General features: G+C 68.8%; 52 protein-coding genes and 1 riboswitch (1 of these 53 only partly in view). Of the genes, 25 read left to right on the forward strand and 27 right to left on the reverse strand.

What is annotated here, in order from left to right; genetic code table 11:
• Positions 1–109: 109 nt before the first annotated feature.
• The 6 genes from idi to pncB form a co-directional block, all read right to left on the reverse strand.
• Complete coding sequence (gene idi / locus RVY76_RS13995) at positions 110–637, reverse strand: isopentenyl-diphosphate Delta-isomerase (protein ID WP_317374795.1); 528 nt, start codon at positions 635–637, stop codon at positions 110–112.
• Entirely contained in the window at positions 630–1,805 is a 1,176-nt protein-coding gene (locus RVY76_RS14000) for a geranylgeranyl diphosphate reductase (RefSeq protein ID WP_317374796.1), read from the reverse strand. The genes idi and RVY76_RS14000 overlap by 8 nt, the downstream gene beginning before the upstream one ends.
• Entirely contained in the window at positions 1,798–3,102 is a 1,305-nt protein-coding gene (locus tag RVY76_RS14005; RefSeq protein WP_317374798.1) for a BCD family MFS transporter, read from the reverse strand. The genes RVY76_RS14000 and RVY76_RS14005 overlap by 8 nt, the downstream gene beginning before the upstream one ends.
• Positions 3,099–4,004 (reverse strand): chlorophyll synthase ChlG, encoded by a 906-nt coding sequence (gene chlG, locus RVY76_RS14010; RefSeq protein ID WP_317376780.1) that lies wholly within the window; start codon positions 4,002–4,004, stop codon positions 3,099–3,101. Before chlG ends, RVY76_RS14005 begins: the two co-directional genes overlap by 4 nt.
• Positions 4,005–4,136: 132 nt before the next feature.
• Positions 4,137–5,564, reverse strand: a complete 1,428-nt coding sequence (locus RVY76_RS14015) for a DUF2252 domain-containing protein (RefSeq protein WP_317374799.1) — start codon at positions 5,562–5,564, stop codon at positions 4,137–4,139.
• 75 nt (positions 5,565–5,639) lie between these two features.
• A complete protein-coding gene (pncB, locus tag RVY76_RS14020; RefSeq protein WP_317374800.1) occupies positions 5,640–6,932 on the reverse strand; it encodes a nicotinate phosphoribosyltransferase in 1,293 nt (430 codons plus the stop codon).
• A 129-nt stretch (positions 6,933–7,061) separates the two neighbouring features.
• On the opposite strand from pncB, the gene RVY76_RS14025 reads away from it, so the two are divergent.
• Entirely contained in the window at positions 7,062–8,213 is a 1,152-nt protein-coding gene (locus tag RVY76_RS14025) for a GAF domain-containing sensor histidine kinase (protein WP_317374801.1), read from the forward strand.
• Here the strand turns inward: RVY76_RS14025 and arfB are convergent.
• The 6 genes from arfB to RVY76_RS14055 form a co-directional block, all read right to left on the reverse strand.
• Complete coding sequence (gene arfB, locus RVY76_RS14030) at positions 8,210–8,632, reverse strand: alternative ribosome rescue aminoacyl-tRNA hydrolase ArfB (protein ID WP_317374802.1); 423 nt, start codon at positions 8,630–8,632, stop codon at positions 8,210–8,212. The genes RVY76_RS14025 and arfB overlap by 4 nt on opposite strands.
• 256 nt (positions 8,633–8,888) lie before the next feature.
• Positions 8,889–9,509 carry a queuosine precursor transporter gene (locus RVY76_RS14035; RefSeq protein WP_317374803.1) on the reverse strand — a complete coding sequence of 207 codons (621 nt, stop codon included), beginning with the start codon at positions 9,507–9,509 and terminating at the stop codon, positions 8,889–8,891.
• A 102-nt stretch (positions 9,510–9,611) separates the two neighbouring features.
• Positions 9,612–10,478 (reverse strand): esterase-like activity of phytase family protein, encoded by an 867-nt coding sequence (locus RVY76_RS14040; protein WP_317374805.1) that lies wholly within the window; start codon positions 10,476–10,478, stop codon positions 9,612–9,614.
• On the reverse strand, positions 10,454–11,359 hold the full coding sequence (gene mepA, locus RVY76_RS14045) for a penicillin-insensitive murein endopeptidase (RefSeq protein WP_317374807.1): 906 nt from the start codon (positions 11,357–11,359) through the stop codon (positions 10,454–10,456). Before mepA ends, RVY76_RS14040 begins: the two co-directional genes overlap by 25 nt.
• The gene (locus RVY76_RS14050) at positions 11,356–12,705 is read right to left on the reverse strand and encodes an MFS transporter (RefSeq protein WP_317374809.1); all 1,350 of its coding nucleotides are present in this window, start codon (positions 12,703–12,705) and stop codon (positions 11,356–11,358) included. The genes mepA and RVY76_RS14050 overlap by 4 nt, the downstream gene beginning before the upstream one ends.
• 59 nt (positions 12,706–12,764) lie before the next feature.
• Positions 12,765–13,310, reverse strand: a complete 546-nt coding sequence (locus RVY76_RS14055; protein WP_317374810.1) for an acyl-CoA thioesterase — start codon at positions 13,308–13,310, stop codon at positions 12,765–12,767.
• 116 nt (positions 13,311–13,426) lie between these two features.
• Between RVY76_RS14055 and RVY76_RS14060 the strand changes: the two genes are divergently transcribed.
• From RVY76_RS14060 to RVY76_RS14075, 4 genes are all read left to right on the forward strand, one after another.
• Positions 13,427–13,714 (forward strand): YggT family protein, encoded by a 288-nt coding sequence (locus RVY76_RS14060; RefSeq protein WP_317374811.1) that lies wholly within the window; start codon positions 13,427–13,429, stop codon positions 13,712–13,714.
• Positions 13,715–13,803: 89 nt separating this feature from the next.
• Positions 13,804–15,846 (forward strand): DNA helicase RecQ, encoded by a 2,043-nt coding sequence (recQ, locus tag RVY76_RS14065; protein ID WP_317374813.1) that lies wholly within the window; start codon positions 13,804–13,806, stop codon positions 15,844–15,846.
• A gap of 54 nt (positions 15,847–15,900) precedes the next feature.
• A complete protein-coding gene (yaaA, locus tag RVY76_RS14070; protein ID WP_317374814.1) occupies positions 15,901–16,671 on the forward strand; it encodes a peroxide stress protein YaaA in 771 nt (256 codons plus the stop codon).
• A gap of 140 nt (positions 16,672–16,811) precedes the next feature.
• Positions 16,812–18,131, forward strand: coding sequence for a lytic murein transglycosylase (locus RVY76_RS14075; RefSeq protein ID WP_317374815.1), 1,320 nt, complete (start codon positions 16,812–16,814; stop codon positions 18,129–18,131).
• A gap of 3 nt (positions 18,132–18,134) precedes the next feature.
• Here the strand turns inward: RVY76_RS14075 and aroC are convergent, their stop codons facing one another.
• Positions 18,135–19,238, reverse strand: coding sequence for a chorismate synthase (gene aroC / locus RVY76_RS14080; RefSeq protein WP_317374816.1), 1,104 nt, complete (start codon positions 19,236–19,238; stop codon positions 18,135–18,137).
• Positions 19,239–19,315: 77 nt separating this feature from the next.
• A riboswitch (TPP riboswitch) is annotated at positions 19,316–19,418 on the forward strand.
• Positions 19,419–19,452: 34 nt separating this feature from the next.
• On the opposite strand from aroC, the gene thiB reads away from it, so the two are divergent.
• From thiB to RVY76_RS14095, 3 genes are read left to right on the forward strand one after another with little or no spacing between them, the layout of a single operon-like run.
• Positions 19,453–20,436 carry a thiamine ABC transporter substrate binding subunit gene (gene thiB / locus RVY76_RS14085; RefSeq protein WP_317374817.1) on the forward strand — a complete coding sequence of 328 codons (984 nt, stop codon included), beginning with the start codon at positions 19,453–19,455 and terminating at the stop codon, positions 20,434–20,436.
• Positions 20,412–21,977, forward strand: coding sequence for a thiamine/thiamine pyrophosphate ABC transporter permease ThiP (locus RVY76_RS14090; RefSeq protein ID WP_410796035.1), 1,566 nt, complete (start codon positions 20,412–20,414; stop codon positions 21,975–21,977). The genes thiB and RVY76_RS14090 overlap by 25 nt, the downstream gene beginning before the upstream one ends.
• Positions 21,964–22,659, forward strand: coding sequence for an ATP-binding cassette domain-containing protein (locus tag RVY76_RS14095; RefSeq protein ID WP_317374820.1), 696 nt, complete (start codon positions 21,964–21,966; stop codon positions 22,657–22,659). The genes RVY76_RS14090 and RVY76_RS14095 overlap by 14 nt, the downstream gene beginning before the upstream one ends.
• Before the next feature lie 60 nt (positions 22,660–22,719).
• Here the strand turns inward: RVY76_RS14095 and RVY76_RS14100 are convergent, their stop codons facing one another.
• The 5 genes from RVY76_RS14100 to RVY76_RS14120 all read right to left on the reverse strand — a co-directional run bounded on the left by RVY76_RS14100 (position 22,720) and on the right by RVY76_RS14120 (position 30,126).
• Entirely contained in the window at positions 22,720–23,526 is an 807-nt protein-coding gene (locus RVY76_RS14100; RefSeq protein WP_317376781.1) for a cytochrome c1, read from the reverse strand.
• A 12-nt stretch (positions 23,527–23,538) separates the two neighbouring features.
• The gene (locus RVY76_RS14105; RefSeq protein ID WP_317374821.1) at positions 23,539–24,882 is read right to left on the reverse strand and encodes a cytochrome b; all 1,344 of its coding nucleotides are present in this window, start codon (positions 24,880–24,882) and stop codon (positions 23,539–23,541) included.
• Between the two features lie 12 nt (positions 24,883–24,894).
• A complete protein-coding gene (gene petA, locus RVY76_RS14110) occupies positions 24,895–25,473 on the reverse strand; it encodes a ubiquinol-cytochrome c reductase iron-sulfur subunit (protein WP_317374823.1) in 579 nt (192 codons plus the stop codon).
• A gap of 179 nt (positions 25,474–25,652) precedes the next feature.
• On the reverse strand, positions 25,653–27,983 hold the full coding sequence (locus tag RVY76_RS14115; protein ID WP_317374824.1) for a response regulator: 2,331 nt from the start codon (positions 27,981–27,983) through the stop codon (positions 25,653–25,655).
• Between the two features lie 106 nt (positions 27,984–28,089).
• Complete coding sequence (locus RVY76_RS14120; protein WP_317374826.1) at positions 28,090–30,126, reverse strand: NADH:flavin oxidoreductase; 2,037 nt, start codon at positions 30,124–30,126, stop codon at positions 28,090–28,092.
• A gap of 132 nt (positions 30,127–30,258) precedes the next feature.
• Here RVY76_RS14120 and RVY76_RS14125 point away from each other — a divergent pair, with 132 nt between their 5' ends.
• Complete coding sequence (locus RVY76_RS14125; RefSeq protein ID WP_317376782.1) at positions 30,259–30,912, forward strand: TetR/AcrR family transcriptional regulator; 654 nt, start codon at positions 30,259–30,261, stop codon at positions 30,910–30,912.
• Here the strand turns inward: RVY76_RS14125 and RVY76_RS14130 are convergent, their stop codons facing one another.
• The 4 genes from RVY76_RS14130 to RVY76_RS14145 all read right to left on the reverse strand — a co-directional run bounded on the left by RVY76_RS14130 (position 30,913) and on the right by RVY76_RS14145 (position 35,079).
• Positions 30,913–32,055 carry an MFS transporter gene (locus RVY76_RS14130; protein ID WP_317374827.1) on the reverse strand — a complete coding sequence of 381 codons (1,143 nt, stop codon included), beginning with the start codon at positions 32,053–32,055 and terminating at the stop codon, positions 30,913–30,915.
• Positions 32,048–32,812 (reverse strand): DeoR/GlpR family DNA-binding transcription regulator, encoded by a 765-nt coding sequence (locus tag RVY76_RS14135; RefSeq protein ID WP_317374829.1) that lies wholly within the window; start codon positions 32,810–32,812, stop codon positions 32,048–32,050. The genes RVY76_RS14130 and RVY76_RS14135 overlap by 8 nt, the downstream gene beginning before the upstream one ends.
• Positions 32,813–32,975: 163 nt before the next feature.
• Entirely contained in the window at positions 32,976–33,746 is a 771-nt protein-coding gene (locus tag RVY76_RS14140; RefSeq protein ID WP_317374830.1) for a 3'(2'),5'-bisphosphate nucleotidase CysQ, read from the reverse strand.
• Positions 33,733–35,079: a TldD/PmbA family protein gene (locus tag RVY76_RS14145; RefSeq protein ID WP_317374831.1), complete on the reverse strand. Its 1,347-nt coding sequence runs from the start codon at positions 35,077–35,079 to the stop codon at positions 33,733–33,735. The genes RVY76_RS14140 and RVY76_RS14145 overlap by 14 nt, the downstream gene beginning before the upstream one ends.
• 223 nt (positions 35,080–35,302) lie before the next feature.
• On the opposite strand from RVY76_RS14145, the gene RVY76_RS14150 reads away from it, so the two are divergent.
• The 3 genes from RVY76_RS14150 to lpxK are packed head-to-tail and all read left to right on the forward strand — an operon-like array spanning position 35,303 to position 37,759.
• Positions 35,303–35,548, forward strand: coding sequence for a DUF4170 domain-containing protein (locus RVY76_RS14150; RefSeq protein WP_317374833.1), 246 nt, complete (start codon positions 35,303–35,305; stop codon positions 35,546–35,548).
• A gap of 19 nt (positions 35,549–35,567) precedes the next feature.
• On the forward strand, positions 35,568–36,731 hold the full coding sequence (locus tag RVY76_RS14155; RefSeq protein WP_317374835.1) for a hypothetical protein: 1,164 nt from the start codon (positions 35,568–35,570) through the stop codon (positions 36,729–36,731).
• Positions 36,731–37,759 carry a tetraacyldisaccharide 4'-kinase gene (lpxK, locus tag RVY76_RS14160; RefSeq protein WP_317374836.1) on the forward strand — a complete coding sequence of 343 codons (1,029 nt, stop codon included), beginning with the start codon at positions 36,731–36,733 and terminating at the stop codon, positions 37,757–37,759. The genes RVY76_RS14155 and lpxK overlap by 1 nt, the downstream gene beginning before the upstream one ends.
• Here the strand turns inward: lpxK and RVY76_RS14165 are convergent.
• The gene (locus tag RVY76_RS14165; RefSeq protein ID WP_317374837.1) at positions 37,714–38,382 is read right to left on the reverse strand and encodes a DsbA family protein; all 669 of its coding nucleotides are present in this window, start codon (positions 38,380–38,382) and stop codon (positions 37,714–37,716) included. The two genes, lpxK and RVY76_RS14165, sit on opposite strands and share 46 nt — an antisense overlap.
• Positions 38,383–38,392: 10 nt before the next feature.
• Positions 38,393–38,908, reverse strand: a complete 516-nt coding sequence (locus tag RVY76_RS14170; protein WP_317374838.1) for a DUF721 domain-containing protein — start codon at positions 38,906–38,908, stop codon at positions 38,393–38,395.
• A 122-nt stretch (positions 38,909–39,030) separates the two neighbouring features.
• Between RVY76_RS14170 and RVY76_RS14175 the strand changes: the two genes are divergently transcribed.
• Positions 39,031–40,023 (forward strand): A/G-specific adenine glycosylase, encoded by a 993-nt coding sequence (locus tag RVY76_RS14175; protein ID WP_317376783.1) that lies wholly within the window; start codon positions 39,031–39,033, stop codon positions 40,021–40,023.
• Here RVY76_RS14175 and RVY76_RS14180 read toward each other — a convergent pair.
• From RVY76_RS14180 to RVY76_RS14190, 3 genes are read right to left on the reverse strand one after another with little or no spacing between them, the layout of a single operon-like run.
• Entirely contained in the window at positions 40,020–41,054 is a 1,035-nt protein-coding gene (locus RVY76_RS14180) for an NADP-dependent oxidoreductase (protein ID WP_317374839.1), read from the reverse strand. The genes RVY76_RS14175 and RVY76_RS14180 overlap by 4 nt on opposite strands.
• 14 nt (positions 41,055–41,068) lie before the next feature.
• Entirely contained in the window at positions 41,069–42,484 is a 1,416-nt protein-coding gene (gene ppsR, locus RVY76_RS14185) for a transcriptional regulator PpsR (RefSeq protein WP_317374840.1), read from the reverse strand.
• 31 nt (positions 42,485–42,515) lie between these two features.
• Positions 42,516–43,277 (reverse strand): cobalamin B12-binding domain-containing protein, encoded by a 762-nt coding sequence (locus RVY76_RS14190; protein WP_317374842.1) that lies wholly within the window; start codon positions 43,275–43,277, stop codon positions 42,516–42,518.
• A gap of 233 nt (positions 43,278–43,510) precedes the next feature.
• Between RVY76_RS14190 and bchF the strand changes: the two genes are divergently transcribed.
• The 12 genes from bchF to acsF form a co-directional block, all read left to right on the forward strand.
• Complete coding sequence (gene bchF, locus RVY76_RS14195; protein ID WP_410796036.1) at positions 43,511–43,996, forward strand: 2-vinyl bacteriochlorophyllide hydratase; 486 nt, start codon at positions 43,511–43,513, stop codon at positions 43,994–43,996.
• The gene (locus tag RVY76_RS14200; RefSeq protein WP_317374844.1) at positions 43,993–45,276 is read left to right on the forward strand and encodes a ferredoxin:protochlorophyllide reductase (ATP-dependent) subunit N; all 1,284 of its coding nucleotides are present in this window, start codon (positions 43,993–43,995) and stop codon (positions 45,274–45,276) included. Before bchF ends, RVY76_RS14200 begins: the two co-directional genes overlap by 4 nt.
• 46 nt (positions 45,277–45,322) lie before the next feature.
• Positions 45,323–46,915, forward strand: a complete 1,593-nt coding sequence (gene bchB / locus RVY76_RS14205; RefSeq protein WP_317374846.1) for a ferredoxin:protochlorophyllide reductase (ATP-dependent) subunit B — start codon at positions 45,323–45,325, stop codon at positions 46,913–46,915.
• Entirely contained in the window at positions 46,905–50,447 is a 3,543-nt protein-coding gene (locus RVY76_RS14210; protein WP_317374847.1) for a magnesium chelatase subunit H, read from the forward strand. Before bchB ends, RVY76_RS14210 begins: the two co-directional genes overlap by 11 nt.
• Before the next feature lie 106 nt (positions 50,448–50,553).
• Positions 50,554–51,474 carry a ferredoxin:protochlorophyllide reductase (ATP-dependent) iron-sulfur ATP-binding protein gene (gene bchL / locus RVY76_RS14215; RefSeq protein WP_317374848.1) on the forward strand — a complete coding sequence of 307 codons (921 nt, stop codon included), beginning with the start codon at positions 50,554–50,556 and terminating at the stop codon, positions 51,472–51,474.
• 76 nt (positions 51,475–51,550) lie between these two features.
• Positions 51,551–52,231, forward strand: a complete 681-nt coding sequence (bchM, locus tag RVY76_RS14220; protein WP_317374850.1) for a magnesium protoporphyrin IX methyltransferase — start codon at positions 51,551–51,553, stop codon at positions 52,229–52,231.
• Positions 52,228–53,655, forward strand: coding sequence for a PucC family protein (locus RVY76_RS14225; RefSeq protein ID WP_317374852.1), 1,428 nt, complete (start codon positions 52,228–52,230; stop codon positions 53,653–53,655). Before bchM ends, RVY76_RS14225 begins: the two co-directional genes overlap by 4 nt.
• Before the next feature lie 12 nt (positions 53,656–53,667).
• Positions 53,668–54,423, forward strand: coding sequence for a photosynthetic reaction center subunit H (puhA, locus tag RVY76_RS14230; protein WP_317374853.1), 756 nt, complete (start codon positions 53,668–53,670; stop codon positions 54,421–54,423).
• A gap of 28 nt (positions 54,424–54,451) precedes the next feature.
• Positions 54,452–55,087 (forward strand): photosynthetic complex putative assembly protein PuhB, encoded by a 636-nt coding sequence (gene puhB, locus RVY76_RS14235; RefSeq protein WP_317374854.1) that lies wholly within the window; start codon positions 54,452–54,454, stop codon positions 55,085–55,087.
• A 10-nt stretch (positions 55,088–55,097) separates the two neighbouring features.
• Entirely contained in the window at positions 55,098–55,583 is a 486-nt protein-coding gene (gene puhC, locus RVY76_RS14240) for a photosynthetic complex assembly protein PuhC (protein ID WP_317374856.1), read from the forward strand.
• A gap of 7 nt (positions 55,584–55,590) precedes the next feature.
• Complete coding sequence (locus RVY76_RS14245; protein WP_317374857.1) at positions 55,591–55,887, forward strand: hypothetical protein; 297 nt, start codon at positions 55,591–55,593, stop codon at positions 55,885–55,887.
• Positions 55,884–56,076, forward strand: partial view of a magnesium-protoporphyrin IX monomethyl ester (oxidative) cyclase gene (acsF, locus tag RVY76_RS14250; RefSeq protein WP_317374859.1) — the 5' portion only. Its footprint extends 935 nt past the window's final position; 193 of the gene's 1,128 nt are visible here — the first part of the coding sequence; it begins with the start codon at positions 55,884–55,886; its stop codon lies off the right edge, out of view. Before RVY76_RS14245 ends, acsF begins: the two co-directional genes overlap by 4 nt.

Raw genomic sequence — 56,076 nt, forward strand, 5'->3', positions numbered from 1 at the left:
AGTGCCCCCGAGAACAAATTGACGACGATGACCGGCACGGGGTGCCGGCCGCATATTCCCCCGTTTCGCAAACTCCACTCAACCCGAAAGGGTTTCCCCCCGATTACCGCTAGACGAGATCGCCGAAGATCGCGCCCGCATGCCGGTCGAGATAAATCCGCATCCACGGTGTGAACCGCTGCGGCGCGGCCGCGATCTCGTCGCGCAACGCGGGCAGGGGGCACCAGCGCGTCTCCGAGACCTCATCCGGATCGGGGGCCAGCGCGATCTCGCGCGTGGCCTCGGCGGTGAAGAGCTCGACCACCTCGTGCTCGACGAGGCCACCGCCCACCGGCGCGCGGTACTCGACGCGGTCGCGATGGACGAGGTCGAGGCCTCCGATTCCCAGTTCGTCGTCCAGACGCCGATGCGCGCAGGCCTCGGGGTCCTCCCCCCAATGGGGGTGCGTGCAGCAAGTATTCGTCCAGAGCCCGGGCGTGTGGTACTTCCCCTCGGCGCGCCGCTGCAACAGCACCGCGTCGCCATCCAGCACGAAGACCGAGATCGCGCGGTGCCTGAGCCCCCGGCGGTGCACCTCGAGTTTCTCGACCGGTGTGAGCGTGCCGTCGACCCAGGCCGGGATCATCAGCTCAGGCATAGGTCCGGGGCACGAGGCGCAGCAAATGCGCCATGTTCTTGGCACCGATCCTGAGATGCGCCATCGGGCGGGCGCGGACCAGCTTCTTGTTCATGTAGGCCTCGAAGGTCAGGCGCTGCACGTCGACGTCGTGGCAGAGCGAGACGAACCGCTCGCGACGCTCGTCCGACTTGTAATATGCGTTCTGCATCGTTCTGAGGACGTGGAAGACGGTCTTGTGCTCCTTCATGAAGAGCTTGCGCGCCAGCCTCAGATCCTTGGCCTTCCCTGAGACGAGGGCCGCTTGCGCAGCCGTTGCCGCGACCCGTCCGCCCACCATCGCATAATAGATCCCCTCGCCCGAGGAGGGGGCCACGACGCCCGCCGCATCGCCCGCGAGCACGACGTCGCGGCCGTTGTCCCACCGGTCGAGCGGCTTCAGCGGAATGGGGGCACCCTCGCGCCTTATCGTCTCGCACCCGTCAAGCCCCGAGGCCACGCGCAGGGCAGCCGTCGCCTTCTTCAGATCCACGCCGTCGACGCCGGTGCCCATGCCGACGCTCGCCTGCTCGCCATGCGGAAAGACCCAGCCGTAGAAATCGGGACTGATCGCGCCGTCATAGACCACGTCGCAGCGCATCGGATCGTAGTGTTCGGATCGCGGCGGCGACTTGATGATCTCGTGATACGCGATGACGTAGGGGATCTTGTCGCCGCCCGGCACCTCGCCGCGCGCGACGTTCGATCTTGCACCGTCCGCCCCGATCACGAGGCGCGTGGGCAGGTGTCGTTCCTCCCCCGTCGCCTTGTCGCGATAGATCACCGCCGTCGCGTCGCCGCGCAGGATCTTCTGGAAGGTACCGGTCAGCCGCTCCGCCCCGGCCTCCACCGCCCGCATGCGGAGGAATTCGTCGAAATGCTCGCGATCGACCATGCCGACGAAGCCGTTCTCGATCGGGATGTCGACGGCGCGGCCCGTGGGCGAGATCATCCGCGCGGTGCGGATCCTGGCGACGAGCTGATCGTCGGGAATCTCGAAATCGGCGATCAGGCGGGGCGGGATCGCGCCGCCGCAGGGCTTGATCCGTCCTGCCTTGTCGAGAAGCGCGACCTTCCGGCCCGCGCGGGCAAGATCCTCGGCGGCGATGGCTCCCGATGGCCCGCCCCCCACGACGACGACATCATACATCCCCGACCCCCTCCGTTCCGATATTCGGAGCGCGCGGCCGCGTGACCTTGCGCCCCTCCATGATGCGCGAGGCCATGATCGCGGCACCCACGAAGAGGCAGGCTTCTCCCGCAAAGACGATGCCGAAGGCGGGCCCCGCTTCCATCCCGAGCCGCAGCAGGTCGACGAGTGCCGCGCCGGCAAGGCCGCCGAACCCGGCGGCGATGGCCTGCGCGGCCCCCCAGAGGCCCATGCGCGTGCCCTCGCGCGCGCTGCGCCCCTCACCTGCAAGCGCCATCATCGACCCGATGGCCGCGACCGCGAACATGCCGTTGAAGACACCCAGCGCGATCGTCGCGGGCAGAAGCAGCGCGGCACCCAGCTGACCGATCGCACCGATCGCCAGAAGCGCCGCGGCCGACCCGAGGCACCCCGCCACGACCCAATCCCTGAGCGCGCCGATCCCGAACCCCGTCGCAAGGATCCCGACGGCGAGCATGCCGACGAAGACACCGCCGTTCTGCGCGCCCGAAAGCTGCGTGGATTGCCCCGGCGTGAAGTCGAAGACGAGACCCGCATAAGGTTCGAGGATCAGTTCCTGCATGAAATAGGCGCACATGCTGAGGAAGACGAAGATCGTGAAGGCCCGTGCCTTCGGTTCGGACCAGATTTCCGCCAGCCCTTCGCGGAAGGGCATCCGCTTTTCGGTCGCGGGGGCGGGGGCGAGGCCGCGCTCCACCCCCCAGGTGGCAAGGAAACTCAGCACGAAGGCCCCGAGGCAGACGACGGCCACGATCTCGAGCAGCAGGGCGGGCGAATAGGGGTCGAGCGCCGCACCCACGAGGCCTGCGGTCACGGCGATCCCCGCGATCATCATGAGCCATGTGATCATCGCCGCGGCCGGGCGGCGTCGCGGCTCGGTTGCGGTGGCGAGCAGCGCGAGGAGCGACGTGCCCGACGCGCCGACGCCGACGCCGATCAGCGCATAGGCCAGCACCGACAGGCCGAGGCCCATCTCGAAACTGTCCTCGAGCGCCACCACGCCGAATGCGGCCAGCATCCCTCCCGCGCCCAGCATCGCCATGCCGCCGAGGATCCAGCGTGTGCGATTGCCGCCCGTATCGCTCAGGAAGCCCCAGTTCGGGCGCGAGATCTGGATGCCGTAATGCAGCGCAACGAGCAGCCCCGGCAGCACCGCCGGCAGCGCCAGCTCGACCACCATCAGGCGGTTGAGCGTGCTGGTCGTCAGCACCACGATCGAGCCCAGCGCCATCTGCACGAGGCCCAGCCGGACGATGGAGAGCCACGAGAGCGTCACAGCACAAGGTCCCTGATCGCGAAGGCCGTGACCATCATCCCCGTGACGTAGAGCGTGACGCCGGTCGCGTTGTACCATGGCGCGCGCCCCTCGGGGTCGCGCAGCAGCACGCGCATCGCCGCGAATTGTCCCAGAAGCGCCACTCCGACGACGAGGGCAAAGATCGGCCGCCCCCAGACCAGCAGCATCGCGACGACCAGCGCCTGCGGCAGCGCCATGACCGTGCAGGCGAGCTTCGCCGCAACCTCCGGCCCCTTCACCACGGGAAGCGACCGGATGCCCATCCGTCGGTCGCCCTCGAGCGCCTTGAAATCGTTGAGGACCATGATCCCCTGTGCCCCGACCGCGTAAAGCAGCGCCACGAGCACCACGAAGAACGACGGTGCGCCGGCCGACAGCACGGCCGCCCCGGTGAACCATGGCAGCCCTTCGTAGCAGAGGCCGACAAGCGCCGGTCCCCACCAGCCCGACCGCTTGAGCCTGACGGGCGGCGCGGAATAGGCCCAAGCGGCGATCACCGCCACGCAGGTCGCGCCGAACCCCCAGGGCCCCAGCATCCAGCCGAGCCCGAGCGCCGCGACGCTCATCAATATCGCGAGCGCCAGTGCCACCCGCGCCGAGACGCGGCCCGACGGGATCGGACGTTCGGGCTGATTGATCGCATCGACATGCCTGTCGGCCCAGTCGTTGGCCGCCTGGCTCATCCCGCAGACGACCGGCCCTGCAAGCAGGACACCCAAAATCACCAATGGCCAGGCTTCTCCGGGCCAGATCCCGGCCGAGACGATGCCACAGAGATAGGCCCAGATGGGCGGAAACCACGTCACGGGCTTCAGCAATTCCAGCAGCGCGAGCGGCTCGGCCCTCATGGGGTGCGGGTGTAAGTCGGAATTGACACTCATGAAGCGAGGAAACACCACGCCGGTCATTCCCGCAAGCGTTTCACGCGGAAATGCCTGCCCCAGTGGCGGCATGACGCGGGGCGAAGTCGGTGTGTCGGGTGTGAAACGGTCCGGCCCCGCCGGGCCGGAAACCTAGCGATAGATCATGTCGACGCGGTCGAAGGCCCCGAGCGCGTAATCCTCGCTGAACATCTCGTGATCGGCCTTCAGCCGGTCGGCGGCTTCCTCGGCCCAGCGGACCATGTCGGCAAGGAACAGCTTGCGCGGCGAGGCGGCCTCCATGATCGACGGCTCGACATCGTAGTCGATCTTGCCCAGATCGTCGGAAAGCGCATGCGCCTGGGCAAGCGCGGCCCCGCAGGCGCGGGCGTATTTCTTCCACGTGCCGTAACTCAGATCGTCGAGGTCGATATCGTCGCGGAAGGGCGCGCGCTCCCGGCTCATGAAGCTCTCGCCGTCGATCTCGACGGCGCCGTAGAAGATGTCCCCATGCGCGAGCTGCACGGTCTGCCCGTGCGCGATCCGGTCGGCCTTGGAGCCCGCGTCGAATTCCGACGGTGGCACCAGCCCCTCGAGCGCAGAACGGCGTGCGCGCTTGAACTCGATGATGAGATCGTCGGTCGCGTCCTTCGACGGCCCCTCGATCAGCACGTAATATCGCGGCAGGCCCAGCGACGCGGTGCCCTGTCCGTGCCGCACGCAGACATCCTTGACCTTCAGCTCGCCCGCGCGGTCGTGCTTGGCAAGATCCTTGTCCTTGGCGAGCGTGTCGATCGCCTTCTGGAACTTCCCGACCTCGCTCGAGATCGGCTGCAACTCGTCATCGGCACGGAATCCGCGGCCGTTGGGCTTCAGGTAATCGTCCCAGAGCCAGTCGCGGCGCTCCTCCCAGGCCTGCTCGAACAGCTTTCGGATGACCTTGGGGGAATTGTCGATGCGCCAGCTGTCGTTCTTCTCGGTCGCGTGGTCGGCATAGTCCTGCATCGCGTCGAGATAGCCTTCGACGAAGGCCTTCATGACCTTGCGCCGCTTCTTGCGCTTCATGCCCGCGACTTCCCGCGCGGCGATCCAGAACCCCACCGCGCCGCGCTTCATGTCCCAGGTGAAGGGGGCATAGATCACCTCGTCGAAATCGTTGACGCCGAAGATCGGCGCTCCGTTCACGTCGGGCATGACGCCGAAATTCTCGGGATGAACGTCGCCCAGCGCCATGACGCTCGGCATATGCGCGTCCTCTCCCACCAGATCGCGGTAGAAGAGCAGCGCGGTGCCCCGGTAGAACTTGAAGAAATCCCCCGACAGAACGTCGAACTTGACCGACGCGCCGTGATTTCGCTGTTCGATCCGCGTCGCGTGATCTTCCCGCAGGGTCGAGCGGACGTGATGCCGCCGCGCGGTCCCCGTCAGCATCCTCGGCGGGACGATCACCTCGCGTCCGGCGATCCGCTCCGCGAGGTCGCGGAACAGCTCGACCCGCTGGCCCGCCTTGTGGGAGGCAGGCTTTTTGACGGTTTCGGTCTTGGTGGATCGCGTCTTTCGTGTCTTTCCCGACTGGGCCATGTGCGGCTCCTCCCGTGGATGGCGCGGCATCGTGCACATCCATTGATCTGGGCCGAAGGGAAGCTCGGGCAAGTTTCAGACGAAAACGGCGCGCCGCTCCTGCTGGCCCACGTCGAAGACGCGCTTGTACCGCGCGACCTCATCGGCCGGTCCCATCGCCTTTTCGGGATTGTCCGAAAGCTTGACCGTCGGGCGTCCGTCGGCCGACACCGCCTTGCAGACGAGTGAGAAGGGCGCGAGCGCGTCGTTCTCGGTCAGACCGCGGAAATCGTTCGTCAGCAGCGTGCCCCAGCCGAAGCTCACCCGGACCCGGCCGGCGAACTGGTGGTGCAGCTCGGCGATCTTGTCGTCGTCGAGCCCGTCGGAAAAGATGACGAGCTTGCGGCGAGGATCCTCGCCGCGCTCGCGCCACCAGCGGATCGCGGTCTCGGCCCCCGCCGCGGGATCGCCGCTGTCGATGCGGATGCCGGTCCACCCCGCCAGCCAGTCGGGCGCATGTCTCAGGAACCCCTCGGTCCCGTAGGTGTCGGGCAGGATCACGCGCAGGTTGCCGTCATGTTCCTCGTGCCAGTCCGACAAGACGTCGTATGGCGCGCGGGCCAGCCCCTCGTCCGTCTCGGCGAGGGCCGCATAGACCATGGGCAGCTCGTGTGCGTTCGTCCCGATCGCCTCGAGGTCCCGGTTCTTGGCGATGAGGCAGTTCGACGTGCCCGTGAAACTCTCGCCCAGCCCCTCGTGCATGGCCTGCACGCACCAATCCTGCCAGAGAAAGGAATGACGTCGCCGCGTGCCGAAATCGGCGATCCTGAGCCCGTCGAGCCCGCGCAACCGCTCGACCTTTTCCCACAGCTTGGTCATCGCGCGGGCATAGAGGACCTGAAGCTCGAACCGGCCCATGTCGTTCAGGACCGCGCGGCTCCTCAGCTCCATCAGGATCGCAAGGGCCGGGATCTCCCAGAGCATCACCTCGGGCCACGACCCCTCGAAGGTCAGCTCGTACTGGTCGCCCTTCGTCTCGAGCTGGTAGGGCGGCAGGCGCAGGTTCTCGAACCAGTCCATGAATTCCGGTGTGAACATCTGCCGCTTGCCGTAGAAGGTGTTGCCGCGCATCCAGGTCGATTCCCCGCGCGCCAGCGACAGCGATCGCACATGGTCGAGCTGCTCGCGCAGCTCGCCCTCGTCCACCAGCCGGGCAAGTGGCACGGACGTGGTGCGGTTGATCAGGCTGAAGCGCACCTGCGTATCGGGCCGCTGCCTGAACACCGACTGACACATCAGCAGCTTGTAGAAATCGGTGTCGATCAACGAGCGGACGATCGGATCGATCTTCCACTTGTGGTTCCAAACGCGCGCGGCGATATCCGCCATTCCCGGCCTCTCCCTCCTGAGCCCGGGCATATGTGCATGCCCCGCCGCGGGGGGCAAGCCCGCGAGGCTTTTCCAATACTTGCCGGCATGCTACCGATTGACCCCGAAATTCAGCTTCGAAACGGTGACATGGATACAGACCATTCCTTCATTCGCGAGATCGCCGACATCCAGGCGGTCGAACAGGTATCGCCGATCCTCGATGTCTGCACGCGCGTGACCGGAATGCGGTTCGCCGCCGTGACCTGCATCACCGGCGATCAATGGACCGTCTGCGACGTCGTCGATCATCTGGGCCTCGGGCTCGAACCCGGTGCCGTGCTCGACCTCGACGAGACCTTCTGCAAGGCGGTGCGCGAGACCGGCGCGCCCGTCACGATCGACGATGCCGAACGCGACCCCTCCCTGCGCGACCACGCAGTCTATCGCCGCTTCGGCGCGCGCAGCCATATCGCGGTGCCGATCGTGCGCGCCGACGGCACGCTCTTCGGCACGCTCTGCGCCCTCGATCCCGACCCCAAGGAGCTTTCGCAGAGCGGCATCGTCGCCATGTTCGAGCTCTTCTCGCGAATGATCGCCAACGCGCTCGATGCGAACGACCATCTCAGGGACGAGCAGAACAGCGCCGCCCTGCGCGAGGAATTCATCGGCGTGGTGGGCCACGACCTGCGCAACCCGATCTCGGCGCTCTCGGCCGGGCTGCGCATGATCGAGCGGACCGGCACGGCCGATCCCGGCCTCACGGCCGAGATGCGACGCGCCATCGACCGGTCCTTCACGATCATCGACAACCTGCTCGACCTGACGCGCGGACGGCTCGGAAACGGGATCGACGCCGAGCTGAAGCCCGTGGACCTTGCCCAGATCGTCAGCGACGTCGCGGGCGAACTCCGGATCGCCGGCGAGGTCGAGATCCGGCTCGACCTCGATCTCCCGCCCCTCGTCGTGTGCGATCCGCAAAGATTGGGGCAGCTCGTCTCGAACCTCATCTCCAACGCCGTCGATCACCGCGATCCCGGCACGCCGATTCATGTCGAGGCGCAGCAAGTACGCAACCATATCCGGCTCTCGGTCACGAATCATGGTCGTCCGATCCGGCGCGAGGAACGCTTCAAGCTGTTCCTGCCCTTCCAGAGAGGCGAGAACGGCGCACAGGGGGGGCTCGGCCTCGGCCTCTATATCGCGTCGGAGATCGCCAAGGCGCATCGCGGACGCATCGCCGTCCGTTCCGACGACGGTACCACGACCTTCACGCTCACCATGCCGGCCGAACTCGGCTAGTCGGGATCGACCCGCCCGCGCAGCGACTTGACGCTCCCGCGGGCCTTCTTCGCGTCGAGTCTGCGCCGCTTCGATCCGAGCGTGGGCCGCGTCGGGATGCGGCGCTTGGGCTTCTGCGTGGCGGCGCGGACCAGATCGGCCAGCCGCTCGCGCGCGATCTCGCGATTGCGGGCCTGATGGCGCGTCTCGCTCACCTGGATGAGAAGCGCGCCCTCGTTCGTCCAGCGCCGCCCGGCAAGTCGCCTCAGACGCGCCTTCACCGGCCCCGGCAGGTTCGGAGAGCGTTCGGCCTCGAACCGCAATTCGACTGCGGTGGAAACCTTGTTGACGTTCTGCCCGCCCGGTCCACCCGAGCGGGTGAACTGCTCGACGATTTCCCAATCCTCGATCGTGATCGTGTCGGTGATGCGCAGGCCCATGGAGGCATCATAGGGGCAGCGGCGCAAACGAAAAGGGCCGTCGATCGGATCGACGGCCCTTCGAATGTTTCGGAGATGGGCCAGTTAGGACTGGTGCCCAATCATGGAAATGTCGCCCGCGGGGCTGCCCTCAGGCGATGCCTCCCATAACTGTTCCGACCTCGTTCTCCACCATCATTCTAGACACTGGACCACCTCCTTTCGTTGATTTCCGATACCCCGACGTTGCCACAGATTTTGCGTTTGTCAAAACTTTTTACGCAAGCCGTGGTCTCAGGGCCGTGACCACCATTCTGAAGGGCACGAGCGCGATCAACGCGAGCGCCAGCTTCACGCCCCAATCGGCCAGCGCGAGACTGATCCAGAGGGGGGCCGCAGGGCCGACGCCCAGGATCGGCAGCACCTCGTTGGCCCAGCCGACATCGTTGCCCGGCTCGAGAAAGACGAGCGCCGCGCTGAACGCGACGGTAAAGAAGATGGCGGTGTCGACCGCGGATCCGACCAGCGACGAGACCAGCGGCGCGCGCCACCAGCGCCCGCCCCTGAGCCGATCGAAGAGCGCAACGTCGAGAAGCTGCGCCACGAGGAACGCGCTCGCCGATCCGAGCGCCACCCGCCAGGTGACGAGCGGCCCGAACTCCCCCTCGATCCGGGTGCCGACGAAGGAGCAGGCCAGCCCCACGACGAAGCCCGCCAGCACGACCTTGCGCGCGTCGCGCGCCCCAAGCAGGCGGTTGGTGAGGTCCGTGACGAGGAAGGCCAGCGGATAGGTGAACGCCCCCCACGTCAGCCATTGACCGAAGAGGATCTGCACGAGGATGTTCGAGGCCACGACGATTGCGGCCATGGCAAGGATGCCGGGAAGAAGGCGGGTCATGTCTGGATCCGTTTTGACAAGGTGACCGGAGACTTGGTGCGTCCCGCTTTCGCGGGCGACGGAGCCCGATAGCCCAGGATGGCCCCGCCGCGCAAGTCTCGCTCAGTCGGGGACGGAGTATTCCACGATCTCGGTCCGTTGCAGCGCGATGAAGTTGTCGTCCGAGATCATCGTCAGACGAAGATGTCCCGCGTCGTCGCGCCAGACCGACAATCCCTCGAGATTGTCGTGCTCCCGCAGGGCGCTCTCGAACAGGATCTCGTCCGACAGGACCTCGTCTCCGTCGAGCTCGATCCGCCGCACGCGCGACTGGAACCCGATGCCGAGGAACCGCCGTTCGAGCACGTAGAGCCGCCCGCGATCGTCGAAATCGGCCTCGACCAGCGCGTATCCCCGATCCTCGAGCGTGAAGGCCAGATCCCATTCCTCGCCGTCGAGCCGCCAGACCGGGAAGGGCAGGCCCCCCGGCGCGACCTCCGGCATGGTATAAAGCGTGCCGTCCTGCGAGATCGCCAGCGCCTCGAGCGCGCCGTTATGGCTCAGAAGGTCGAAATCGGGATGGCGGGGCAGATCTGTCGGATGCACCCCGTCATAGCGCCAGACACGCGATGCGCTCCCCTCGAACGAGATGTAGACATCGCCATCCGGCCCGACGGCGAGCCCCTCGCTGTCGCCGTAATCCTGGCTCATCCTGTCGCCCTCGAGGTCCAGCAGCCGCTCGATCGGGCCTGCCTCGATCCCGGTGATGACGCCGTCCTCCCGCAGGATCCGGCCGCGCACGATCCGCGACCGGTCGGAAATCGCGACGAATTCCGTGCCGTCCTCGCTCAGCTCGATACCCGAGAACCCGCCATGCCCCTCGGCATCGCGGTCCCAACGGTAGGCCCCGACGAGATCGGCCGCGCCCGCGGGCACGGCCGAAATCGTCAAGAGCGTCCCGAGGATCAGCGCACGAGTACGGCTTGGCATGCTTGCGGCAGATCGGCCACGCGAAGCTCACCGCGCGGCTGGGCGGGGCGGGCATCGGGATCGGCGGGGGGCGCGGGGCGCGGGTTCAGGATATTGTCGACCCAGGCCTGCGCGTCGGCGCAGCCATCGCCCGGCGGCGGCGGGTCCTGGTTCACGCAGCCCTCGGCCCCGTCGGGGCAGGTGAGCCTCACGTGGAAGTGATAGTGGTGCCCGGCCCAGGGCCGCACCTTTCGCAGCCAGTCGCGGTTGCCGGTCTCCTCTGCGCACATGCGGACCTTGGCACCCGGAAAGATGAAGATGCGTGCCGTGCGCGGGTCCTGCGCCGCCGCCTTGACGAGTTCGTGCTGGAAGGATCCCCAGCGCGCGTTGGTATAGGCCCCGGCCGCGCGCCGCATCGACACGGCCGACAGGTCCTCGCGCTGCTGACGGCTCAGGCCCAGCGTCGCGGGCATCAGCCAGATATCGGCGTCGAGGCCGCTCTGATGGCTGGCATGTCCCGATGTCATCGGCCCGCCGCGGGGCTGGCTCATGTCGCCCACGTAGATGCCGTTCGACGCGGGATGCGACGCCATCTTGCGCGACAGGCGCTGGACCATGTCGATCGTTTCGGGATGGGCCCAGTTGCGGTTGCGGCTGAGGCGCATTGCCTGCCATGTCGGCCCGGTCTCGGCCAGCTGCTGCGCGCCCGCGACGCAGCCGCGCGAATAGCCGCCATAGGGTGCAGCCGGAAGGTTCGAGCCGGTCGCCGCCACCCCGAAGAGGCTTTTGGCGACCGCGTTGCGATCGACCGCGACGCCGCGCATGTCGGGTTCGGGAACCGTCGCGGTTCCGCAGGATGCGAGCGCGAGCGCCGCGGCCATCAGGATCGTGGGAAGTCTCATGCTGCTCGATCTCCGTCGGGTTTCACCCAGACTAGCAGAACCAGCCCGATTGCGAAGAGCGCGATGAGCGGTGCGATGCCCCAGTGTTGCGATCCTGTCAGCGAGGTCGCGAGGGCGATCGAGAGCGGGGCCAGGAACGACGTGGCCTTGCCCGCCAGCGCATAGAGCCCGAACCCTTCGGTCATGCGGCCCGGATCGCCCTGGCGCACCATCATGGTCCGGCTCGCTGCCTGCAGCGCGCCGCCCGCGGCCCCGATCGTCGCGCCCACGATCATGAAGGCCATGTCGGGCGTGCTCGACCCGATGCTCTGTTGCGTGCCGAAGACGCTCTCTCGCGAGATGAACATCGCGGCCAGCACGCACAGGATGAGCGTCACGACGCAGGTGACGATGACCGGAAGCGGCCCGAACTTCTGGTCCGCGCGGCCGCCCGCCCAGGCAAAGATCGCGCCCGTGACGATCGCGATGATGCCGAACGTGCCGGTCTGGACGACGCTCCAGTCAAGGACGCCCGCCGCAAAGATCGCGCCCAGCGCGTAGGTCCCGTTCAGCCCGTCGCGATAGAACATGGACGCCGCGAGGAACGCGAGGCGCGACGGCGTCCGGGGCAGGTCGCGGATCGTGCGCCGAAGATCCGACAGCGCGGTCGTGACGTCCCGGCTCGAGGCGCCGCGCCGTGGGCGCGGATCGCGCACCCAGAGGAAGAATGGCACCATGAAGACCATGTACCAGATTGCCGTCAGCGGCCCGATGAAGCGCGTTCCCTCGCGCGCGGTGCCGTCGAGCCCGAAGAGGGGCGCGATCCCGATGAGCGTGCGGCCCGTCGCCGCATCCTCGGCGAAGAAGGCCAGCGCCAGGATCAGCGCGACGAGCCCGCCTACATAGCCGAACGCCCACCCGTCGCCCGAGATGCGTCCGATCCGCTCGCGCGGGGCGAGCTCGGGCAGCATGGAGTTTGTGAAGATCGTCGCGAATTCCATCCCGACGAGTCCGAGGCAGAACCCCGCAAGCACGGGCACCAGCGGCAGATCCTCCGGTGTCGCCCACCAGACCGACGCGGCCCCCGCGACGTAGAGGACCGAGAAGATCGCGATCCAGCGCATTCGTGTGCCTGACCGATCGGCGATCGCCCCCAGGACGGGCGCGACACAGGCGATGACGATACCCGCCGCGGCGATGGCGAAGCCCCAGACCGACTGCGCCCGCGCGCCGTCGCCGAGGATCGACTGGATGTAGGGCCCGAAGATGAAGGTGATGAGCAACGTGTTGTAGGGCTGGCTGGCCCAGTCGAAGAAGAACCATCCCCAGATGCGCTTCCGTGCGGTTTCGTCCCGTGCCTGCGTCATCGTCCCGCCTCGTGTCTTTTTTCGGCATAGAAACACGAGCGCTGCGCGCTCTGCCAGCCCTAGCGCGGCCCGTCTTCGTCCTGCATCGGTGGCCAGGGTCGTTCGCCCTCGGCCTCGCCCCAGGCGGTGATCCAGCCCGGCAGCGGCGGAGAGGCCGTGCCGCCCAGGATCTCCGTGGCTGTCGCCGTCGGGACAAGCCCGTTTCGGTCGGTCAGCGCATTGCGGAAAAGCCCGTGCGAGGTGCATGTACCGCCGACCCACATGCCCTGCTCGAGATAGAAGAACCGCGCATCCCAGCCGACCAGCCGCGAGCGCATCTCGATTTCGTCCCAGAGCCGCACCCGCTTGCGATAGCGTACCGAGCTGCCGGCGACCGTCCCGACCCATCGCCGCTCGCGCATCTTCCCGACAAGGCCCAGCCGGTAGAACAGCGCGACCCGTCCGAGATCGTAGAGCGTGAGCGTGCGGCCGTTGTTGAGCTCGCGGAAGATGTCGAGATCGTGCGGCCAGCAGCGAAGCCGGCTCACATGCGTGTCGAAGGTCCCGAGCGGAGCCGCGCGCTTCGCGGCCCGGATCTCGAGGCCCATGCGGAGGAAGGGATACATCACGGCTCTCCTTGCGCGGCCTTGCGCGGACTGGCCCCGGGGCGCGTCGCGGTCAAGGCTTGCCGCCGCGTCGCGGTGTCATTAGATCGGGGCGGAGCGCAAAATAAGGGGCCCTCATGACATCGCTTCTCCAGATCCTGCTGCTGATTCTCGACGTCGTGTGGTTCATCATGATCGCGCATATCGTGATGTCGTGGCTCATCAACTTTCAGGTGCTGAACCTCCGCCAGCCCCTCGTCGCGCAGATCTGGGACGGTCTCACGCGGCTGCTAGAGCCGCTCTACGGGCCGATCCGGCGGATCCTGCCGCCGATGGGCGGGCTCGACCTCGCGCCGCTCATCGCGCTGATCGGGGTCTACGCGATCCGGATCATCCTGATGAACAACGCCGCCGCCTTCTACTGAGGCGGCGCACCCGGACCGACTGCCGGGACATGCGTATTTGAGAAAGCAAAGAGGGGCGGGGCACGCGTGAGGCATCCAGGGCGCAGGTCGTGAGCGGACTCGACGAGATCCTGACGCGGGTCTTCGGCTTCGCCGATTTCCGCCCCGGCCAGCGCGAGATCGTCGAGGCGGTGGCCGGCGGCGAGGACGTGCTCGCCATCATGCCGACGGGCGGCGGCAAGTCGCTCTGCTACCAGCTTCCGGCGCTCGAGGGGACGGGGACGACGCTCGTCATCTCGCCGCTCATCGCGCTGATGCGCGACCAGGTGCGCGCGCTGAGGGCATCGGGCGTGGCGGCGGGCGCGCTCACCTCCGGCAATACCGACGAGGAGAGCGACGCGGTCTGGCGCGGGCTCGAGGATGGCAGCCTCAGGCTTCTCTACATGGCACCCGAGCGGCTCGCCTCGGGCGGGATGGAACGGGTTCTGCGGCAGTCGGGCATCGCCCGCATCGCCGTGGACGAGGCGCATTGCGTCAGCCAGTGGGGCCACGATTTCCGGCCGGACTATCTCAGGATCGGCGAGCTGCGCCGCGCGCTGGGCGTGCCGCTTGCGGCCTTCACGGCGACCGCCGACGAGGAAACCCGCGCCGAGATCGTCGAGCGGCTCTTCGGGCAGGACGCGACGCCGCGCCAGTTCCTGCGCGGCTTCGACCGGCCGAACATCCATCTGGCCTTCGCCGCCAAGGACGGGCCGCGCCGGCAGATCCTCGATTTCGCGGCTGCGCGGCGCGGTCAGCCCGGCATCGTCTATTGCGGCACGCGCGCCAAGACCGAAGGGCTCGCGCAGGCGCTCGGCCAGGCGGGACATGCCGCCTGCGCCTATCACGGCGGGATGGAATCCGACGCCAGGCGCGCCGTGGAGGAACGTTTCGCGCGCGAGGACGGCCTCGTCGTCTGCGCGACCGTGGCCTTCGGGATGGGCGTCGACAAGCCCGACATCCGCTGGGTCGCACATGCCGACCTGCCGAAGTCGATCGAGGGCTATTACCAGGAGATCGGCCGCGCGGGCCGCGACGGCGCGCCCGCCGATACGCTCACGCTCTACGGTCCCGACGACATCCGTCTGCGCCGCACCCAGATCGACGAGGGTCTCGCCCCGCCCGAGCGCAAGAGCGCCGATCACGGACGGCTCAACGCGCTTCTGGGGCTGGCCGAGGCGCTCGGATGCCGGCGGGTGCAGCTGCTGGGCTATTTCGGCGAGGCGGCCGAGCCCTGCGGAAATTGCGATCTCTGCGATCGTCCGCCCGAGACCTTCGATGCGACCGAGGCCGTGCGCATGGCGCTCTCGGCGATCCTCAGGACCGACGAGCGGTTCGGCACGGGCCATCTCATCGACATCCTGACGGGCAATCCGACCGACAAGGTGCGCGAGCGCGGGCATGACGACCTGCCGACCTTCGGCGTCGGTCGTGCGCACGACAAGCGGCACTGGCAGGCCGTGTTCCGCCAGATGATGGGCCGCGACCTGGTCCGGCCCGATGCCGAACGGCACGGCGCGCTCAGGATGACGCATGCCGCGCGGCCGATCCTGCGCGGCGAGGCGGGGATCGAGTTGCGCCGCGACGCGATCGCGCGCCGCGAGGGGCCGGTGCCGCGCGCGCTGGTCGCCGAGGAGGACGCGCCGCTTCTGTCCGCGCTGAAGGCGCAGCGGCGCGCGCTGGCCGAGGCGCAGGGCGTTCCCGCCTATGTGATCTTTGCCGACCGCACGCTGATCGAGATGGCCGAGCGCCGCCCCCGGAGCCTCGACGAGATGGCGCGGATCTCGGGCGTGGGCGCGGTGAAGCTCGACCGGTTCGGCGCGACCTTCCTCAAGGTTGTGACGGGCGAGGCCGAGGAGATGCATCCCGCGCGCCGCAAGCTCGCGGGCCGACCGCAGGGCGCGCTCTACGACCGGCTGATGGAGGCGCAGCAGCGCCTCGCGCGCGGCGTGGACGGCACCGACAAGCCGCTCAGCTGCGCGTCGAACACGCTGAGCTGGATCGCCGAGCGCAGGCCCGACTCGATCGAGGCGCTGGCACGCGCGCCAGGCCTCAGCGCGCCCAAGCTCGACCGGTTCGGCCGTGCCTTCCTCGACGCCGTCGACGAGGGTTGAGGGTCCGGCGCGCGCAGGTATGATCCCCCGCTCATCAACTCATAGGAACCGCCCATGCTGATCGTCCTGTCGCCCGCGAAGAAGCTCGACTGGGACGTGCCGCACGACGAGGTGCGGCAGCCCGCCTTCCAGGAGGAGGCCAACATCCTCGCCGGACATGCGCGGGAATTGTCGGTTGACGATCTGAAGGCGCTGATGGGGCTCAGCGACGATCTGGCGCGGCTGAACCGCGACCGGTTCCACGCGATGGACGAGGCGTCCGATGCCGACAACAGCCGCCCCGCCGCGCTGGTCTTCGCGGGCGACACCTATCAGGGGCTCGAGGCGCGCACGATGGAGCCGCACGCCATAGCTTTCGCCGAGGATCGGCTGCGGATCCTGTCGGGCCTCTACGGGTTGCTCGGGCCGCTCGATTCGATCCAGGCCTACAGGCTCGAGATGGGCTCCAGGCTCAGATCCGGGCGCGGCGGGAACCTCTATGCCTTCTGGGGCGACCGGATCGCCCGGGCACTCGACGCTCAGGCGGCGGCGATCGGGACCGATACGCTCGTCAATTGCGCGAGCCAGGAATATTTCGGCGCGGTCGATCGCAAGGCGCTGGGCCTGCGCGTGATCACGCCGCGCTTCCTCGAGGACGGACCCAAGGGGCCGCGCGTGGTCAGCTTCCATGCCAAGCGCGCGCGCGGTGCCATGGCGCGCTTCGTCTGCGAGAACCGCCTGACCGATCCCGACGCGATCACGGGCTTCGACGCTGGCGGCTACGTCCATATGCCCGAGCTGTCCGACGGGCCCGACCAGCCGGCCTTCCTCCGCCGCGCGGCCTGACCGCCCCGCACGCGGAAATGTCAGCGACGGAGGCGGGGATTGCGGTTCGCGCGCCGGGACGGCTCTGTTAGGCTCGGGAACACAACCGCTGCGGGCGCGGGCATGCCGCGCGCGACGAGCAGGGACGAAGGAGGTGCTCCATGTCGATCTTTTTTCGCGGCGTTCTCCTGGCCGTGGCGCTTCCGGGCGTGGCCCTGGCGCAATCCGCGTCCGAGGCCCCGGCCCCGAGGGTTTCCGCCACGCCGCCCACCGTAACGCCGAGCCTCCGACCAGCGGCGCGGCCCGATCCCGCACCGGCCGAGATCCCCGCCACGCCCAGCACGGCCGAGGCGCGTGCCTTCGCGGAGTGGGTCTCGCGGTTCCGGGGCCGCGCACTCACTCAGGGCGTGTCCTCGCAGGTCTTCGATGCCGCGTTCGAGGATGCGGCTTATCTGCCCGAGGTGATCGCGCGCGACCGCAATCAATCGGAATTCACCTCGACGATCTGGCAATATCTCGACCGCGCGGCTTCCGATGCCCGGGTCGAGAACGGGCGCGCGGCGCTGCGCGAACACGGCCGCATCCTCGACGCGATCGAGGCACGCTACGGCGTCGAGAAGGAGGTCGTGACGGCGGTCTGGGGGCTCGAATCGGCCTATGGCACGCGGCGGGGCGACATCGACATCGTCTCCGCGCTCGCCACGCTCGCACATGACGGGCGGCGCGGTGCCTTCTTCGAGGCGCAGCTCGTCGGCGCGCTCAAGATCGTGCAATCGGGCGACGTGGCACCGCGGCAGATGACCGGAAGCTGGGCGGGCGCGATGGGACACACGCAGTTCATCCCGACCTCCTACATCGCCTATGCGGTCGATTTTACCGGCGACGGCCGGCGCGACATCTGGAGCGACGATCCGACGGACGCGCTCGCCTCCACCGCCGCATATCTCGCGAATTTCGGCTGGGTGACCGGCCAGCCATGGGGTGTCGAGATCCGTCTGCCCGAGGGCTTCGACTATTCCCAGGCCAGCCGCCAGATCAAGCGGATGCCCTCCGACTGGGCCGCGGCAGGCGTGACCGGGATCGACGGCGCGGCCGTCGAGGATTTCGGCGAGGCGTCGATCCTGCTGCCGGCCGGGGCGTCCGGTGCCGCGTTCATGATCTTCCGCAACTTCGAAGTGATCGAGCGGTACAACGCCGCGGAGGCCTATGTCATCGGAGTGGGCCACCTGGCCGACCGCCTCGCGGGCGGGGACCCCATCGATGCCGACTGGCCGCGCGACGACCGGGCGCTGGCCTTCGCCGAACGGGTTGAGCTTCAGCGCCGACTGACCGAGGCGGGCTACAATACCAGGGGGGCCGACGGGATGATCGGGCCGCTCACCATCGGGGCGATCCGCAACTACCAGCGGGCCTCGGGCGCGATCCCCGACGGCTATGCCTCGCTGAGGCTTCTCGATACGCTGCGCTCGGACGGAAGCTGACGCTCAGCCGATCCGCCCGCGCGGGCCCGGCCCCACCTGCGCGCGGTGCAGCAGCAGATGGTCGAGCATCACCGCCGCCGCCATCGCCTCGGCCACGGGAACGGCGCGGATCCCGACGCAAGGGTCGTGGCGGCCCTTGGTGACGATCTCAGTGGGCTCGCCCGACTTGGTGATCGTGCGCCGCGTCTGCAGGATCGACGAGGTCGGCTTGACCGCAAAGCGCAGCACGATGTCCTGCCCGGTCGAGATCCCGCCCAGGATGCCGCCCGCATGGTTCGATCCGTATTCCGGGCCGTCCGGTCCCATGAAGATCTCGTCGGCATTGTCGCCGCCCGTGAGGCCGGCTGCCGCCAGCCCCTCGCCGATCTCGACGCCCTTGACGGCGTTGATGCTCATCATCGCGGCGGCAAGCTCGGTGTCGAGCTTGGCATAGATCGGCGCGCCCAGCCCTGCCGGTGCGCCGCTGATCGAAAGCTCGATCATCGCGCCGACGGACTGGCCGTCCTTGCGGATCTCGTCGAGATACTCACCCCATTCGACGGCGGCTTCCGCGTCGGGCACCCAGAACGGGTTGCGCCCGATCTCGTCCGCGTCGAACCGGGCGCGGTCGATATGCCGCGCGCCCATCTGCACCATGTAGCCGGTGATGGCGAGCCCGGGCGCGAGTTCCGCCAGCACCGCGCGCGCGACGCCGCCCGCGGCGACCCGCGCCGCCGTCTCGCGCGCCGACGACCTGCCGCCGCCGCGCGGATCGCGGATGCCGTATTTCTGCCAATAGGCGATATCGGCATGTCCGGGGCGGAATTTTTCGGCGATCTCGCCGTAATCCTTGGACCGCTGATCGGTATTCTCGATCATCAGCTGGATGGGCGTGCCGGTCGTGCGCCCCTCGTAGGTGCCCGACAGGATCCTGACCGCATCCGCCTCGCGCCGCTGCGTGGTATAGCGCGACGTGCCGGGCTTGCGGCGGTCCATCCAGACCTGGATCGCCTCCTCCGAGATCTCGATGCCCGGAGGGCAGCCGTCGACCGTCGCGCCGAGAGCCGGGCCGTGGCTTTCACCCCAGGTCGTGACGCGGAAGAGATGTCCGTAGGTATTGAGGCTCATGGCCCGGGTGTTAGCGGCCCGCCCGCCGCCGCTCAAGCGGTTTCGCCTTGCGGCACGGGGCGAAGCGGCCTAGCGTCCGGGCTACCTCGGGGTGCCCGCATGGGCTGAGATGCGCGAAATCGCGAACCCGTTGAACCTGAACCGGTTAGAACCGGCGGAGGGAAGGTCGGTCTTCGTTGCGCCACTTCTCCGTCCGGGATGGAAAGGATACGCGATGAAACCGCTCTTCGTCCTCGGCATCGGACTTCTCGGATGTCCCGCGCTCGCGCAGGATCGCCCCGTCCTCGACGTCTATACCTACGACAGCTTCGTCAGCGACTGGGGCCCAGGCCCCGCCATCGCGGAGGCGTTCGAGGCGGAATGTGGCTGCGAGCTGAACTTCACCGCACCGGGTGACGGGGCCGCGCTTCTCGCGCGTCTGCGGCTCGAAGGTGCGCGCAGCGATGCCGACGTGGTCGTGGGGCTCGATACCAACCTGATGGCGGCGGCCGGGGAAACCGGGCTCTTCGCGCCCCACGGGATTGACGACATCGCATGGGATCTGCCGGTCGAATGGAACGATCCCACCTTCCTGCCCTACGATTGGGGCTATTTCGCCTTCGTCCACGAGGCCGATTTCGACCCCCCGACAAGCTTCCGCGACCTCGCCGAGGGCGATGCCTCGATCCTGATCCAGGACCCGCGCTCCTCCACGCCGGGGCTGGGCCTCCTCCTCTGGGTCAGTGCCGCCTATGGCGACGAGGCCCCCGCCATATGGGAAGGGCTTGCCGACAACATCGTCACGGTGACGCCCGGCTGGTCCGAGGCCTACGGCCTCTTCCTCGAGGGCGAGGCCGACATGGTCCTGAGCTACACGACCTCGCCCGCCTATCACGCCATCGCCGAGGACGACGACAGCAAGCGCGCGGCCCTCTTCGACGAAGGCCACTACCTCCAGATCGAGGTCGCGGGAATGCTCGCGGGCAGCGATCAGCCCGATCTTGCGCGCGACTTCCTGCGCTTCCTCGCCGGCGACGCCGCGCAATCGGTGCTGCCCACGACCAACTGGATGTATCCCGCCCGCATCCCCGAGGAGGGCCTCCCGGAGGCCTTCGGCGATCTCGTCTCGCCGGGCACGGCGCTGCAATTCCCGCCCGGGGAGGTGCCCGCGATCCGCGACACCGCGCTCGAGGCCTGGCTCGCCGCGCTGAGCCGGTGATCCGTCCCGCGACGGTCGCGGGGGCCCTCGCGGGCGGCCTCGTCCTCACGCTGATCCTCGGCAGCATCGCGGCCGTGGCCTGGACGGCCGAACCCGGCGCCGGCCTCGGCCCGTCGGACTGGGCCGCGCTGCGCTTCACGCTCTGGCAGGCGGCGCTCTCGGCGCTCTTCAGTGTGGCACTGGCCGTGCCGGTCGCCCGCGCGCTTGCACGGCGGCGCTTTCCGGGGCGATCGCTCGTCGTCACGGCGCTGGGCGCGCCGTTCATCCTGCCGGTCATCGTGGCGATCCTGGGCCTCGTGATGATCTTCGGTCGCGGCGGCGCGCTCAACTGGGCGCTCGGGGCGCTGGGCCTGCCGCCCGTCGGGATCTACGGGGCCTGGGGCGTCGTGCTGGCCCATGTCTTCTTCAACCTGCCGCTCGCCACGCGGTTGATCCTGCAGGGTTGGCTCGACATCCCCGCCGAACGGTTCCGCCTTGCCGCATCGCTGGGGATGGCCCCGCGCGCGCTCTTCCTCCGGATCGAGGTGCCCATGCTTGTCAGGGTCGTGCCGGGGGCGGCGCTTGTCGTGTTCCTCATCTGCATCACCTCCTTCGCGGTTGCGCTGACGCTCGGGGGCGGGCCGCGTGCCACGACGGTCGAGCTTGCGATCTACCAGGCGTTCCGCTTCGATTTCGACCTCGGCCGGGCCGCGCTTCTGGCGCTCCTGCAACTCGGGATCACGGTGCTGGCCGCGCTCCTCGCGCTCGCCGTCGCGACGCCCGACGCGATGGGGGCGGGGCTCGACCGGCCGCCGCGGCGCTGGGGCAATCCGCCGGTGACCTTCGACGCGGTCGTGCTGGCCGTCGCGCTTCTTTTCCTGCTGGCCCCGATCGCGGTCCTGACCGCGCGGGGATTGCCGCAGCTGGCGGGCCTTCCGTCCGAGATCTGGTCGGCCGCGTCTCGTTCCTGTGCGGTGGCCATGGGATCTGCCGCGCTGACCATCGCGCTCGCGCTGCCCATCGCGATCGCGGTCGAGCGGATCCGCGGCGGGGCGGCCCGCGCGCTCGAGATCGCGGGAATGATGGGCATCGCGGCATCGCCCCTCGTCATCGGAACGGGGCTCTTCGTCGTGACCTTTCCGATCATCGCACCCGATCGGCTGACCCTGCCGGTCACGGGCCTCGTCAACGCGGTGATGGCGCTGCCCTTCGCGCTCCGCGTTCTCGTTCCCGCCGTCGCGCGGACCGAAGCGCAGTTCGGCCGCCTCGCCACGTCGCTGGGGATCGAGGGGGCCGCTCGGTTCCGCCTCGTGATCCTGCCGCGGATCGGGCGGCCGCTGGGTTTCGGCGCGGGTCTGGCCGCGGCGCTGTCGATGGGCGATCTCGGGGTTGTCGCGCTCTTCGCGGATGCCGACGACGCCACGCTGCCGCTGCAGCTCTACCGGCTCATGGGGGCCTACCGGATGGACGACGCGGCGGGGGCGGCGCTTCTGTTGCTCGCGCTCAGCCTTGCGGCCTTCTGGATCTTCGACAGGGGAGGGCGCGTCGATGCTCAGGCTTGAAGACCTGCTTCTCGCGCGCGGGGATTTCCTGCTGGGCGCGAGCGTCTCGATCCCTCGGGGCGCGCGCGTCGCGATCCTCGGGCCTTCGGGCGCGGGAAAATCCACGCTGCTCGACGCAATCGGCGGGTTCCTCGCGCCCGATCACGGCCGTATCCTCTGGGAGGGTCGCGACATCACCGCCGTGCCGCCCGCGGACCGGCCGGTCGCGATGATCTTTCAGGACAACAACCTCTTCCCGCATCTCACAGTCGCGCGGAACGTGGGTCTCGGGCTCAGGCCGAACGGCCGTCTCGATGCCGCCGACCGCGCCCGCGTGCTGGGCGCGCTCGCCGATGTCGGCCTCGATGGCATGGCGGAGCGTCGTCCCGCCGACCTCTCCGGCGGCCAGCAAAGCCGCGTGGCGCTGGCGCGCGTGGGCCTGCAGGATCGTCCGATCCTCCTCCTCGACGAGGCGTTCGCGGCGCTCGGCCCCGCGATGAAGCGCGAGATGATCGCGCTGGTGACCCGGTTCTGCGATGCGCGCGACCTAACGCTGCTGATGGTCACGCACGACCCCGAGGATGCGCGACGCCTCGATGGCGACATCATGGTCGTGGCGGATGGCGGCGTGAGCGCGCCCGCGCCCGCGCGCGCCACACTTGCCGATCCGCCAGCATCCCTCGCCGCCTATCTCGCGGGCTAGGGGCGGAAACGAAAAAAGCCGCCCCGGGGGGCGGCTTTCTTGGATTTCATGCCGGGGCGGTCAGTGGCCCTTGTGCTTGATCTTGCGCTTGTGCGGCGCCCAGATCCGCTTGTTCGTGAGATAGAGCAGCACCGCCAGCACGCCCAGCATCAGCACGCCGGTAAAGCCCGCCTGCTTGCGCGCTCCGAGCTTGGGCTCCGCCGTCCACATCAGGAACGCCGCGACGTCCTGCGCGGTGGATTCCAGATCGGTGGGGCTGCCATCCGCGAAGGGCACGTCGTCGCCATAGAGCGGCGGTGCCATCGCGATCCATCCGCCCGGAAACGCCTCGTTCTCGTAGAGGACGGCACCGGCTTCCTCGCGCTGCTCGCCGGTATATCCCGTGAGGAGCGAGGCGATGTATTCCGGTCCGCCCATCCCGTTGACGAGCTGGCTGATCCCGGTGCCGTAGGGCCCGTGAAAGCCCGCCCGCGCCTTCGCCATCAGGCTCAGGTCGGGCGCGTTCGACAGCGACGATTGCGGGAAATGGTCGGTCGGGATCGCGGGACGATAATCGCCCTGACCGTCCAGCAATGCCTCGTCGTAGACCTCGTAGAACTCGGCATAGGCGCGGACCTGCGGCTCGGGCAGCGCGGGGCCGCCCTCCTCACCGAGCGCACGGAACGCCACGTAGCGCAGACCGTGGCAGGCCGAGCAGACCTCGGTATAGACCTGCAACCCGCGCTGGAGCTGCATCTGGTCGTAGCTGCCGAAGGGCCCCTCGAACGAGAAGTCGAAATCGGTGACGTGCCCTTCCTCGGCGGCGAGGGCGGGACCGCCCGCCAGGCCGAGAGCCAGCATCGCGCCGAGGGTGAGTTTCCTAAGCATCATGGTCCTTTCTCACTCGGCCGGGTTCACGACGGTCGTGGTCCCGCCCGTGTTCGGTGCGTAATGGCGCGCGTAGTCTTCCTCGATCGTGCCGGGCCGGGCCAGCGGCTTCTCGAAGACGCCGAGAAGCGGCAGGACGATCAGGAAGTAACCGAACCAGTAGGCCGCCGCGATCAGCGAGATCGAGGCATAGGGCTCCTCCGCCGGCATCGCGCCGACCCACATCAGGACGAAGAAGTCGACGACGAGGCCCGCGAAGAACCACTTGAACATCGGCCGGTACCGGCCCGAGCGCACCGACGACGTGTCGAGCCAGGGGGCCAGCGCCATGACGAGGATCGCGCCGAACATGGCCAGCACGCCGAAGAACTTGGCATCCACGATGCCGCCGGTCACGAAGCTCGCGATCTGCACGACCCACACCTCGGAGGTGAAGGCCCGCAGGATCGCGTAGAACGGCAGGAAGTACCATTCGGGCACGATATGCGCCGGCGTCGCGAGGGAGTTCGCCTCGATGTAGTTGTCGGGGTGGCCGAGGTAGTTCGGCATGAAGCCCACGATCGCGAAGAACACGACCAGGATCACGGCGAGCGCGAAGAGGTCCTTGATCACGAAATAGGGCCAGAAGGGCAGGGTGTCCTTGCGGGCCTCCTCCTTCGAGGTGCGCCGCACCTCGACCCCGGTGGGGTTGTTGTTGCCCGTCGTGTGGAAGGCCCAGATATGCACGACCGTCAGCCCGACGAGGATCATCGGCATCAGGTAGTGCAGCGAGAAGAACCGCGTCAGGGTGTAGCCGCCGACCGCCGGTCCGCCCAGAAGCCAGGTCTGCAGGCTTTCGCCCACGAAGGGGATCGCGCCGAAGAGGCCGGTGATGACCGTGGCGCCCCAGAACGACATCTGGCCCCAGGGAAGGACGTAGCCCATGAAGGCCGTGCCCATCATCAGCAGGTACATCAGGATGCCGATGATCCAGGTGACCTCGCGCGGCTCCTTGTAGTTGCCGTAATAGAGCGAGCGGAAGATATGCGCATAGACGGCCACGAAGAACAGCGACGCGCCGTTCGCGTGCATGTAGCGCAGCATGAACCCGCCGTTCACGTCGCGCATGATGTGCTCGACGGAGGCGAAGGCCTGCTCGGTCGAGGGGATGTAGTGCATGACGAGCACCACGCCCGTGGCGATCTGCAGGACCAGCGTGAAGGTCAGGATGATGCCCCAGATCCACATCCAGTTGAGGTTCTTGGGCGTCGGGATCATCAGTGTGTCGTAAAGCAGCCCGACGACGGGAAGCCGCTTGTGCAGCCAGCGCTCGCCGCCCGTGTTCGGCGTGTAGTGATCGTGGGGAATTCCGGCCATCTCGAAAGCTCCTTATCCCAGAACGATGGTTGTTTCGCCGTCGAACGCCGCGACCGGCACCGGCAGGTTCTGAGGCGCGGGACCGCGGCGGATGCGGCCGGCCGTGTCGTAGTGGCTGCCGTGGCAGGGGCAGAACCAGCCGTTGAAATCGCCGGCATTGCCGAGTGGCACACAGCCCAGATGCGTGCAGACGCCCATCATCACGAGCCATTCCTCGGAGCCTTCGCCGCTCGGCGGGGCGAGGGCGCGGTTCGGATCGGTGGCCGGGGCCTGGTCCTCGATATTGGCGTTGCGCGCGATCGGATCGGGCAGCGTGCTCACGTCGACGGCGTTCGCCTCCTCGATCTCCTCGGGGGTGCGGCGGCGGATGAAGACCGGCTTGCCGAGCCATTGCACCGTCAGCTGCGTGCCGGGTTCGACACCGCCCACGTCGACGCGGATCGACGACAGGGCCTGGACGTCGGCCGAAGGGTTCATCTGATTGACGAGCGGCCAGATCGCGGCCCCCGCGACGACGGCACCGGCACCGGCGGTCGCGTAGAAGATGAAATCGCGGCGGGTCGTGCCGGTATGATCGTCAGCGTGGGACACGGGAATGTCGCTCCTCTCTGTCAGCGGCCCGACGAGTATAGGGGGACGGGCGATTCGCGCAAAGCCGGACGGCGGCCGGCCGCTTTCGGCGGTGTCTATCGACTAGATGCCCGGGGGTCCAGCGGACAAAGCGGCGCATTCCGCGGGCTTGTGGCCCGTCTGCACCGCCTCTGTGGCGCTCAAGCGGCGCTCGCCTCCGCGATCGCGGCACCGCTCCACCGCGTCAGGAGACAGTCGAGCGTCGCCTTCGAGACGGGCTTCGTCACGACCTCGTCCATGCCCGCCCGCAGGCAGAGCTGCCGGTCCTCGTCGAAGGCATGCGCGGTGATGCCGATGATCGGCACGTGGGCCAGGTTCAGCTGCCGTTCCCGTGCCCGGATCCGCGCGGTCGCCTCGAGCCCGTCCATCCGCGGCATCGCGACGTCCATCAGGATATGCGTGAAGTTCTGCGCCTCGACCTCGTTGCAGGCGGCGACGCCGTCGGCGGCCTCGACGATCGTCGCTGCCCGCCCGCCGAGGAGCCGTTTGAGCACCAGGCGGTTCGTGCCGCTGTCGTCGACGACGAGGATCCGCCCCGCCTCGACCGGAACGGCAACGGGCCGCGTTGCGCCGTCCTCGGCCTCGGCCGCCCGCGGTACCGGATCGGCGAGCCATCGGCCCAGTGCCGCGCGGCGCAGCGGTCGCGGCGCGCGCGTCTCCGCGGGCAGGTCGGCGGTGCCGGTCGCGTCCTCGTCCGGCGCGACGATCCGCAGGACCGGCCGGTTCCACGCGCCACCCGCCGGCAGCTCCGCGCCGCGCCCCAGCACCACGCCCCGCACCTCCGCCGGCAGGACCGCGGCCCCCGGTGCCACGACGACCGGCCGCGCATCCGCCTCGCGCAGCATATCGATCAGGATCGCGCGCTCCACCTCGTCGGGGGCCAGAACGGCGATCGCGGCACCCGCGCCGGGTGCGGCCTCCCTCTCGGGCATCCAGTGCTCGCAGGGCAGCGAGAAGGTGTAGGTCGATCCGCCCTCGGCGCGGGGACGGACCGTGACCGCGCCCTGCAGATGTCCCGCCAGCATCCCCGCGATCGCGAGGCAGAGCCGCGATCCGTCCTGCCGCTGGGCCTGTGCCCGGCCCGCGCGCCCGAATGCGCCGTCGGCCGCGCGCTCGCCCCCGTCGGCACCCATGTCGTGGACGTGCAGGGTCATCCCCCTCGTCGCGCCACCGCCATCGCCCAGTTCCACGATGACATGACCCGCATCGGTCGACCGGATCGCCCCGTTCACCAGGTGGGTGACGATCTTGCGGATCCCGTCGCCGTCGCCGACGATGCCCGAAGGCGCGCCCGGCGCGACCTTCAGATGCAGCCCCAGCCTGCGCCCCTCGGCATGGCCCGCGACGCCCGCGACGACCTCCTCGAGCAGGTCGCGCAGGTCGACCCGCTCGGTCACCTGCATCTCGGCCGACTGGTCGAGCTTCGACATGCTCAGGATGTCGTTCAGGATCGTCATCAGCGCGTGGCCCGACGACCGGATGACCCAGACGCAATCGCTCTGGTCGGGGGTCATCTCGGTCTCGGCCAGCGCCTCGGCCATTCCGAGCACGCCGTTGAGCGGCGTCCGCAGCTCGTGGTTCATCATGGCGAAGAAGCGCGACTTGCTTCGCGTGGCCTCCTCGGCCAGGTCGCGCGCCCGGATGAGCGCGGCATTGGCCTCGAGCGCCTCCGCGTTGGCGACCCGCAATTCCCGGGTCAGCCGTTTCAGCCGCGCCGCCTCGGCAAGTTGCCGGCGCAGCGACAGACGGTCGACGACCAGCGCGCTGGTGCCGCCCAGCAGCACGACCATCACTGCGCCGAAGATCGCCCGCGAAAGCCAGGGCGCGCTGCCCATCGCGCCCTGGCTTTCGCCGAGCGGGACAAGTGTCAGAGCGGTCATTCCCAGGAAATGCAGGCACACGATCGAGAGCGAGTAATACCCCGCCCCGACAAAGATCTTGCCCAGCCCCTCGCGGTTCGTGAAGGCGCGCATGGCCCCGTAATTGGCGATCACGCCGCCGATGATCGACATGACGACGTAGGACGGCTGCCAGAGAAGAAGGGCGCTCTCGCGGAAGGCCTGCACGCCGGTGTAATGCATCCCCGTCGCGGCGAGCGTCAGCGCCACGGCGGCCAGCAGCGCGCTCCGCCGGGAAGTCGACATCCCCAGCACGGCCAGCGTCGCCCCCGCATGAAGCGCGACGGGCATCGCGATCGACGCGATCGTCCAGCCGACCGAGATCCGCCGGTCGAGCCCATCGACATAGCCCAGCATCGCGACGAAATGCGTGGCCCAGACCGAGCAGGTGAGCGTCAGCACGGCGAGCGCGAAGAGCGTCCAGCGACGCAGGCGTCCCGGCGATTTCAGGATCTGCCGCCAGAGCGCGAAGGTGACGTTCGCCCCCAGCGCGCAGAGCAGCACCGCAGCCGCGAGATTCCGGATATCATGATCGTAGGCGATGCATGAATAGATGTTGGAAAACCATGACATGGGAGGGCTCCGGTCCGTTCGGTTCCCGAACTAGGATCCCAGGATTTCCAAATGATGAATTGCCGTGCCGACCCGCCGCCCGGTGCCGCGCGGCGGATCGTCGCGGTCAGAGCGCCTTGCAGAGCCTCAGCGCGTCGTAGATCGCCGCATGCGTGTTGCGCGAGGCGACCGCGTCGCCGATCCGGAACAGCTGAAAGCTGCCCTCCGGATTGCGCACGACGCCTTGCGGGCGGCCCTCGACGAAGGCGTCGTAATCGATCTCCCCCAGATTGCTCGATCGGGGGCGCAGGTCGAAATAGACGTCGTCGAGCGGTCGCGTCCCGTGATTGACCACGACCTGATCGACACGCCGCTCGCGGCTGGCCCCGTTATAGTCGCTGCCGATCGTCGCGCGCAGCCTGTTGCCGTCCCGTTCCACCGCATCGAGCCGCCAGGTCACCGTGATCGTCACGTCGTGCTTCTGCAGGACCCGCATCGCGGGGACGAGCGACATGTTCATCACCTCGTTCGAAAAGGCCCGGTCGCGCGTCATCAGCTCGACCTTCGCGCCTGTCTCGGCGATCTTCTCGGCCGCCTGCAGTGCCGCGTAATCGCCCGCATCGTCGTAGATCAGCACGTTCTCGCCCGGCCGCGCATCGCCCGACAGGATGTCCCAGGCCGACACGACCAGCGCGTCGCCCGACCTCAGGATCTCGGTATGCGGCATGCCGCCCGTGGCGATCACCACCACGTCCGGGGCCGCGTCGCGGATCGTCTCGTCGTCGGCGAAGCTGTTGAAATGGAACGTCACGCCCATCCGCTCGCATTCCTCGAACCGCCACTGGATCAGCTGGATCATCTCGTGGCGGCGGGGCGATTGCGCGGTCAGCCGCACCTGGCCGCCCGGATCGTTCGCCGCCTCGTGCACGATCACCTCGTGGCCGCGCGCGGCCGCGACCCGCGCGGCCTCGAGCCCCGCGGGGCCCGCGCCCACCACCACGACCCTGCGCTTCGTCGCGGCCTCCTCGATGACATGCGGCTGCTCGAGCTCGCGCCCCGTCGCGGGGTTGTGCACGCAGAGCGCCGATCCCCCCTGATAGATCCGGTCGAGGCAGTAATTCGCCCCCACGCAGGGCCGGATGCGGTCCTCCTCGCCGCGCATGATCTTCGCCACGATATGCGGGTCCGCCATATGCGCCCGCGTCATCCCCACCATGTCGAGCTTGCCCTCCGCGATCGCGTGGCGGGCGGTGGCCACGTCCTGGATCTTGGCGGCGTGGAAGGTGGGGAAGTCGGTCGCCGCGCGGATCTCGCCCGCGAAGTCGAGATGCGGCGCGCTGCGCATGCCCTGCACCGGGATGATGTCGGTCAGCCCCGCATCCGTCGTCATGTGCCCCCGCACGACGTTGAGGAAATCGACGAGGCCGCTCTCCTTCAGCCGTCGCGAGATCTCGAATCCGTCATCGCGGCTGAGCCCGCCTTCGAGGATCTCGTCCCCGGTATAGCGGATCCCGATGAGGAAATCGGGCCCCACACGCGCACGCATCGCCTCGAGCACCGCGAACGGCATCTTCAGCCGCGCGTCCAGATCCCCGCCCCACGGCGCGTCGAGATCGTTGGTCAGCGGCGACCAGAACTGGTCGAGCAGATGCCCGTAGGCGTTGACCTCGACCCCGTCGAGGCCTGCGACCTTCATCCGCTCGGCCGCATCGGCGTAGTCGGAGATGATCCGCTCGATGTCCCAATCCTCGGCCTTCTTGCAGAAATGCCGGTGCGCGGGCTCGCGCTCGTGGCTGGCCGAGACCGTGGGCAGCCAGTCGTTGTCGTCCCAGCGGCCCCGCCGTCCCATGTGGGTCAGCTGGATCATCACCGCGCAGCCGTGATCGTGGCACTCGTCGGTCAGGGCCTTCATCCAGCCCGTCACCTCGTCCTTCCAGGCGTCGATATTGCCGAAGGCCTGCGGGCTGTCGCGCGAGACGTTGGCCGAGCCCGCCGTCATGGTCAGCGCGACGCCGCCCCGCGCGCGCTCGGCGTGATAGGCGCGATAGCGGTCCTTGGGCATCCCCTCCTCGGTATAGGCGGGCTCGTGGCTCGATAGCATCAGCCGGTTCTTCAGGCGCAGATGCTTGAGGTCGTAGGGCTGGAGGAGCGGGTCGTTCTGCATGGCGCGGATCTCCTGTGGCGTCGGGCATGCCGTCGGGCCGATCCTTCGACACTCTGTTCACACCTGTCAAGTTTTTGTCCGATGCTGCACATTTCCTTGTCGCACCTCCGCGTTCCGTCTAGTCTCGGGCGCATGGAAAACGGGCAGTCGCATGAAACGGGCGGGAAATCCGCCGGCTGGCGCGGATCGCGCGAGGTCTGGCTCGACGCGGCGCGGGCGGCCTTCCTCGAAAGCGGGCTCGACGCGGTCAAGATCCAGACGCTCGCCGCCCGGCTCGACCTGTCGCGCACCAGCTTCTACTGGTTCTTCAAGGACCGGAACGCGATCCTCGACGCGCTCTTCGACGATTGGCAGGCGCGCAATACCGAAACGCTCGTCGCGGCCTGCGACGCCTATGCCGACACCATCGCCGAAGGGGTGCTGAACGTTCTCAGCGTCTTCGTCGACGATGACGGGTTCGAGCCGCGCTACGAACTCGCGATCCGGGGCTGGGCGCATCGCTCCGATGCGATCATGGCGCGCGTCGCCGAGGCCGATGCCCGCCGGCTTGCCGCGCTTGCCCGCCTGTTCGAGCGGTTCGACGTCCCCCCGGACGAGGCCGACGTGCGCGCGCGCACCGTCTATCTCGCGCAGATCGGCTATATCTCGATGCAGGTCCGCGAAAGCGTGCCGACCCGGATCGCCCGCTTTCCGGCCTATGTGAAGACCTTCGCGGGCGTCACGCCGAGCGCGCGGGAACTGGCCCGCTTCCATGCCCGCCACGGCATCGGCACGGCGGCGGAGTGATCATCGCGCGGGCCGCATCACCCGCGCCATCAGCACCACGGCAAGGGCCAGGATCGCCAGCATCGCGAACGCGGTCCTGAGCGTGGTCAGCTCGGCCAGACCACCGATCAGCGGCGGCCCGACCAGCATCCCGCCATAGCCCAGCGTCGCGACGCTCGCGATTGCGCGGCCCGCGCCCGCCCCCGCGCCGCCCTCGGCGGCCGCGCGCGAGAATGCCAGCGGTATGATCGTGGCATAGCCAACGCCCAGCAGGCCGAAGCCCAGAAGCGCCCCCCAGAGCGTTCCGGCCAGGACGAGGATCGTTCCGCCGATCGCGGCCGTGATCCCCGCCGCGCGCACCGTCCCGTCCGGCCCGAGCCGCGCGATGATGGCGGGCCCCGACAGCCGCGTGCAGACCATCGTCACCGAAAAGACCGCGTATCCCAGCGCCGCCTGCGCCTGCGACGTCCCCAGCTCGGCGATCAGGTAGACCGCGCTCCAGTCGGCCATCGCTCCCTCGCCCAGTCCCGCCGCGCAGGCGATGAGGCCCACCAGCACCAGCACGCCCTTGGGAAAGGCAAAGACCGGACCCTCGACCGACACGCTGCGGACCGATTGCCAGCCCACATCCGACAGGAACAGCCCCGTCACCGCCAGCAGGACGGCGAGCCCCGCGAAATGCAGCGGCACGCCGATCCCGCCCGCCACGGCAAGGTATCCCGACAGCGCGCCGAGGCCCGCCCCGAGGCTCCACATCGCGTGGAAGACCGGCATGATCGGGCGTCCGATCTCACGCTCAACCTCGGCCGCCCAGGCGTTCATGGCGACGTCCATCGCCCCGTGTGCCGATCCGAAAAGGGCGAGCGCCACGCCCAGCATCCAGAATGTCGGCGACACGGCCAGCAGGATCAGCGTCACCGCGTAATAGGCCGCGAGCAGCCGCGTCAGCCGCGCGGCCCCCATCCGGTCCGACCCCTTGCCCGCCAGCGGAAACGACACGAGCGCGCCCACCGCCATGCAGAGCAGCAACAGCCCCAGCGCCCCTTCCGAAATGGCGAGCCGGTCGACGAAGGCCGGGATCCGCGATGCCCAGATCCCGAAAAGCGCCCCGTTGAGCCCGAACATGACCGACACGGCCAGCCGCGGCGTGCGAATGTCACGCATGTAGAATCTCCAGTCCCGTCTGGGCGAACGGCTCCGTCTCGCGCCGATCCGCGTCGGTGACAAGACGTGCGATCGCCTCGCATCGCAACGTCCTGTGCCGCGCGCGGCGGCCGATCTTGCTCCGGTCCGCCACGATCACGCTCTGCCGCGCGGCCGCCGCCATGGCGCGCTTGACGCCCACCTCGGCCAGGTCGTCGCTGCTCATCCCGAATTCCGCCTCGATTCCGCAGGCCCCGAGGAACGCGATATCGGCCGACACGTCGCCCAGCCACGCCTCGACATCCATGCCGGTCACGATGCCGCCGCGCGGGCTCAGCCTGCCGCCCGGCATCGCGACCTCGATCCCGGCCTCGGCGCAGGTGCTCGCGATCCAGGGCGAGGGCGTCACGATCAACCGCCCGGGCGCGGGCGGAATGAGCCGGGCAAGGGCCAGGATCGTCGTCCCCCCGTCGAGGATCAGCGTGTCGCACCCCTCGCAAAGCGCCGCCGCCCGTCGGGCCAGCGCCGAATGATCCACCCCGTTCGACAGTCGCTCGCCCATCGGAGCCGCGGGCGCGACCGCACCGCCGCGCACCCGCCGTGCCGTGCCTTCGGCCTCGAGCGCGATGAGGTCGCGGCGCACCGTGTCGGCTGAGACGCCGAATTCCCGCGCGATCCTCGTCACGACGATCGCATCGCCCTCGGCCAGCCGCCGCCTGAGCAGGTCCTGCCGTATGTCGGGATTGTTCAGATCCACCGCGTCCACCCCACGAATCATGCAGGACCATGCATAATGGCGCATAAAAGTGCATGCAAGATTCGGCGAGAGTTGAGTTTCGCGCACGAAGCGAAACTCGAAATGCAGCACTATCAACTAGATGGGGGGGCGATCCGCGAGGAGGTTTCGCCGCGAAACCTCCCCGAACGCGCAGCACCTTGCATCACGCCATGACGGACAGGATCTCCGCATGAAGCGCCGGATTGGCGGCCAGCACGCCCGTGCTGCACCGCTCGGCCGAGTTGAAGCTGAGCGGTTCGCCATGCCGGTCGGTCACGAGCGCTCCCGCCTCGGCCGCGATCAATGCGCCCGCCGCGATGTCCCATTCCCAGGCCTGCCGGAAGGTCGCCATCACGTCGAACCGACCCTGCGCCACGACTGCCAGCCGATAGGCCATCGACGGGCGGTAATGGCGCGCGAAATCCGGTACCGCGCCGCGCCAGTTCCGCTCGGCATAGGTCGCCTTGGAGGTGATCATCCGCGCGCCTGACACCTCATCCTGCCGCGTGACGGTGATCGGCGTGCCGTTGAGCGCTGCGCCCTGTCCCAGCGCGGCGGTATAGGTCAGCCCCTTGGCCGGCATGTGGATGACGCCCGCGGTCAGTCGCCCGGCCTCGGCCACGGCGAGGCTCACCGCCCAGGTTTCGTGCCCCTCGAGATAGGCGCGCGTCCCGTCGATCGGATCGAGGATGAAGCATCGCTCCCGGTCCATCCGGGCAAGATCGTCCTCGGCCTCCTCGCTGAGCCAGCCGTAATCCGGCCGCGCATGAAGCAGCGCCGCGCGCAGGGCACCGTCCACGGCAAGGTCGGCCTCGCTCACCGGGCTGCCGTCGGGCTTGGCTCTCGTCTCGGGGTCGCGCCGCCAGTACGACATCGCGATCTGCCCGCCCGCGAGGCTCGCATCGATGAGAAGGGCGAGGTCAGTCGCCGGCAAGGGTCAGACCCTCGACCAGGAGCGAGGGCACCACGCGGCTCAGATGCGTGCGGGCATCGTTGGCGGGCCGGACCCGCGGCAGCATCTCGCGCAGGTTGCCCGCCAGCGTGATGCCGGTCACGGGATAGGCGATCTCGCCCCCCTCGATCCAGAACCCCGAGGCCCCGCGCGAATAATCGCCCGTATTGGGGTTGATCGTCGATCCGATCAGCGACGTGACGAGCAGCCCCGTCCCGATCTCGGCCATGAGCTCGGCGCGCGAGGCGTCGCCCTGGGTCATCGACAGGTTCGTCACCCCCGGCTGTGGCGGCGAGGACGGCCCCCGCGCCGCGTTGGCCGTTGAGGAAAGCCTAAGCTTGCGCGCGCTCGCGAGGTCCAGCGTCCAGCTTTGCAGGATGCCGTCCTCGACGATCGCGCGCCGCGCGGTGGCGAGCCCTTCGGCGTCGAAGGGCCGCGAGCCCGAGATCCGCACCCGGTGCGGGTCCTCGATCAGGTCGATGCCCTTCGGCAGGACCTGCGCGCCCATCAAGTCGCGTGCCCAGCTCGATCCGCGGGCGATGGCGCTGCCGTTGATCGCCATGACGAGGTGCCCGATCAGCCCCGAGGATACGCGCTCGTCGTAGATGACGGGATAGGCCCCCGTCTTGGCCCGGCGCGGGTTCTGCAGCGCCGCTGCGCGTTCGCCCGCGATGCGTCCGATCTCGGCCGGGTCGGGCAGGTCGTCGCGAAAGATCCGCCCCTCGCCGTGGTAATCGCGCTCCATCCCCGTTCCGGAACCGCTGATCGCGACGGCCGACAGGCTGCTGGAGCTGCGCGAATAGCCGCCCGAAAAGCCGTTCGTCGCGGCCAGATGCACGTCGCGATAGCCGTAGGCGGCCGAGCTTGCCTGCACCTGGCTGACGCCCTCGACGCTTGCCGCCGCGGCCTCCATCGCGAGGGCCGCGTCCTGCAGCTCAGAGGGGGCCGGTTCGGGGCGCGGGTCGATGAGTTCGAGCGCCGAAGCATCGCGGTCCCGCGCCAGATCGTCCGGATCGGCGAGGCCCACGCCCGGATCCTCGGGTGCCTCGCGCGCCATGGCGACCGCGCGGGCGGCCATCTCGGCCATCGTCCCGGGCGTGAGATCCGAGGCCGAGACGCAGGCCTGCCGCCGTCCCATCAGGACGCGTAGCCCGATCTCGGTCCCCTCGGCGCGTTCGGCCTGTTCGAGCGCGCCCGCCCTGACGTCGATCGAGATCGACGTGTCGCGGATCGCGATCGCGTCGGCGGCCTCGGCCCCGGCCTTCGTTGCCGCGTCGAGGAGGTCGCGGGTGAGGCGGGAGAGATCGTCGGGCATCGGGGCATTCCTTGAGGGGGAGGGCCTTGGAAAAGGCGCGCGTCGCCTGTCGCACCTAGGTCGCGACCGGCACGCTCGCAAGGTTCGGGATGCCGCGGGGTGGCGCGGCGGGGTCCGGTCGCGCGGTCGGAGGGATCTTGCCGGACGAGGGGCGATGCGGTCCATGCCCTTGACCGGGGCGCAACGACCACTAGGCTTCGCGCGGATCAACGGAGCCTTCCAAATGACCCAGCGCCTGCACCTCGTCTTCGGCGGCGAACTCGTCGACCCGTCGCAAAACGCCTTCAAGAACGTCGACGACATCCACATCGTCGGCATGTTTCCCGATTACGCGAGCGCCTACAACGCATGGAAGACCCATGCGCAGCGCACGGTCGACAACGCCCACATGCGGTACTTCATCGCGCATATCCATCGCCTGCGCGACGAGGAACAGGCGGCGTCCCCGACCGAGGAACTCGGCGGCTAGGCAGGGTGCGCGTCGGAACATGGCGTTCTCGCTCAGCATGCTGCGCCACCGCATGGGCGCACGTCGCGAGCGGATGGTCCCCCCGGGGGACGTGCCCCCGCGCGGCGAGGGACCTCTGCTCTGGGTGCATTTCTGCCCCGGCGCGGGCGGCGAGGGCACCGCGCTCGTCGTCAGGGATCTCGTGGCCGAACGGAAGGATCTCATCGTGATCGCGAGCGGCGAGGCCGACGGCGTCGAGGACATCGCGATGCGGGTGCAATCCCCGCCCGAGACGCGGAGCGCGACGCGCGCGTTTCTCAACCTCTGGGATCCCGACGCCATCGTCTTTTCCGGCCCCGATCCGCATCCCGTGCTGTGGCTTGCCGCGCAGTCGCGCGGCATCCCCCTCGTCGCGGTCGAGGCCGATCCCGCGCGCCATCCGATCGCGCTGGTCCGGCCGCTCGCTCAGTTCGACTTCGTCCATGCCCGCGCGCCGGATGCGCGGCTGTCGGGCCGGGTTCATGCGCTGGTCCCGCTCGCCGCGACGCCACCGCCGCCCGCCGCCATCGAGAGCGACCTCGAGGAGATGTCGGAGGTTTTGGCCACCCGTCCCGTCTGGCTCGCCGCCGAGGTGCCCGGCGAGGAGATCGAGACCGTGCTGGAGGCGCAGACCCATGCCGCGAAGCTGTCGCACAGGCTGCTCCTGATCCTCGAGCTCGCCGAACCGGAAATCGCTCCGGCCCTGGTCGATCGTCTGCGCGAAGAGGGGCGCGAGGTCGCGCTGCGATCGCAGGGCGACAATCTGGAGCCCGATACCGAGATCCTGATCGCGGACGAAAGGGGCGAGATCGGCCTCTGGGCGCGGCTCGCCTCTCTCACCTATCTGGGCGGATCGCTGGGGCAGGGGGCGTTCTGCGACCCGATGATCCCCGCGGCGCTCGGCTCCGTCGTTCTGCACGGGCCCGCGCCCGGGGCATGGGGCGAGCCGCTCGACGCGCTCGACCGGACGAACGGGGCCTGCCGGATCGCGGATGGCGGCGCGCTGGGCCCCATGGTCGAGACCTGCCTCGCGCCCGACCTCGCGGCCGAGATCGCGCACGAGGCCTGGGACATCGCGACCCGCGGTGCCGAGGCCAGCAACCTGACGCTCGCCGCGCTCGGGCAGGCGCTCGACCGGGCGGCCACCCGCAGGGCGGCGCACTGATGCGCCCGCCGGGATTCTGGAGCACCTCGCAGGTCGGCTGGCGGGCGCGGAGCCTCAAGCCGCTCTCGGCGCTCTATGCGCGGGCGACGGCGCGGCGCGTGGCGCGGCCGGGCGAGCGGGTGGGCGTTCCGGTGATCTGCGTCGGCAACCTCAACGCGGGCGGGACCGGCAAGACGCCGACCGCCATGGCGATCCTGCAACGCCTGAACGATCGCGGATGGACGCCGCATCTGGTGTCGCGCGGCTATGGCGGAACGCAGACCGATACGATGCGCGTCGATCCCACGCGCCACGATGCCGGCCGGGTGGGCGACGAACCGCTGCTCCTCGCGGCCTTCGCGCCGGTCTGGGTCGGCCGGGACAGGGCGGCCTCGGCCCGGCAGGCGGTCGCGGCGGGCGCGGATGTGATCGTGATGGATGACGGGTTCCAGAACCCGTCGCTGGTGAAGGACCTGTCGATCCTCGTGGTCGATGCGGCGGTGGGGTTCGGCAATGGCCGGGTGATCCCGGCGGGGCCGCTGCGCGAGCCGGTCGAGGTGGGCCTTGCCCGTGCGGATCTGGTGCTGTCGATCGGCCCGCATGCCGCGCAGGAACAGTTCACGAGGGCCTGGGGCGGGCACATAACGGTCCCGAAGATCGAGGGGGCGCTGAAGCCGCTCGTCACGGGGATGGACTGGACCGGCTTTCGCGCGCTGGCCTTCGCCGGGATCGGCCGGCCCGAGAAGTTCTTCGAGACCCTGCGCGAGTTGGGGGCGGATCTGGTCCGTCCCGAGGCGCTCGACGATCATCAGGCGCTGACGCCCGCGTTGATGATGCGGCTCGAGCGGGAGGCACGCGCACGGGGCGCGCAGCTCGTCACGACGGAAAAGGATGCGGTGCGCCTCGCCCCCGAGATGCGGGCCAAGGTGCTGACGCTGCCGGTGCGGCTGGAGCTTGCCGATCCCGCGCCGCTCGACGCGGCGCTGGACCGGCTGGCGCGCGATCAGTCCGAGAGGCGTTCGTCCAGCAGCTCGGAGAAGTCGGCGTAGTTCATGTTGCCGAACTGCTCGCCGTTGATGATGAAGGACGGCGTGGAGCGGATGTCGTCCTCGGCCGCGTTCTGCTCGAAGCTCGCGAAGAGGGCCTGCGCCTTGTCGGCGTCGCTGAGGCATTCCTGCACCTGATCGGGGCTGAGGCCCGCCGTCACTCCGAGCTTGCGCAGGTTGTCGGCGATGGTCGCGGGATCGCTGCTCGACAGCCAGTCGGACTGACGCTCGTAGATCATGTCGACGATCGGGAAATAGCGATCCGGCCCCGCGCAGCGCGCGATGAGGCTGGCCCAGAGGCCGGGACGGTCGAAATAGACCTCGCGGTAGACGAAGTTGATCTTGCCCTCGTCGATGTAGTTGGCCTTGAGCTCGTCGAAGACGCTGTCGTGGAAGGTCCGGCAATGCGGGCAGGTGAAGGAGGCGTATTCGACGACCGTGACCTCGGCGTCGGGATTGCCGATCTGCATCTCCTCGACGAGCGAGAGGTCGGGTGCCTCGGAGCTTTCCTGCGCCTCAGCCGCGAAGGGTGTCATGCCGGGGGTCTGGCCTTGCCCGGCGGCGAGATACCAGCCGCCGGCGGCGACGATTGCGATGGCCGCGACGGCGGGGACGATCTTGTTCATCGGGGTCTCCTCAGGAAGATTTCGGGTGTCCGAGCACGTTCGCGCCGAGCCGTTCGAGGGCCGCGCGAAGGTCGGGATCGGTGACGGGGGCCGCGTTCCGGCGGGCGGCCTCGGTAATGGCGGGGTCGGCCTTGGGCTGCGGTTTCGGCGCATGGCCGAACTGCGCGGCCCCTTCGGCAAAGCCCGTGGGCGCGGTCTGCGTGATGCGGATCCTGGCGATGGCCTGATAGCCGTAGCAGGCGTTGACGCGTTCGCGCAGGCGGTCCTTCTGCATTTCGAGCATGGGGGCCTGCGCGCCGGTGGTGAGAACGGTGAGCGTCGCGCCGAGGCCCGAGCGCGCATGGGTCACGTTGACGGGGCGCGCGATGGCGGCCATGTCGGGGCCGACGATCTCGGCCCAGCGGGTCAGGATCCGGCTGGTCGCGAAGCCGCGGCTTTCGCCGGCCTTGCGGATCTGCCGCTCCACCAGCGTCGAGGTGCGCTGGAAGCCTTTGCCGGTGGGACGTCTGGGCGGTTTCTGGACCATGGGGTCTATCTACGGGTGCGCGCGCGAGCGGGCCAGCCGTTTTGGCGGAAGGAGGCTAAAAATTGCGTGACGACGAACTGACCCGCGCGCTTCTCGACTGGTACGACATCCATGCGCGCGCGATGCCCTGGCGGGCGGGGCCGGCGGCACGAGCGACGGGCGAGCGGCCGGATCCCTATCGCGTGTGGCTGTCGGAGGTGATGCTGCAGCAGACGACCGTTGCCGCCGTGAAGGGCCATTTCGCCCGCTTCACCGAGCGCTGGCCGCGGGTCGAGGATCTGGCCGCGGCCGAGGATGCGGAAGTGATGGCCGCCTGGGCGGGGCTTGGATATTACGCGCGGGCGCGGAACCTGCTGAAATGCGCGCGCGTCGTGGCGGAGGCGCATGGCGGGCGGTTTCCCGACACGCGCGAGGGGCTGATCGCGCTGCCGGGCATCGGGCCCTATACCGCCGCCGCGATCGCCGCGATCGCCTTCGACCGGGCGGAGGTCGTCGTCGACGGCAACGTGGAGCGGGTGATGGCGCGGCTTCACGACGTGCGCGATCCGCTGCCCGGGGCCAAGGGCCGCCTGACCGAACTTGCCGCGCGCACGACGCCGGAGGCGCGGCCCGGCGATTACGCGCAGGCGGTGATGGATCTGGGGGCCACGATCTGCACGCCCCGAAGCCCCGCCTGCGGGATCTGCCCATGGCGCGCACCCTGCGCCGCGAGGGAGGCGGGAGTCGCGGCCGAACTGCCCGCGAAGACGCCCAAGGCCGCGAAGCCCGTGCGGCAGGGGGTCGCCTATCTCGCGCGGCGGGGTGACGGCGCGTGGCTTCTGGAGGTGCGCGAGGCGCGGGGGCTGCTGGGCGGAATGCTGGGCTGGCCCGGCAGCGGCTGGGCGGAGGAGGTGCCGGAGCACACGCCCCCCGTCGAAGCCGACTGGCGCGCGCTGCCGGCGGAGGTGCGCCACACATTCACGCATTTCCACCTGCGCCTGAAGCTGATGGTGGCCGAGGTCGGCGATGCCGTGCCCGGTCGCGGCAGCTTCGTGCCGCTTGACCGGTTCCGCCCCGCCGACCTGCCGACGCTGATGCGCAAGGCCTACGACCTTGCGCGCGCCGAGTGGCCCTAGGGGTCGGGCCCGACCCTGACGAGCGTCTTGCCGAAATTGTCGCCCGCGAGCATCCCGACGAAGGCCTTGGGCGCATTCTCGAGCCCGTCGGTCACGCTTTCGCGGTAGGTGATCGTGCCGTCCGCGACCATCGGCGCGACCTCGTCGAGGAAGGTCGGGAAACGATCCCAGTGATCGAAGATGATGAACCCCTCGGCGCGCAGCTTGCGTGTCAGCAGGTTGCGCCAGATCGTGGGCCCGGAGATCGCGTCCTCGAGGTTTTCGCCGGCATACCAGGCGACCATGCCGCAGATGGCGATGCGGCCGTGATCGTTCATGTTGGGAACGACGCCCGCGAGTGTCTTGCCGCCGACATTCTCGAAATAGAGATCGACGCCGTTCGGTGCGGCCTCGCCGATGGCCCTGGCCATCGCTTCTCCATCCGCGTGGGCGTGGTGGTCGATGCAGGTGTCGTAGCCCAGGTTACCGGTCGCATGGGCGCATTTCTCGGGCCCGCCGGCGACGCCCACGACCCTGAGGCCCCTTGCATGGGCGAGCTGTCCCGCGACCGATCCCACCGCACCGGTCGCGGCCGAGATGACGATCGTCTGTCCCTTCTTCGCCTCGAGGATGCGGGTAAGGCCGGTCCAGGCGGTCATGCCGGGCATTCCGAGGATGCCGAGCGCCGTCTGCAGCGGCGCGCGGGTCGGGTCGAGCTTGCGCAACTCGTCGCCCTTCATCACGGCGCGGTCGGTCCAGCCTGTCATGCCGGTCGCGATGTCGCCGGGGGCGAAGCCGTCGTGGTTGGAGGCGATCACCTCGCCCACGGTCTGACCCGTCATCGTCTCGTCGATGGCGACGGGGGTGGCGTAGGATTTCGCGTCGCTCATCCGGCCGCGCATGTAGGGGTCGAGCGAGAGCCAGATCGTGCGGAGCAGCACCTCGCCCGGGCCCGGTTCGGGCAGGTCGAAGCTTTCGTGGCGCAGATGGTCCGTCGTCGCACGGCCTTCGGGGCGCGCGGCGAGAACCACGCGATGGGCGGTGTCGGTCATCGGGAGTCCTTCCTTCAGTCGTCGTTTCGGGCCAGCAGCCCGTACTTCCGCAGCTTCACGTAGAGGCTCTGACGGGAAAGTCCCAGCATCTCGGCCGCGGCGACGCGATTGTTGGAGGTAAGCTCCACCGCCGTCTCGATACACATCTTCTCGATCACGTCGCTGGTCTCGCCCACGAGTTCCTTGAGCGAGGCCGTGCCGACGAGCGCGCGGATCGATTCCATCGTGTCGTCGTCGACGCCGCCCTGCGCCGGGCGCGTGCCGTCGGGCAGCCGCGCGTCGCGCAGCACGTAGCCCAGTGCCGGGTGCTGACCGTCGGCGAGATAGGTGACCGAGATGCCCACCGCCCGCTCGCCACCGCCCGCGGTGACGATCCGCGTGGAGTAGAGGCGCATCTGGCCGTTGCGCACGGCCGTGTCGGACATGAGCCTCAGATCGACCTCGCCCCGCGCGAGAAAATCGGAGAGCGAGCGGCCCTTCACGTCCTCGGGGCCTTCGAGATCGGCGAGGTCGAGGAAGCCGTCGTTGACCGACAGGATCTGGCCTGCGCGATCGGTGAAGACGATGCCGTCGGGGCAGGCATCGTGGAGCCGCGACAGCCGGTCGCCCATGGGGCCGTCCGTCTGCATGTCCTGCTCGGCGCGGTCGAGGCGGCAGATCAGCATCCGCTCGCCCGAGGCGCGGAACAGCGTGACGCGGATGTCGAGCGTGCCGCCCGTGCGCCGCGCGACGAGCTGCGTGGCCCCGCCCCCCTCGGCCCGGCCGGCCTGCGCGAGATGGTCAATCACGCCTGCATCGCCCGCGCCCGTAAGTTCGCCCCCGAAGGACATGCCGCGCAGCCCCTCGACCGATCCACCGAGGAGCCGCGCCGCGCGGGCGTTGAGCTCGACGATGCGGCCGGAGGCCATCGAGACGTAGATGGCCGCGTCGCGGGTGATGTCGAGCAGGACCCTGAGCCGCGTCGCCACCTCGCGATTGGCTTCGTAATCGCGCTCGAGCGCGAGCTGTGCCTCGACGAGCTGCTGCTGCATCTCGGCGATGGGGCGCAGGTCGCGGCCCAGCAGGATGATCGACCCGTCGGGTCCGAGCCTCTGGACACCGTAGCGGATCGGGAATTCGCGTCCGTCGCCGAGGCGGTGGTTGAGCTCGATCGGGCGGACGGTCTCGTTCCTGCCGGCGAACTCGGCCAGACGCGCGTCGAGCTTGCGAACCGATTCGGAGGTCAGCGTCTCGCGGATGTCGCGGCCCTGCCAGTCGTCGAGATCGCCGAATCCCTGAAGGTCGGGATTGACGAGAACCGACTGCACCTGCCCCATGTCGCTGATGACGATGGAGATGTCGGCCGCCCGCGCGACGATCGACGAGAGGAGTTCGGGCGCCACGAGCGGCATCGCGCCCTGTGGCCAGTCCCTTGCACCGCGCGAGGTCATCGGCGCGGCGCCCGTTGCGACAGGACACGGATCATGCCGGACCCGGTCGGACCGGTTCGCAGCCGCAGATCTGCAGCGCGAGGCGCAGATCGTTGGTCGCGTAATCGGCACCTGTGCGGGCGCGGGCGGCCTCGGCCCCGTGGGCGAGGAGGCCGCCGCCGACGATCAACGGCACACGCGCCCGGCTCGCCCGGCGCAGGGCCACGATCGTCCGGGCCACTTCCGACAGGTCGTCGGCGGGCGCGACCGAAATCAGGATGCCGTCGTAATCGCCGCTTGCCGCGATCTCGGCCAGTGTCCCGAGCGGCTGGCCCAGCAGGAGGCGGACCGACACGCCGATGCGGCGGAGCTGTCCCGTCAGGACCATCGCGCCCAGCGTGTGATCCTCGCTGGCCAGAACCAGCACGATGAGATTGCCGGCCCCGCCATTCGGTTCGGCGACGGGGGGCAGCAGGTGACGCAACATGGATTGCAGGCGCGCGGTCCCGATCGAGACTTCTGCGAAGCTCATCCGGTCGGCGACCCAGTCGTCGCCCATCCGGCGCGCGACCTCGGGGATGTAGATGTCGCAGATCTCCTCTTCTGTGATGCCGGCCTCGTCCATCTCGAGCAGGAGGCGGTCGCGTTGGGCGGGATCGGTGGCTTCGGTGGCGCGGCGCAGACGTTCGACGAACCGCTCGGACATCGCGCGCCCGCCCAGCTTGCGCTGCGCAAGGACCGACAGGGCGCGGCGGGCGAGGGCGGTGACGCCGGTTTCGCCGTTCTGCGCGGGATGCACGATTGGACTGGGCATGCCGTTCCTCCGGGAGAGGGCCGACCCTCTTTCAATGCCGGTCGGCGCGGAGAGTGTGGCCCGAGCGGGGCCCATTTGTCAAAAGCATTTGACAGAAGGGCCGCGCGACGCAGCGGAGCGGCACGGAATGCCGCGTCGCAGAAGGGAAATTGGCGTTAACACCTGTCCCGTGGTCATTGTCGAAAGTGTAAGTTTGAGTTGACACTTTGACGGACCGGTGCTTGTCTTTCACCATGTCGGACACCCGGATTCCTTCGCAGATGACGACCGCGCCGCTCTATTCCCCGGCCGAGAGATCGCGCCGCGACGCCACCAGATGGACACTGGTCCAGGGGATCCTCGCCCCCGTGCAGTTCCTGGTATTTCTCGTCTCGCTCGCGCTCGTCGTGCACTATCTCTGGACGGGCGAGGGGTATCAGGCCGCGACGCTGTCGGTCGTGGTCAAGACGCTGGTCCTCTATCTCATCATGGTGACCGGCGCGATCTGGGAGAAGGTCGTCTTCGGCCAGTACCTTCTCGCTCCGGCCTTCTTCTGGGAGGACATGGTGAGCTTCGCGGTCATCGCGCTTCATTCCCTCTATCTCTTCGCGCTCATGACGCATGCGTTTCCGCCGGGCGCGCTGATGGCGACCGCGCTCGCCGCCTATGCGCTCTATGTCGTCAACGCGGCGCAGTTCGTGCTGAAGTTGCGCCGCGCGCGGCTCGGGGGTGGGGCATGAGCGACCTGCCGCCGCCCCCCGCCCGCGGCTGCGGCCAGGCCCCCGTCCTGAAGGAGCGGGGCCAGCGCGAGGTCTTCTGCGGACTGACCGGCATCATCTGGCTGCATCGCAAGATGCAGGACGCGTTCTTCCTGGTCGTGGGATCGCGCACCTGCGCGCATCTGCTGCAATCGGCCGCCGGCGTGATGATCTTCGCCGAGCCGCGATTCGCGACTGCCATCCTCGAGGAAAGCGATCTCGCCGGCATGGCCGACGCCCAGGACGAGCTCGACCGCGAGGTCGCCCGCCTGCTGGAGCGGCGGCCGGACATCCGCCAGCTCTTCCTCGTCGGGTCCTGCCCGTCGGAAGTCATCAAGCTGGACTTGTCGCGCGCCGCCGAGAGGTTGAGCCGCGAACACGCGCCGCATGTCCGCGTGCTGAGCTATTCGGGATCGGGGATCGAGACGACCTTCACCGAGGGCGAGGATACCTGCCTCGCCTCGATGGTGCCTGCCCTGCCCGAGACCGAAGCCGAGGAGCTTCTGGTCGTCGGCGCGCTGCCGGACGTGGTCGAGGATCAGATGCTGGCGCTGCTGTCGGCGATGGGAATCGATCGCGTGCGCTGCCTGCCCGCGCGGCGCGCCGACGACATTCCGCATGTCGGACCGAAGACGCGCGTGGCGCTGGTCCAGCCCTTCCTGGGCGAGACGCTCGGCGCGCTCACGCGGCGCGGCGCACGCCACATTCCCGCGCCGCTGCCCTTCGGCGAAGAGGGGACGACCGCCTGGCTTGCCGCGATCGCGCGCGAGATGGGCATCGACGCCGAGACCTTCGCCCGCGTCACCGATGCGCCGCGCGACCGGGCGCGTCGCGCCATCGCGGCGGCGACCACGACGCTCAGCGGCAAGCGCATCTTCTTCTTTCCTGACAGTCAGCTGGAGATCCCGCTCGCGCGGTTCCTGACCCGCGAATGCGGGATGGAGGCGATCGAGGTCGGGTCCCCCTATATCCACCGCGACATCGTGGGTCCGGATCTGGACCTGCTCCCCGCGGGGCCGGTGATTTCCGAGGGGCAGGATGTCGATCTGCAACTCGACCGGGCCCGCGCGGCGCGACCCGACCTCACGGTCTGCGGCCTCGGTCTCGCCAATCCGCTGGAGGCCGAGGGGCTGGCGACGAAATGGGCGATCGAGCTCGTCTTCACGCCGGTGCATTTCTACGAGCAGGCGGGCGACCTTGCGCAGCTCTTCGCGCGGCCGCTGCGCCGCCGCGAGGCACTGAGACTGGAGGCCGCGGAATGACCTCCTGCTTCATCTGTCCGAAAATACTCACGGCGCGAGGCCGGACATGAAGCTCTCGGTCTGGACATATGAAGGACCGCCGCATGTGGGGGCGATGCGGGTCGCCACGGGCATGACGGGCCTGCATTACGTCCTGCACGCGCCGCAGGGCGACACCTATGCCGACCTGCTCTTCACCATGATCGAGCGGCGCGACCGCCGCCCGCCGGTGAGCTACACCACCTTCCAGGAGCGCGATCTGGGCGCGGATACCGCCGACCTCTTCCGCCGGACCTGTGAGGACGCGGTCGCGCGGTTCAAGCCCGAGGCGATCATCGTGGGCGCGTCCTGCACCGCCGAGCTGATCCAGGACGATCCGGGCGGCATGGCATCGAGCATGGATCTGGGCGGCATCCCGGTGATCCCGCTGGAGCTACCCTCCTACCAGCGCAAGGAGAATTTCGGCGCGGACGAGACGTTCTACCAGATCGTGCGCCGGCTGGCGGCACCGGTCGAGCGGACGGCGCGCCCGACCTGCAACATCCTGGGGCCGACCGGGCTCGGGTTCCGGCATCGCGACGACGTGGCCGAGATCACCGGGCTGCTGGCCGATATGGGGATCGAGGTGAACGTGACCGCGCCGATGGGATCGTCGCCCTCGGATATCGCCCGGCTCGGGGCCGCGCATTTCAACGTCCTGCTCTATCCCGAGACGGGAGAGGCGGCGGCGCGCTGGTGCGAGAAGGAGCTGGGGCAGCCCTATACGCGCATCGTGCCGATCGGCGTGGGCGCGACGCGCGACTTCGTGCGCGAGATCCGCGCGCTGGTGCCCGAGGCGCAGGCCCCCTCCGACGCGGGGCTGCGGCTGCCCTGGTATTCGGCGAGCGTCGACAGCACGTATCTGACCGGCAAGCGCGTCTTCATCTTCGGGGACGCGACCCACGTGATCGCGGCGGCCCGCGTCGCCCGCGACGAGATGGGGTTCGAGGTCTGCGGCATGGGCTGCTACAACCGCGAATTCGCGAGGCCGCTGCGGGCGGCGGCCAGGGAATACGGGCTGAGCGCGCTCGTCACCGACGATTACCTCGACGTGGAACGCGCGATCGAGGAGGCGGCCCCCGAGTTGATCCTCGGCACGCAGATGGAGCGTCACACGGGCAAGCGGCTGGGCATTCCCTGCGCCGTCATCTCGGCCCCGGTCCACGTGCAGGATTATCCCGCGCGATATTCGCCGATCATGGGGTTCGAGGGGGCGAACGTCCTTTTCGACACGTGGGTGCATCCGCTGGTCATGGGCCTCGAGGAGCATCTGCTGCACATGTTCCGCGAGGATTTCGAGTTTCATGACGATGCCGGCGCGTCGCATCACGGGGCCAAGGCCGTGGCGCGGGAGGAAAGCGCCGGGGGCCAGCCCGTCGCCAATCGGGCTCGGACCGATGGCGCCTCGATTGACGACGCCCGGAGTATTTCGGGACAGATGAAGCCCGACGGGGGCGACGTGGTCACGTGGCTATCCGATGCCGAGCGGGAGCTGAAGAAGATCCCCTTCTTCGTGCGCGGCAAGGCGCGCCGCAACACCGAGACCTTCGCTGCGGAGCGGGGCCTTTCGGAGATCAGCATCGACACGCTCTACGAGGCAAAGGCCCATTATGCGCGATGAGGTCGGACATATCGACCCGGGCTACCGGATCGCGATCGTCACGCTTGACGCGCATGCGGCGGGGCCGGCGGCGCGAATCCTGCCGCGGCTCGCCCGCGATTTCCCGGGGCTGTCGATTTCCGTCCATGCGGCCGCCGAATGGTCGGCGCGGCCCGACGCGTTGCACGAGGCGCGCGAGGCGATCGACCGCGCCGACATGGTGGTCACGACGCTCCTGTTCCTCGAGGAGCATCTGAACGCGATCCTTCCGAACCTCGAGGCCGCGCGCGCACGCTGCGACGCGATGGTGGGGATGGTCGCAGACGCGCAGATCGTGCGCCTGACGAAGATGGGCGATCTCGACATGGCGCGGCCGCCCTCGGGGCTGGGCAAGCTGATGAAGCGGCTCAAGGGATCGCGCAAGACGGGTCGCGCCTCGGGCGAGAAGCAGATGGCCATGCTGCGCCGGCTGCCGAAGATCCTGCGCTTCGTGCCGGGCAAGGCGCAGGACCTGCGGGCCTGGTTCCTGACGATGCAATACTGGCTTGCCGGGTCGGACGACAATCTCGAGCAGATGGTGCGCTTCCTTCTGGGGCGCTATGCCTCGGAGATGCGCTGGCGCGGGGCGACAGCCGAGGATCCGATAGATTACCCGCTGGTCGGCCTCTATCACCCGGATCTGCCCGAGCGGATCACGACCGATCCCGCGCGGATCGCGCGCGGGGCCGGACGCCCGCGCGTGGGCCTGCTGATGATGCGCAGCTATGTGCTGGCGGGCGATACCGCGCATTACGACGCGGTCATCCGCGCCTTCGAGGCCGAGGGTATCGACGTGCTGCCGGCTTTCGCCGGTGGGCTCGACGGGCGTCCGGCGATCGAGCGGTACCTCGAAGGAGAGATCGACGCGTTGGTCTCGCTCACCGGGTTCTCGCTGGTGGGCGGGCCCGCCTACAACGATTCCGGTGCCGCCGTGGACGTGCTCAGGCGGCTCGACCTGCCCTACATCGCGGCGCATCCGCTGGAATTCCAGACGCTCGGCCAATGGGCCGGGTCGGGCGGGGGCCTCGGACCCGTGGAGACCACGATGCTGGTCGCGCTGCCCGAGATCGACGGGGCGACGAACCCGACGATCTTTGCCGGGCGGCACGGCGCGGGGGGCTGCGACGGCTGCGCGTTCAAGTGCCACGGCGATACGGGGCGCGCGATGGCCCCTTGCCACGAGCGGATCGCGGCGCTGGTCGACAAGACCGCGCGGCTTGCCCGCCTGCGCCGCAGCGAGGTGGCGACCCGCAAGGCCGCCGTGATCCTCTACGGGTTTCCGCCCAATGCCGGCGCGGTCGGGACGGCGGCCTACCTGTCGGTCTTCGAAAGCCTGCACAATACTCTGCACGCAATGAAGGCCGAGGGTTATGACCTCGACCCGCCCGAGAGCGTCGACGAGCTGCGCCGCACCGTGCTTGGCGGCAATGCCGCGCAATACGGACAGGAGGCGAACGTCGCCGCCCATGTGCCGGCCGACGCGATGGTGCGCGACACCCCATGGCTGGGGGAGATCGAGGCGGCCTGGGGCCCCGTGCCGGGACGCCAGCAGAGCGATGGGCGCGGCGTGTTCGTCCTTGGCGCGCGGTTCGGCAACGTCTTCGTCGGCGTGCAGCCTGCCTTCGGCTACGAGGGCGATCCCATGCGGCTGCTCTTCGAGAAGAGCTTTGCGCCGACCCATGCCTTCGTCGCGTTCTATCGCTGGCTGCGCGAGGAGTTCGGAGCCGACGTGCTGCTGCATTTCGGGATGCACGGCGCGCTCGAATTCATGCCGGGGCGTCAGGTGGGGATGGGGCCGGGCGACTGGTCCGACCGGCTGATCGGCTGCATGCCGAACGTCTATCTCTATGCGGCGAACAACCCGAGCGAGGCGACGCTGGCCAAGCGGAGGTCGAATGCGGTCTGCGTCACGCATCTGACGCCGCCCTTGCGGCAGGCGGGGCTCTATAAAGGTCTGTCCGAGCTCAAGGATAGTTTGACACGCTGGCGCGAGACCGCGCCGGGCGAGGCGCGGGCCGAGCTGGAACGGTTGATCGCGGATCAGGCGGCGGCGGTCGACATGGACGGCAGTGCGCCCGAGGAACTGTGGCTGCGCCTGATCGAGACGGAAGAGGCGCTGATGCCCGAGGGGCTGCACGTCGTCGGTCGCGCGATGAACGACGATGCGCGCGCCGACATGCTCGACCTGCTGCCCGACCAGAGCGAGGAGGCGCGCGCCCGTGTGGATGCGGCGCTTCGCGAGGAGACCGAGATCCCCGCGATGCTGCGCGCGCTGGGCGGGCATTTCACCGCGCCGGTGCCGGGCGGCGATCTGATCCGCTCGCCCGACATCCTGCCCACGGGGCGCAACATTCACGCCTTCGACCCGTTCCGGATGCCGACGGCCTTTGCAATGGAGGACGGCGCGCGGCAGGCGCAACTGCTGCTCGACACGCATGAGACGCTGCCGCGATCCGTGGCGCTGGTTCTTTGGGGATCCGACAACATCAAGTCCGATGGCGGGCCGATCGCGCAGGCGCTGAGCCTGATGGGTGCGACCCCGCGTTTCGACGCTTACGGGCGGCTTTGCGGTGCGGAACTGGTGCCGCTGGAGGAGCTCGGGCGGCCGCGGATCGACGTGGTCATGACCCTGTCGGGGATCTTTCGCGATCTGCTGCCGCTGCAGACGCGGATGCTGGCCGAGGCCGCCTGGAAGGCCGCGACGGCCGATGAGCCTTTGGAGCGCAATTTCGTGCGCGCCCATGCGCTGGCCTATGCCGATGCGATGGATGTCGACCTCGAGGTCGCGGCCCTGCGGGTCTTCTCGAATGCCGAAGGGGTCTATGGCTCGAACGTCAACCAGCTGGTCGATGGATCGGCCTTCGGCGAGGAGGACGAGCTTGCCGATGCCTACGAGGCACGCAAGAGCTTTGCCTATGGCCGCGACGGCAAGTCCGCGCCGCAATCCGGACTGCTGCAGAAGGCGCTCAAGGACGTGGACCTCGCCTATCAGAACCTCGAATCGGTCGAGCTGGGCGTGACGTCGGTGGATCACTATTTCGACACGCTGGGCGGGATCGCGCGGGCGGTGAAGCGCGCCAAGGGTCATGCGACATCGGTCTATATCGGCGACCAAACGCGCGGCGCGGGCAAGGTCCGGACGCTGCGCGACCAGGTCGCGCTCGAGACACGCTCGCGGAGCCTCAACCCGAAATTCTACGAAAGCCTGCTGACCCACGGCCACGAGGGCGTGCGCCAGATCGAGGCGCACGTGACCAACACGCTGGGCTGGTCGGCCACGACCGGCGAGGTGGAGCCTTGGGTCTATCAGCGGCTGAGCGAGACCTTCGTCCTCGACGATGCGATGCGCAGGCGGCTGTCCGAGCTCAACCCGGCGGCGAGCGCGCGGATGGCCGGGCGGCTGCTCGAAGCATCCGATCGCGCCTATTGGCAGCCCGACGAGGAGACGCTCGAGGCGCTGACGCGGGCAGCCGACGAAATCGAGGACCGGCTGGAGGGGGTCGCGGCGGAATGATCGGACCCTGCGCAACCGACGAGCCGAGGAGCGGGGGCCAGCCCCCGCGCCCCCGGAGTATTTTGGGACAGATGAAGGAGGGCCAGGCCCTCCGGGAAGGACAGCGATGAGCCCCAGAGACGAGGTTTCGACCCTGCGCGCCGCCGCCGGCGTTCCGCGATTGGGAGAGGACGGAGAAGGATCGGTCCAGGTCCATCAGGACATGAACCTGGCGATCGAGGGGGCCAAGGTCTTCTCGGTCTACGGCAAGGGCGGGATCGGCAAGTCGACCACGTCGAGCAACCTGTCGGCCGCCTTCGCCAAGATGGGCAAGCGCGTGCTGCAGATCGGTTGCGACCCCAAGCACGACAGCACCTTCACCCTGACCGGCAAGCTGCAGCCGACGGTGATCGACATCCTCAAGGAGGTCGATTTCCACGCCGAGGAGCTGCGCCCCGAGGATTTCGTGACCGAGGGCTGGGGCGGCGTGCAATGCGTCGAGGCGGGCGGACCACCCGCGGGCACCGGCTGCGGCGGCTATGTCGTGGGCCAGACCGTCAAGCTTCTGAAGCAGCACCACATGCTCGAGGATACCGATGTGGTGATCTTCGACGTGCTGGGCGACGTGGTCTGCGGCGGTTTCGCGGCGCCGCTGCAGCATGCCGACCGGGCGGTGATCGTCACGGCCAACGATTTCGACAGCATCTACGCGATGAACCGGATCATCGCGGCGGTGCAGGCCAAGGCCAAGAATTACGGTGTCAGACTGGCGGGATGCATCGCCAACCGCTCGAAGGATACCGACGAGGTCGATCGTTATTGCCGGACGGTCGGATTCGACCGGATCGCGCATATGCCCGATATCGACGCGATCAGGCGGTCGCGGCTGAAGAAGAAGACGCTGTTCGAGATGCCCGACGAGGAGGATATCGTGCTGGCGCGGGCCGAGTATATCCGGCTGGCCGAACGGCTTTTTGCGGGGACGGAGCCGCTCGCTCCCGCGCCGCTGCCCGATCGCGAGATCTTCGAGCTTTTGGGGTTCGATTGATGCGGCCCGCCGCCTTCCTCTCGCGGCGTGCCTCGGGCCCGATCCGGGGCGTGGGCCCGTTCCGGGAGGGCCCGGCATGAGCTACGAGGCGACGCGTTCGCGGGTCGAGACCTATTTCGACCGGACCGCCACGGATGTCTGGGCGCGGCTGACCAGCGACGCGCCGGTCAGCGGCATCCGCCGGACCGTGCGCGCGGGGCGCGACCGGATGCGCGCGGTGATGCTGTCGCGGCTGCCGCAGGATCTGAACGGAATGCGTGTGCTCGACGCGGGTTGCGGCGCGGGACAGATGAGCGTCGCACTGGCCGAGCGGGGGGCCCGCGTCATGGCCGTCGATATCTCGCCCGCGCTAATCGAGGTGGCACGGGAGCGGTTGCCGGCGCATCTGCAGGGTAACGTGACGTTCCGGGCGGGCGACATGCTCGACCCCGCGCTCGGGGATTTCGACCACGTGGTCGCGATGGACAGCCTCATCTATTACGACGCGGCCGAGATCGGATCGGCGCTCGCCGCGCTGGGCGCGCGGGTGCGGGGCCGGATCGTGCTGACCGTCCCGCCGCGCACGACGATGCTGATGGCGATGTGGGGGGCGGGGCGGCTTTTCCCGCGCTCCGACCGCTCGCCGGTGATGGTGCCGCAGCGCACCGAGGCGCTTGCGAGGGCCGCGCGCCGGGCCGGTGCGCTCGGCAATCTGTCGGAGATCGAGCGGGTCAATTCGGGTTTCTACATTTCGACCTGCCTGGAATACTCGTCATGAGCCTCGCGCGGATCTCTCTCAGGCTCCTGCCGTTCTCCGACGCGGCGAGCGTGGATCTGCCTCTCGGGCAGCTTCTGCGGCTGTCGCTCTTTCAGGTGAGCGTCGGGATGGCGAGCGTGATGCTTCTGGGCACGCTCAACCGGGTGATGATCGTCGAGCTGTCGCTGGCCGCCACGCTGGTCGCCGCGATGATCGCGCTGCCGGTGCTGATCGCGCCCTTCCGTGCGCTGCTCGGGTTCCGGTCGGACACGCATCGCAGTGCGATCGGCTGGAAGCGGATCCCCTATCTCTGGTTCGGATCGCTCTGGCAGATGGGTGGGCTCGCGCTCATGCCTTTCGCGTTGCTGGTGCTGGGCGGCGACACGGTTCACGATGTGCCCTTCGCGGGCGAGGTCCTGGCCGCGCTGGCCTTTCTGATGACGGGCCTCGGGCTCCACATGACGCAGACGGCGGGCCTCGCGCTCGCGAGCGACCGGGCGACGGACGAGACGCGGCCGCGGGTCGTGGCGCTGCTCTATGTGATGTTCCTCGTGGGCATGGGTGTGAGCGCGGTCGTTTTCGGATGGCTGCTGTCGGATTTCACGCCGCTCGCGCTCATCCGGGTGGTGCAGGGGGCGGCGCTCGCCACGCTGGTCCTGAACGTCATCGCGCTCTGGAAGCAGGAGCATGTCCGGGTGATGAGCGCGGACGAACGGGCCGCGCCGCGGCCGCAATTCCGCGATGCCTGGTCCGATTTCGCGAGCGGTGGCGATGCGGGGCGGCTGCTGGCCGTGGTCTTTGTCGGAACGCTCGCCTTCAACATGCAGGACGTGCTGCTCGAGCCCTATGGCGGCGAGATCATGGGGCTGAGCGTCTCGGCCACGACGTGGCTCTCGGCGCTCTGGGCGGCGGGCGCGCTTCTGGGCTTCGGTCTTGCCGCGCGGTGGCTCGGTCGCGGCCTCGACCCGTTCCGCATGGCCGCGCGCGGCATCCTGTTCGGAATCGCCGCCTTTTCGGCCGTGATCTTTGCGGCACCGATGGGATCAGACGTGCTCTTCTACGGCGGGGCCTTCGGCATCGGGCTCGGCGGCGGGCTTTTTTCCGTGGCGACGCTGACGGCCGCGATGACATTGCCCGCACGCGGCGTGGCGGGGCGGGGCCTCGCCCTCGGAGCCTGGGGTGCCGCGCAGGCGAGTGCCGCTGGCCTGTCGATCGCCATGGGCGGCGCGATCCGCGACGTCGTCTCGCATCTGGCGATGTCGGGGGCGCTCGGTCAGGTGCTGACCTCCCCCGCGCTCGGCTACACGACGGTCTATCATGTCGAGATCGCGCTTCTCTTCGTCACGCTCGTGGTCCTGGGGCCGCTGGTGCGTCTATCCTTCGTCAATCCCGTCCCGCCCGGATCCGGCGGTGGCAAGATCGGCCTCGCCGATTTTCCAACCTGAGAGGAGGACATCATGGTCGGTGTCACGTTTTTCGGAAATTTCGATCTCGCGAGTCTTTCGATCTGGCTCTTCTGGGGGTTCTTCGCGCTGCTGATCTACTACCTGCAGACCGAGAACATGCGCGAAGGCTATCCGCTTGAGACCGAGGATGGCGATATCGCTCCGAACCAGGGGCCGTTCCCGGTGCCGTCGCCCAAGACCATTTCCCTGCCCCACGGACAGGGCAAGGTCGTCGTCCCCTCGGCCGAGAACGAGATGCAGCACCGCCGCGAGAACCTGGCCATGGCGCGCACGGCGGTGGGCGAGGGTTTTCCGCACAAACCGACGGGCGATCCGATGCTCGACGGGGTCGGGCCGGCCTCGTGGGTGCCGCGGCGCGACCATCCCGAGCTGAACGGTGCCGGGCGGCCCAAGATCCAGCCGATGAGCCTTCACGAGGGGTTCTTCGTCAGCGCCGGACGCGATCCGCGCGGATTGCCGGTCGTGTGCAAGGACGACAAGGTCGTGGGCACCGTCACCGAGATCTGGATCGACGAGGTCGAGCACATGATCCGCTATCTCGAATTCGAGCTGGAGCCGGAATACGGCGGCGGCACGAAGCTTATGCCGATCTTTCTCGTCAAGGTGAAGCCGCGTTGGGTCGACATCAAGACGCTGAACTCGAACCGCATGGCGCAGATCCCCGACATCCGGACGCCGGGCCAGATCAGCTGTCTCGAGGAAGAGAAGATCATGACCTTCTTCGGGGGCGGCACGCTCTACGAGTGAGGCAGACAGACGGCGAGGAGGCCTGACCATGGCACATGACGACGATCCCGACTTCGCGTTCGAGCCCGTTCCGGGCCTGCCGGAGACGTTGCCCCGGGGCGAGGAGATCCTCTGGCAGGGCAGGCCGCAGACCCTCGCGCTCGCGCGGTCCTCGATGGGGCTCGGCTGGATCGCGGGATATTTCGTGCTGCTCGCCGTCGCACGGGTCGCGGCCTCGGCGGGGAGCATGGGGCTGGCGGGGGCGCTGCCGCTCGCCATTCCGTTCCTGCTGCTGGGGGTCGTCGCCTGCGGCATCGTGTATCTCGTCGCGCTGGTTCAGGCACGGGCCACGCTCTACACGATCACGACGCACCGGATCGCGATGCGGGTGGGCGCGGCGCTGACGCTGACGCTGAACCTGCCGTTCTCTCGGATCGCGAGTGCCGATCTGGGTCCTGCTCCCGGCGGAACCGGCACGATCGCCCTTACGACGGCGGGGGAGACGCGGCTGAGTTACTTCGTCCTCTGGCCGCATATCCGCCCGTGGCATATGAAGAAGGTGCAGCCTGCGCTGCGTTGCATCCCCGACGCGGATGCGGCGGCGCGCATTCTGGCCGACGCGGTCGAGACGCGGATGTGTCAGCCGGAAATCAGCCCGCGGCCGATGGCCGTCGCGGCGGAATAGGGAGGCCAGGATGGCGGTCAAGCGGATCGAGGGCGGGCTCTACTACGACGCGGAACGCCGCGAGATGGAGCGCCGCGACCGGGAAATGATTCCGAAGGGCGCGCTCATCGGGATGGTGACGCTCGCGCTCGTGTCGCTGGGACTCGCCAGCTATGCCTCGGTCACGGACCGGACGCCGTCGGGGCAGCCGGCGGAGGCGGAGGTCCTCGACAGCCTGACTTTCGTGCTCGACGGGGACGGCGTGGCGGTAAGCGCGATCGCGCCGGACGGAGAGGTCCTGCTCGATACCGATAACGGGGCCTTCATCGCGGTGGTGAACGACGCGCTGCAGCGCAAACGGGTCGTCCATGACATTGCGGGCAATCCGCCCGTGACGCTCTCGCGGCTTGCCAACGGACGCGTGGTGCTGTCCGATCCGGCGACGGGGTGGAGCACGGAGCTCACCTCCTTCGGGGCCGGCAACACGCGCTACTGGCACGCGCTTTTCGACGAATGAGGACGTGATGGGACTTCTGACGCGACATACCGAGACCGCGCCCTGCACCGTCGAGATCGTGCATCGCTTCGAGGAGCTGAGCGCGCATGTCCGGCTCGACAACGGGGCGGTGATCGGGCCGGGCGACACGGTGCTCGTCCATGGCGCGCCGGTGATGGCCCCGTTCGGCGAGGAGGTGCGCGAGGCCAGGATGGCCACGATCACCCGCGCCTCGACGCTCGAGAGGCTCTGGACGAAACTGACGGGCGATCTGGAATTCATGGAACTCTGCGAGTTCTCGTTCTCGGAGGAGAGGAAGGCATGAACGCACACGCGACACATACCGCCGACGCCGCGACCGTCGAGGAGGGGCTCGCCATCCAGCAGGAGCAGTCGCGCTTCGACAGCCAGGCCGCGACCGACCTGGCGATGCAGAACACGCTGCTGACGCCGCGCTTCTACACCACCGATTTCGACGAGCTCGACCGCGTCGACGTGAGCCCGGTGCGCAGCG

The organism is Palleronia sp. LCG004, from assembly GCF_032931615.1.
In the GTDB taxonomy this organism is placed as follows: Bacteria; Pseudomonadota; Alphaproteobacteria; order Rhodobacterales; family Rhodobacteraceae; genus Palleronia.

What these genes read in the sequence shown, in the direction of transcription:
- idi (WP_317374795.1), bottom strand. Translation starts at nt 637, where the DNA reads ATGCCTGAGCTGATGATCCCGGCCTGGGTCGACGGCACGCTCACACCG.
- RVY76_RS14000 (WP_317374796.1), bottom strand. Translation starts at nt 1,805, where the DNA reads ATGTATGATGTCGTCGTCGTGGGGGGCGGGCCATCGGGAGCCATCGCC.
- chlG (WP_317376780.1), bottom strand. Translation starts at nt 4,004, where the DNA reads ATGAGTGTCAATTCCGACTTACACCCGCACCCCATGAGGGCCGAGCCG.
- RVY76_RS14015 (WP_317374799.1), bottom strand. Translation starts at nt 5,564, where the DNA reads ATGGCCCAGTCGGGAAAGACACGAAAGACGCGATCCACCAAGACCGAA.
- pncB (WP_317374800.1), bottom strand. Translation starts at nt 6,932, where the DNA reads ATGGCGGATATCGCCGCGCGCGTTTGGAACCACAAGTGGAAGATCGAT.
- RVY76_RS14025 (WP_317374801.1), top strand. Translation starts at nt 7,062, where the DNA reads ATGGATACAGACCATTCCTTCATTCGCGAGATCGCCGACATCCAGGCG.
- arfB (WP_317374802.1), bottom strand. Translation starts at nt 8,632, where the DNA reads ATGGGCCTGCGCATCACCGACACGATCACGATCGAGGATTGGGAAATC.
- RVY76_RS14035 (WP_317374803.1), bottom strand. Translation starts at nt 9,509, where the DNA reads ATGACCCGCCTTCTTCCCGGCATCCTTGCCATGGCCGCAATCGTCGTG.
- RVY76_RS14040 (WP_317374805.1), bottom strand. Translation starts at nt 10,478, where the DNA reads ATGCCAAGCCGTACTCGTGCGCTGATCCTCGGGACGCTCTTGACGATT.
- mepA (WP_317374807.1), bottom strand. Translation starts at nt 11,359, where the DNA reads ATGAGACTTCCCACGATCCTGATGGCCGCGGCGCTCGCGCTCGCATCC.
- RVY76_RS14050 (WP_317374809.1), bottom strand. Translation starts at nt 12,705, where the DNA reads ATGACGCAGGCACGGGACGAAACCGCACGGAAGCGCATCTGGGGATGG.
- RVY76_RS14055 (WP_317374810.1), bottom strand. Translation starts at nt 13,310, where the DNA reads ATGTATCCCTTCCTCCGCATGGGCCTCGAGATCCGGGCCGCGAAGCGC.
- RVY76_RS14060 (WP_317374811.1), top strand. Translation starts at nt 13,427, where the DNA reads ATGACATCGCTTCTCCAGATCCTGCTGCTGATTCTCGACGTCGTGTGG.
- yaaA (WP_317374814.1), top strand. Translation starts at nt 15,901, where the DNA reads ATGCTGATCGTCCTGTCGCCCGCGAAGAAGCTCGACTGGGACGTGCCG.
- RVY76_RS14075 (WP_317374815.1), top strand. Translation starts at nt 16,812, where the DNA reads ATGTCGATCTTTTTTCGCGGCGTTCTCCTGGCCGTGGCGCTTCCGGGC.
- aroC (WP_317374816.1), bottom strand. Translation starts at nt 19,238, where the DNA reads ATGAGCCTCAATACCTACGGACATCTCTTCCGCGTCACGACCTGGGGT.
- thiB (WP_317374817.1), top strand. Translation starts at nt 19,453, where the DNA reads ATGAAACCGCTCTTCGTCCTCGGCATCGGACTTCTCGGATGTCCCGCG.
- RVY76_RS14095 (WP_317374820.1), top strand. Translation starts at nt 21,964, where the DNA reads ATGCTCAGGCTTGAAGACCTGCTTCTCGCGCGCGGGGATTTCCTGCTG.
- RVY76_RS14100 (WP_317376781.1), bottom strand. Translation starts at nt 23,526, where the DNA reads ATGCTTAGGAAACTCACCCTCGGCGCGATGCTGGCTCTCGGCCTGGCG.
- RVY76_RS14105 (WP_317374821.1), bottom strand. Translation starts at nt 24,882, where the DNA reads ATGGCCGGAATTCCCCACGATCACTACACGCCGAACACGGGCGGCGAG.
- RVY76_RS14115 (WP_317374824.1), bottom strand. Translation starts at nt 27,983, where the DNA reads ATGTCATGGTTTTCCAACATCTATTCATGCATCGCCTACGATCATGAT.
- RVY76_RS14120 (WP_317374826.1), bottom strand. Translation starts at nt 30,126, where the DNA reads ATGCAGAACGACCCGCTCCTCCAGCCCTACGACCTCAAGCATCTGCGC.
- RVY76_RS14125 (WP_317376782.1), top strand. Translation starts at nt 30,259, where the DNA reads ATGGAAAACGGGCAGTCGCATGAAACGGGCGGGAAATCCGCCGGCTGG.
- RVY76_RS14130 (WP_317374827.1), bottom strand. Translation starts at nt 32,055, where the DNA reads ATGCGTGACATTCGCACGCCGCGGCTGGCCGTGTCGGTCATGTTCGGG.
- RVY76_RS14135 (WP_317374829.1), bottom strand. Translation starts at nt 32,812, where the DNA reads ATGATTCGTGGGGTGGACGCGGTGGATCTGAACAATCCCGACATACGG.
- RVY76_RS14145 (WP_317374831.1), bottom strand. Translation starts at nt 35,079, where the DNA reads ATGCCCGACGATCTCTCCCGCCTCACCCGCGACCTCCTCGACGCGGCA.
- RVY76_RS14150 (WP_317374833.1), top strand. Translation starts at nt 35,303, where the DNA reads ATGACCCAGCGCCTGCACCTCGTCTTCGGCGGCGAACTCGTCGACCCG.
- RVY76_RS14155 (WP_317374835.1), top strand. Translation starts at nt 35,568, where the DNA reads ATGGCGTTCTCGCTCAGCATGCTGCGCCACCGCATGGGCGCACGTCGC.
- lpxK (WP_317374836.1), top strand. Translation starts at nt 36,731, where the DNA reads ATGCGCCCGCCGGGATTCTGGAGCACCTCGCAGGTCGGCTGGCGGGCG.
- RVY76_RS14165 (WP_317374837.1), bottom strand. Translation starts at nt 38,382, where the DNA reads ATGAACAAGATCGTCCCCGCCGTCGCGGCCATCGCAATCGTCGCCGCC.
- RVY76_RS14170 (WP_317374838.1), bottom strand. Translation starts at nt 38,908, where the DNA reads ATGGTCCAGAAACCGCCCAGACGTCCCACCGGCAAAGGCTTCCAGCGC.
- RVY76_RS14175 (WP_317376783.1), top strand. Translation starts at nt 39,031, where the DNA reads ATGCCCTGGCGGGCGGGGCCGGCGGCACGAGCGACGGGCGAGCGGCCG.
- RVY76_RS14180 (WP_317374839.1), bottom strand. Translation starts at nt 41,054, where the DNA reads ATGACCGACACCGCCCATCGCGTGGTTCTCGCCGCGCGCCCCGAAGGC.
- ppsR (WP_317374840.1), bottom strand. Translation starts at nt 42,484, where the DNA reads ATGACCTCGCGCGGTGCAAGGGACTGGCCACAGGGCGCGATGCCGCTC.
- RVY76_RS14190 (WP_317374842.1), bottom strand. Translation starts at nt 43,277, where the DNA reads ATGCCCAGTCCAATCGTGCATCCCGCGCAGAACGGCGAAACCGGCGTC.
- bchF (WP_410796036.1), top strand. Translation starts at nt 43,511, where the DNA reads ATGTCGGACACCCGGATTCCTTCGCAGATGACGACCGCGCCGCTCTAT.
- RVY76_RS14200 (WP_317374844.1), top strand. Translation starts at nt 43,993, where the DNA reads ATGAGCGACCTGCCGCCGCCCCCCGCCCGCGGCTGCGGCCAGGCCCCC.
- bchB (WP_317374846.1), top strand. Translation starts at nt 45,323, where the DNA reads ATGAAGCTCTCGGTCTGGACATATGAAGGACCGCCGCATGTGGGGGCG.
- RVY76_RS14210 (WP_317374847.1), top strand. Translation starts at nt 46,905, where the DNA reads ATGCGCGATGAGGTCGGACATATCGACCCGGGCTACCGGATCGCGATC.
- bchL (WP_317374848.1), top strand. Translation starts at nt 50,554, where the DNA reads ATGAGCCCCAGAGACGAGGTTTCGACCCTGCGCGCCGCCGCCGGCGTT.
- bchM (WP_317374850.1), top strand. Translation starts at nt 51,551, where the DNA reads ATGAGCTACGAGGCGACGCGTTCGCGGGTCGAGACCTATTTCGACCGG.
- RVY76_RS14225 (WP_317374852.1), top strand. Translation starts at nt 52,228, where the DNA reads ATGAGCCTCGCGCGGATCTCTCTCAGGCTCCTGCCGTTCTCCGACGCG.
- puhA (WP_317374853.1), top strand. Translation starts at nt 53,668, where the DNA reads ATGGTCGGTGTCACGTTTTTCGGAAATTTCGATCTCGCGAGTCTTTCG.
- puhB (WP_317374854.1), top strand. Translation starts at nt 54,452, where the DNA reads ATGGCACATGACGACGATCCCGACTTCGCGTTCGAGCCCGTTCCGGGC.
- puhC (WP_317374856.1), top strand. Translation starts at nt 55,098, where the DNA reads ATGGCGGTCAAGCGGATCGAGGGCGGGCTCTACTACGACGCGGAACGC.
- RVY76_RS14245 (WP_317374857.1), top strand. Translation starts at nt 55,591, where the DNA reads ATGGGACTTCTGACGCGACATACCGAGACCGCGCCCTGCACCGTCGAG.